Source organism: Martinezella miluonensis, from assembly GCF_900094545.1.
Lineage (GTDB): Bacteria > Pseudomonadota > Alphaproteobacteria > Rhizobiales > Rhizobiaceae > Rhizobium > Rhizobium miluonense.
Window position 1 is genome coordinate 113,338 of record NZ_FMAH01000008.1, and the last position, 57,485, is coordinate 170,822.

Sequence of the window (57,485 nt, forward strand, 5' to 3'; positions counted from 1 at the left end):
ATGTCCATGAAATGAGCTTCACCCATGGCGTTGCCGACGCGCCGCTGAAGCAAACGGGCGATGCCGGCAATGCGACCGGCACGGAAGTGAGCTTCATGCCGAGCTCCGAAACATTCACCATGACGGAGTTCGATTACAGCACGCTGGAACATCGCCTGCGCGAACTGGCCTTCCTGAATTCCGGCGTCCGCATCCTTTTGACCGATAAGCGTCATTCCGACGTCAGGCAGGAAGAGATGCTCTATGACGGCGGCCTGGAAGCCTTCGTCGCCTACCTCGATCGCGCCAAGAAGCCGCTGGTTCAGAAGCCGGTGTCGATCCGCAGCGAGAAGGACGGCATCACGGTCGAAGTCGCGATGTGGTGGAACGACAGCTACCACGAAAACGTCCTCTGCTTCACCAACAATATCCCGCAGCGCGACGGCGGCACGCATATGGCCGGCTTCCGCGCGGCTCTGACGCGCCAGATCACCTCCTACGGCGAGTCATCTGGCATCACCAAGAAGGAAAAGGTGACGCTGACGGGTGATGATTGCCGCGAAGGCCTGACTGCCGTGCTGTCGGTCAAGGTTCCCGACCCGAAGTTCTCTTCGCAAACCAAGGACAAGCTGGTTTCCTCCGAAGTTCGCCCGGTCGTGGAAAGCCTCGTCAACGAAGCGCTCAGCACCTGGCTCGAAGAACATCCGTCTGAAGCCAAGGTGCTGGTCGGCAAGGTCGTGGAGGCCGCAGCCGCTCGCGAGGCGGCCCGCAGGGCGCGTGAACTGACCCGCCGCAAGGGTGCGCTTGATATCGCATCGCTGCCGGGCAAGCTCGCCGATTGCTCCGAGCGCGATCCAGCCAAGTCCGAAGTCTTCCTCGTCGAGGGTGACTCGGCAGGCGGCTCTGCCAAGCAGGGCCGTTCACGCGAAAACCAGGCGATCCTGCCGCTGCGCGGCAAGATCCTAAACGTCGAGCGTGCACGCTTCGACAAGATGCTGTCGAGCCAGGAAATCGGCACGCTGATCACCGCGCTCGGCACCGGCATCGGCAAGGACGAGTTTAACGCCGACAAGCTGCGTTATCACAAGATCATTATCATGACGGATGCAGACGTCGACGGTGCCCATATCCGTACGCTGCTGCTCACCTTCTTCTTCCGCCAGATGCCTGACCTCATCGAACGCGGCCATCTCTATATCGCCCAGCCACCGCTTTATAAGGTGGCGCGCGGCAAGTCGGTGCAATATCTGAAGGACGAGAAGGCGCTGGAAGAATATCTGATCGCGCAAGGCCTCGACGATGCCAGCCTCCGGCTTGGCAGCGGTGAAGTACGCGCGGGACAGGATCTGCGCGAGGTTATTTCCGATGCTCTGCGTCTGCGTACGCTGATCGACAATCTGCATTCGCGCTACAATCGCGATGTCGTCGAGCAGGCGGCGATCGCCGGCGCGCTCAATGCCGAGCTGGTCAGCGATCAGGCGCGGGCGGCTGTTCTGGTGGATGACGTCGCCAAGCGGCTCGACCTCATCGCCGAGGAAACCGAGCGCGGCTGGAGCGGCGTCGTGACGGGTGAGGGTGGTCTGCGTTTCGAGCGCACGGTCCGCGGCGTCAAGGAAGTCATCCTTCTCGACATGGCGCTGATCGGTTCCCAGGATGCACGCCTCATCGACCAGCTCGGCGTCCGCCTTAAGGAGACCTACGTCGTGCCGCCGAAGCTCGTACGCCGTGATGGCGAAACCGAGGTTTCCGGGCCGCGCAAGCTGTTGGAAACGATCTTCACCGCTGGCCGCAAGGGCCTGACCATGCAGCGCTACAAGGGTCTCGGCGAAATGAATGCCGAGCAGCTTTGGGAAACGACGCTCGATCCGAATGTCCGCACGCTGCTGCAGGTGAGGGTCAACGATGCGACGGATGCCGATGGCTTGTTCGCCCGGTTGATGGGCGACGAAGTCGAGCCACGGCGCGAGTTCATTCAGGACAATGCGCTGAACGTCGCCAATCTCGACATCTGATCTGGAGCATTTCCAGGAAAAGTGCGCAGCAGTTTTCCGTCCGGAACGCGTAAAGAAGCAAGAAAAGTTCTATTGCCAAAAAAAGAAAAAGGCCCGCCCGGATGCTCCAGGCGGGCCTTTTCTATTTATATCCAATTACTTGGCGATGAAGGTGCCGTTAAAGGCGAGTTCCGAAAGCGGCTTGCGCTGGCTTGGCACTTCGCGCTCGCGCAGCTTTTCCGGAAGCTGGTTCTTGTCGCCGACCTTGCCGATCGCAACGGCTGCTTCGACGCGGAAGCCGTCGGGGATGCCGAGGACTTCATAGGACTTTTCGACGTGGAAACCGGTCATGCCGTGCGCTTCGTAGCCGGCTAGATGTGCCTGGACTGCCAGGAAGCCCCAGGCCGCGCCTGCATCGAAGGAATGGCTATAGCTGGGCTTCTGTTCGGCCGAGCCAAGCTCGCCATTGTGGGTGCGGGAAATGACGAAAAGCAGCGCGGATGCGGACTTTACCCAGCCTTGGTTGAACTCGACCAGGACGCTCAGGAACTTGTCCCAGTGCTCCGAGCCGCGAAGGGCGTAAAGGAAGCGCCAGGGCTGCAGGTTCGAGGCGGATGGTGCCCAATGCGCTGCTTCCAGGATGGTCAACAGATCGGCTTCCGGCATACTCTCGTTGGAATAGGCGCGGGGTGACCAGCGGTCGAGAAAAAGCTTGTCGATGGGGTATTGGGATTCGCGGCTGTTGCTTGATGTCATTGGGGGCTTCTTTCGCTAGAGGGGGCCGGTTGCCGATCTTGGAAAATGAGATCGTGGGCGGCTGATAAACTGAAGGGTGGCTTACGCGGCGCTCGCGTCGGCGATCCAGACGAAGTCGAGTTCTTCACGGAAGGCGAAGCGCTTCAGATGATCGGCGACGACATTTTGCATGCGCTCAAGATCTTCGGACTTCTCGACATTCAAGGTCAGGATCAAGTTGGTGGCGTCCGCTGCCAATTCTAGAGATGTCTCAGGGCTGAACGGCACCTTGCCGGCGGTTTCGTTGAATTCCACCTCAAATTTGTGGCTCCAGTGCTTGCAGAGTTGCTGCAGATAGCGGCTGGCATGATCGGTTCTGACCGTAGAAACGGATTTCGCCATGGGATGCTCCAGTGAACTTGATCATAAGCTGCAGGTTTTCATACATAGCCGTATCCGCACGCGCCAGGTAGACAGTCTGTTTCAAGTTTGCGTTATTCCAGTGAAATTCTGTTCCGCTATGCTGTGAGCAAGAAGAAACGCGCGCGGAGACGGAAGCTTGCTGGTAAACGGGAAATGGACAGAAGATTGGCAGCCGGTCCAGGCCAAGGATGAGAAGGGCGGCTTCGTTCGCCAGACGTCGAGCTTTCGCAATTGGGTCACGCCCGATGGCCGGGCAGGTTCAACGGGCGAGGGCGGTTTCAAAGCGGAAGCCGGCCGTTATCACCTTTATGTTGCGCTGATCTGCCCCTGGGCGTCGCGCACCCTCATCGGGCGCAAGCTCAAGGGCCTGAAAGAGGCCATTTCTGTTTCCATCGTTGAGCCGGTGCTGTCCAAGCATGGCTGGCGCTTTGGCGATTATCCGGGCGCTACGAATGACGCCGTCAATGGCGTCACCTACATGCACGAGATTTATACGAAGGCCGATCCGGCCTTCACCGGCCGTGCCACCGTGCCGGTGCTCTGGGACAAGCAGACCGGCACGATCGTCAACAACGAGTCATCCGATATCCTGCGGATGCTGAATGACGGCTTCGGCGATCTCGCCCGCAATGACATCGATCTTTACCCGGCGGGCAAACGGGAAGATATCGACCGTTTCAATGCCCGGATCTATCCCGCCCTCAACAACGGCGTCTATCGTGCCGGCTTTGCCACGACGCAGATCGCCTACGAGGAAGCTTTCAACGAGGTATTCAACTGCCTCGATTGGGTGGAGGCGGAGCTGGAGGGCAGGGACTTCCTCTTTGCCAATCATCCCACTGAAAGCGATATCAGGCTGTTCGTCACCCTCGTCCGCTTCGATGTCGCCTATCATGGCCTGTTTAAATGCAATCTTCGCCGCCTCTCCGACTATGCCAATCTCCAGTCCTTCTGCCGTCGCATGCTTGATTGGCCGGGGATTGCAGAGACAGTCAGCTTCGATCACATCAAGCGCGGTTATTACTCGATAACGTCGCTCAATCCGGCCGGTATCGTGCCGCTCGGGCCCGCTCTCGACGAGCTGTTCTGATACTCGACCATATGCGAAAACCGGTCTAAGGTCCGCCTCGTTCGATAGAGCGGGGAGGACCGTCATGAATTGGGAAGAGTTCCGGCAGTGGTCGGAGAAGGCGGCAAATTGGGGCGTGGATTATCGCGCGTCGCTTCGGGACAGGCCGGTACGGGCGAAGATGGTGCCGGGAGAAATATCCGCGCATATCGCTGATTCTCCACCGGAATCCGGCGAAGCCATGGAGGATATCTTCAAGGATTTTGAGGATATCCTTGTTCCCGGGATGACGCATTGGCAGCATCCGCGCTTCTTTGCTTATTTCCCTGCCAATGCGGCGCCGGTCTCGGTGATCGCCGAATATCTGGTCAGCGCCATCGCCGCCCAGTGTATGCTCTGGCAGACATCACCGTCCGCCACCGAATTGGAAACCAAGGTGGTCGACTGGCTGCGCCAAGCCCTCGGCCTGCCGGAGAGCTTCACCGGCGTCATACAGGATTCGGCGTCGACAGCAACACTTGCGGCCGTTCTCGTGATGCGCGAGAGAGCACTGAACTGGCAGGGCAACAGCGGCGGGCTTGCAGCCAACAAGGCTGTGCGCATCTATTCCACCGATCAGGTTCACACCTCGATTGATCGCGCCATCTGGATTGCCGGTGTCGGCGGCGAAAATCTGGTGCGCATTCCCTCGGGTGGCCCCAGCAACGCCATGGACCCGCAGGCGCTTGTCGCCGCGATAGCGCGCGACCGCGCAGCCGGGCTGCTGCCGGCCGGCGTGATTGCCTGCGTTGGCGGCACCAGTGTCGGCGCTTGCGATGACATTGCCGCGGTTGTCGATGTCGCGCATGCAAACGGGCTCTACGTGCATGTGGACGCCGCCTGGGCCGGTTCGGCGATGATCTGCCCGGAATTCCGCGAGCTCTGGCAGGGTGTCGAGCGGGCCGATTCCGTCGTCTTCAACCCGCATAAGTGGCTTGGCGCTCAGTTCGATTGTTCTGTCCAGTTCGTTCGCGAGCCGGACGCGCTTGTGCGGACGCTCGCGATCCAGCCGGAATATCTGCGCACTCATGGCCATGACGGCATCATCAACTATTCGGAATGGTCCGTGCCGCTCGGCCGCCGCTTCCGTGCGCTGAAGCTCTGGTTCCTCCTGCGTTATCACGGGCTGGAAGGACTGCGGACGATGATCCGCAACCATGTCGCCTGGTCGCAGAATCTGGCTAAGCGTCTTGCCGACGAACCAGACTTTGAGATCGTGACGCAACCGTTCCTGTCGCTGTTCTCTTTCGATCACAAGGCACCCGCCGGTGTCGATCAGGAGGAGCATACGCAGCGCCTGATCACGGCGATCAACAATGACGGTCGAATCTACCTGACACAGACCCGCGTCGGCGGTCGGTTCGTCATTCGTTTCCAGGCTGGTCAGTTCGAGGCGACGGCTGATGATATCGATACGGCTTTCGACGTCATCGTCGAAATCGCCAGATCGTTGCCATCGTCCTAGAAAAGCTGTTGTTCCGGTGCCGCAAGGCGGGACGTGTTATGCTCTTCGAAATCGATTGGTGACACTGGTGAATAATTCGTTCATATATGGTAAAGCCAATCTCATCTTTGAAAATGCAGGGAAGGAAAATCCATGAAATTGTTGCGTGTTGGCGAAGTCGGCAGGGAGAAGCCGGCGCTTCTCGATAGCGACGGCAAGATCCGCGATCTCTCCGCCCACGTCGCCGACATCGGCGGCGAGGCCATTTCGCCGGCAGGTCTTGCAAAGATCGCGGCCCTCGATCCCAAGAGCTTGCCCGAACTGGCGGAAAGTCGCCTCGGCGCTTGCGTTGCCGGCACCGGCAAGTTCATCTGCATCGGCCTGAACTTCTCCGACCATGCTGCCGAAACCGGCGCTACGGTGCCGCCGGAGCCGATCATCTTCATGAAGGCAAGTTCCGCCATCGTCGGCCCGAACGACAATGTGCTGATCCCGCGCGGATCGGAAAAGACCGATTGGGAAGTCGAGCTCGGCGTCGTCATCGGCAAAAAAGCGAAATATGTCAGCGAAGCCGATGCGCTTGACTATGTCGCCGGTTACTGCGTTTCCCACGACGTCTCCGAGCGCGCCTTCCAGACCGAGCGTTCGGGACAGTGGACCAAGGGCAAATCCTGCGACACCTTTGGCCCGATCGGCCCCTGGCTCGTCACCAAGGACGAGATCGCCGATCCGCAGAATCTCGGCATGTGGCTCAAGGTCAACGGCAAGACGATGCAGAACGGCTCGACCAAGACCATGGTCTATGGCGTTGCCTACCTGGTCTCCTATCTCAGCCAGTTCATGTCGCTGCATCCGGGCGACGTCATCTCCACCGGCACGCCTCCCGGCGTCGGCATGGGCATGAAGCCGCCGCAGTATTTGAAGCCGGGCGATGTCGTCGAGCTTGGCATGGAAGGCCTCGGCACGCAGCGCCAGACCTTCCTGGCCGACGCATAAGATGTACGGCTCAGGAACTTTAACTTTTTGAGATCAATGTTGATGCCGGAGAAGCGATTCTCCGGCATTTTTTTACAGAAAGAACTGTCCGCGGTTATGTTGCTCTGCAGCAAAAGCTGCTAGGTTGGATAATAAGAGCTTAAAGGATGAGGATCGCGCCCGAGGAGCCGTGATCATCCGTCTGCATGGCGTGACTGGAGGAGCGCTGCAGTGAAAGCACCGACACGCGAGGCGCGTGCATTTCAATGACGAGGTGATTTGCGAGGTTGCGTACCCGCATCACGAAAGGCAAAGCCACCCATGTTTTATCAGTTTTATGAACTCAATCACGCCGCTCTCGCACCTTTTCGCGCCGTGGCCGACATGATGCGTCTGGCCTATGCCAATCCGCTTAATCCCCTCTCGCACACGGTGTTCGGCCGCACGTTGACGGCAAGCCTCGAGGTTTTCGAGCGCACGACAAGGCGCTACGGCAAGCCGGAATTCGGGCTCAATGAGACGCTGATCGAGGGTAAGCCGGTATCCGTGTATGAGAAGATCGTCTGGAAGAAGCCCTTCTGCAATCTCATCCATTTCGAGCGCAGCCTGCCAGCCGGCCACGGCACGGATCCGCGCATCCTGATCGTCGCGCCGATGTCGGGTCACTATGCCACGCTGCTGCGCGGCACCGTCGAAGCCCTTCTGCCGGGTGCTGACGTCTACATCACCGACTGGATCGACGCTCGCATGGTGCCGATGACCGACGGTACTTTCGATCTGGAAGATTACATCGATTACGTCATCGAGATGCTGCATCACCTTGGGCCGGACACGCATGTCGTCGCCGTGTGTCAGCCGTCGGTGCCGGTTCTGGCGGCCGCTGCCGTCATGGAAGCGGCGGGCGATCGTCTCGCGCCCTCGTCGATGACGCTGATGGGGGGGCCGATCGACACGCGCATCAATCCGACCGCGGTCAACCAGCTCGCCAAGGACAAGCCGCTGGAATGGTTTGCCGACAATGTCGTCATGAACGTGCCTTGGCCGCAGCCGGGCTTCATGCGCCCGGTCTATCCCGGCTTCCTGCAGCTTTCCGGCTTCATGTCGATGAACCTCGACCGCCATATGATCGCCCACAAGGATTTCTTCGTGCATCTCGTCAAGAATGACGGTGAGCCGGCCGAGAAGCACCGCGATTTCTACGACGAATATCTGGCCGTCATGGATCTGACGGCGGAATTCTATTTGCAGACAGTCGATCAGGTGTTCATCAAACACGCGCTGCCCAAGGGCGAGCTTATGCATCGCGGCCAGCGCGTCGATCCCACCGCCATCCGCAACGTCGCGCTTCTGACTGTCGAAGGCGAGAACGACGATATCTCCGGCGTCGGCCAGACGCATGCGGCGCAGACCATCTGCACCAACATTCCCGACCATATGCGCATGCACTATCTGCAGCCGGATGTCGGTCACTACGGCGTCTTCAACGGCTCGCGCTTCCGCCGCGAGATCGCGCCGCGCATTCTGGCCTTCACGCGCGAGCATGCCCGCACTGGCCGACCGGTCGTCAAGCGGGTCATCAAGGGTGGAAAATCAGCCTGATAAGCATGATCCCAAAAAGCGCGAAGCGGTTTTTGGATGAGATCATGCAAAATCAAATGGCGTCCTAGCAGCGCAAAAGATTAGCTTTTGTTGAATTATCCGGGCGGATTCAAACACTTGTCCGATTCCGCTCGGCGATGCCATTGAAGCCTCACGAAGAGGTTACCATCTCGATTCCAGCGGTACCGCAGAGATCGGGCCGTTTACCGCGCCGCGCGTCCTTGGAACGCGCTGAGATGCAGGTAGAGCTTTAAAAACCGCGCAGAAACCTTTCCGTCGATCGGTATCGGTCGGAGGGCGGTGCGCCGTGCGAGGATACCTGACAATGAACCAATCTGCATTGCTTCGCCCGGATTGGACTCCGGCTACTATTGCCCTGATGGTACTAGGCTTCGTGGTCTTCTGGCCCCTCGGCTTCGCCATGCTCGCCTATATTCTCTTCGGGGAACGTTTGCGGGAGTTCAAACGGGATGTGAACGACAAGACCGACGGCATGTTTGCCGGATGCGGTCGCCATCGTAATCGCTATCGCCATTCCTACTCCACCGGCAACGTCGCCTTCGACGACTGGCGCCGGGCAGAGCTTGAGCGCCTCGAGCAGGAACGCCGCAAGCTGGACGAAATGCGCGCCGAGTTCGACGCCTATGCCCGCGAGCTGCGCCGCGCCAAGGACCAGGAGGAGTTCGACCGTTTCATGCGCGAGCGCAACAGCGTCAAGCGCAATGACAATGGCGGCTCGCCGACCGAATTCCAGACGCCGTGATGGGCTGCGAGAGCAACCGCGTCATATAGTCGAAACCGGCATCGGACGATGCCGGTTTTTCTTTGCCAGATATCAGCCCGAATCGTATAAAACTGCCTCCATGTTTCCGCTTCTGTCCAGATCCCGCAGACCTCCAGCCAAGCCACCCGCGCCGGAAACGCGCACCTTGGACATCGCTGGCCGACTGATGCCGTTGACCATTCGCCAGCATGAGCAGGCGACGCGGATCACGCTTAGGATCGAACCTGGCGGACGGGCGCTGAAGATGACCATTCCGCGCGGTCTTGCCGCCCATGAGGTCAATGCCTTCCTGGACCGGCACCAGGGCTGGCTTCTGACCAAACTGGCGAAGTTTACAACAGACAGCAGCCTGCGTGGTGGCAGCGAAATCCTTCTGCGCGGCATGCGCCACCGGATCGAACATACCGGCACCCTGCGTGGTCTGACCGAAGTGGTGACCTTGGACGGGCTGCCAGTGCTGCGCGTCAGCGGCCTGCCGGAACATGCCGGTCGCCGCATTGCGACCTTCCTGAAGAAGGAAGCCCGCGCCGATCTGGAAAAGCTCGTGGCGGCGCACGCCAGGACAATCCGCGCCACCGTCTCTTCCATCACCATGAAGGATACCCGCAGCCGCTGGGGTTCATGCTCTTCACAAGGAAATCTGAGCTTCTCCTGGCGCATCGTCATGGCGCCGCCGCTGGTGATCGATTATCTCGCCGCCCATGAGGTGGCGCACCTAAGAGAAATGAACCACGGCCCGCGCTTCTGGGCGCTCTGCCGCAAGCTCTGCCCCGATATGGACGAGGCCAAGGCCTGGCTGAAGCGCCACGGGAGCCAGCTGCACGCGATCGATTTTGATTGAGCAATTTGAGCCGATGGAAGGCCGTTGAAACTCCATTATTCCATCGTCGTTATCGCCGGTCATTTCCGCAGTTCGGATAGCTGGCGACAGTTTTGAGCCGATTGGGCTCTGCTCCTAAGATAAAGGCTTCCGGCACATTTCGCGTGATGTGGCTCATTCGGGTGCAGCGATGCGAATTCGCCGTGTGCCGATCGGAGCGCCCGTTGCACGGTCGATCATGACGGGATCAATCTCCGTTCCGGTCTCGGCGTCGAAGAACCGGGTTACGCCATCTGTATTGCGGTGCTTTCGCCCCCACGCTCCAATCGCGAAAAGCACAGGCAGGAAGTCCCGGCCCGCTGCAGTCAGCACATATTCCTCTCGCGGTGGTCGCTCCGAATATCGCCGCCTCTCCAGCAGTCCATCTTCCGTGAGCGCGGCAAGCCGACGAGTCAGGATCGTAGGAGCGATGCTGAGGCTCTTGCGGAACTCATCGAAACGGGTGAGCCCGGCATGGGCGTCCCGCAGGATCAGCATGCTCCATGCGTCCCCCACCAGCGCGAGGCTGCGGGCGATCAGGCACGGCTGGTCTGAAAGATTTTGCATGTTAGTATCTTTTTGATAGTGACTTAGTTTCGAAACGATAGTAACATAATTTCCATTGGTGTTCCACGACAGAATGAAAGCTGTGACAGATGAGCAAGACAGAACGCGGCGTCGCCCTGGTTACGGGCGCTTCTTCCGGCATTGGGCTGGCGACGGCACAGGCACTGAGCCGCGACGGTTACCGGGTGTTCGGAACCAGCCGGAAACCGATGGCCGACACCTCCGATGGCGTAGTGATGCTGGTCTGCGACGTCACCGACGAAGGATCCGTGCAAAGTGCGGTTGATGATGTTCTGATCCGCGCAGGGCGAGTTGATCTTCTGGTCAACAATGCTGGGATCGGGTTGCTCGGTGGTGCAGAGGAATCTTCCGCCGCGCAGGCAAAGGCTTTGTTTGACGTGAATGTCTTCGGCATCGTGCGTCTGACGAATGCGGTATTGCCTGTGATGAGACGCCAGCGAAAAGGCAGGATCATCAATCTGAGCTCCATTCTTGGACTCATCCCAGCCCCCTTCAATGCCCTCTACGCATCGACCAAGCACGCGATCGAGGGCTATTCGGAATCGCTCGACCATGAGGTGCGAACGCAAGGCATTCGCGTCGTGCTGGTCGAGCCTGGTGTCACCCGCACCTCTTTTGAAGAGAATCTTACGCGCGCGGATCAGCCGCTTACCGTTTACGACACCGTTCGCGCCGATGCGGAAAAGCTGATGCGAGAGATCGTCGAGACGGGAGACGCACCGGAAGTGGTTGCCGCCACGGTCGTCAAAGCGGCCAACGTGACATCGCCGAAAAGACGTTACACGGCAGGAAGGGCGGCAGGCCAGGTCCGCTTCATACGTCGTTTTCTGCCCGAATCATTCGTCGACAAGAATCTTCGCAAATTCAATCGGCTTCCCGCCTGAGCCCCTGATTGTCGCAATCTCAGAAACGAAAGCTAGTTCTCATGAAAGCATTTCTGATCGATCGCTATGCGAAAGGTGGTGCTCTGCGGCTCGGCGAAAGTCCCGCGCCGGACTTGCGGGATAACGACGTGTTGGTAGAGGTTCACGCTGCCAGCGTGAACCTCTTGGATGCCAAGATCAGGGACGGGGAGTTCAAGCTCATCCTGCCGTACCGCCTGCCGCTGATTCTCGGCAACGATGTAGCGGGTGTCGTCGTCCGGGTCGGATCCAAAGTCCGGCACTTCAAGCCGGGGGACGAGGTCTATGCCCGTCCGGGCCAGGATCGCATCGGCGCCTTTGCTGAGTTCATCGCCATGAACGAGGCTGATGTGGCGATGAAGCCTAAAAATCTGACGATGGAAGAGGCGGCATCGCTACCCCTCGTCGCCTTGACGGCCTGGCAGGTACTTGTCGAGCGAGGCGGTTTGAAGAAGGGGCAGAAGGTTCTGATCCATGCCGGCTCGGGCGGCGTGGGGACGATTGCCATCCAGCTCGCCAAGTATATCGGTGCGCATGTGGCGACGACGACGAGCACAGCCAATGTCGATCTCGTCAAGAACCTTGGAGCAGATGTTGTCGTCGACTACAAGAAGGACGATTTCGAGAAGGTCTTGAAAGGTTACGACGTTGTGCTGAACAGCCTAGGCAAGGATACGTTGGAGAAATCACTCCGAGTGTTGAAGCCAGGAGGAAAGCTCATCTCGATCTCCGGTCCGCCGGATCCCGAGTTTGCCAGGGAGAATGGTTCAGGCTGGCTGCTTCAGCAGGTCATGCGCCTGCTAAGCTCCGGCATCCGGAGGAAATCAAGGCGTCATGGGGTCGGCTACTCGTTCCTTTTCATGACGGCGAACGGAGAGCAGCTTGGGCAGATCGCGTCTTTGATAGAAGCAGGAGCCCTGCGGCCCGTCGTAGATCGGGTCTTTCCGTTCGAGAATGTCAACGAGGCATTGGTCTACGTGGAAACCGGTCGAGCCAAGGGCAAAGTCGTGATCGCGGTGAAGTAAGGGGTGAGCTGTTGCTTCAGCGGATATTAGGTGCGCTTTAAGCCGAAAAACCCATGCCGCCCGTTGCATTCGGACAATGTAAAAATCCCGCCAACGTCGCCTTTAGGCTCGACTCTTTCGAAATTTCGTGTCACTCCGCTGCCATGAACCCCGATGTCAAAATTTGTGGTCTGAAGACGCCGGAAGCGGTGGATCGTGCTCTTGAGCGCGGCGCCACTCATATCGGCTTTATCTTCTTCGAAAAGAGCCCGCGCTATATCGAGCCCGATCTGGCCGGCCAGCTGGCGGAGCGCGCGCGCGGCAAGGCAAAGATCGTTGCCGTCACGGTCAATCCCAGCAATGACGATCTCGACGAGATCATGGCGCTGGTGAAGCCGGATATGCTGCAGCTTCATGGCAATGAAAGCCCGGAACGCGTGCTGACAATCAAAGCGATCCATAACGTCGCCGTCATGAAGGCCATGTCAGTGCGCGACGCCGACGATCTGAAGCGGGTGGAATCCTATATCGGCATTGCCGACCGCTTCCTGTTCGATGCCAAGCCCCCGGCCGGCTCTGTGCTGCCGGGCGGAAACGGCGTATCCTTCGATTGGAGCCTGATGAGCTGGCTCGACGATCGCGTGGACTACATGCTCTCGGGCGGCGTCAACAAGGATAATGTCGCGCTGGCGCTTGCCTCCACCAAGGCCACCGGCATCGATCTTTCCTCGGCCGTCGAAAGCGCGCCGGGCGTGAAGGATCTAGGCAAGATCGACCAGTTTTTTGACGCTTTTGCAGAAGCATGCCTGCCGGAACCGGCAGCAGGGAGTAGAAAGTGAACCAGACGCCTAAACCCAATTCCTTCCGCGCCGGCCCTGATGAGGACGGTCGTTTCGGCATTTATGGCGGTCGTTTCGTTGCCGAAACGTTGATGCCGCTGATCCTGGACCTTCAGGAGGAATGGAACAAGGCGAAGGATGATCCGGCCTTCCAGGCGGAATTGAAGTCGCTCGGCACGCATTATATCGGCCGCCCGAGCCCGCTTTATTTCGCCGAGCGCCTGACGGCCGAGCTTGGCGGCGCCAAGATTTATTTCAAGCGCGAAGAGCTCAACCACACCGGCTCGCACAAGATCAACAATTGCATCGGCCAGATCCTGCTCGCCAAACGCATGGGCAAGACCCGCATCATCGCGGAAACCGGCGCCGGCCAGCATGGCGTGGCGTCGGCGACCGTTGCGGCGCGCTTCGGCCTGCCTTGCGTCGTCTACATGGGCGCGACCGATGTCGAGCGCCAGGCGCCGAACGTCTTCCGCATGAAGCTGCTGGGCGCCGAGGTCATTCCGGTAACCGCCGGCAGCGGCACGCTGAAGGACGCCATGAACGAGGCGCTACGCGACTGGGTCACCAATGTCGACGATACCTATTACCTGATCGGCACGGCCGCCGGCCCACACCCCTATCCGGAAATGGTCCGCGATTTCCAGGCCGTGATCGGCACCGAAGCCCGCGCGCAGATCCTGGAGGCCGAAGGCCGCCTGCCGGATCTCGTCATCGCGGCCGTCGGCGGCGGTTCGAATGCGATCGGCATCTTCCATCCCTTCCTTGATGACGCAAGCGTCAAGATCGTCGGCGTCGAAGCCGGCGGTAAGGGCCTGCAGGGCGATGAGCATTGCGCTTCCATCACCGCCGGCTCGCCCGGCGTGCTGCATGGCAATCGCACTTATCTGCTGCAGGACGGCGATGGCCAGATCAAAGAGGGTCATTCGATCTCGGCTGGCCTCGATTATCCCGGCATCGGTCCGGAGCATTCCTGGCTGAACGATATCGGCCGCGCCGAATATGTTCCGATCATGGACCATGAGGCGCTGGAAGCCTTCCAGACGCTGACGCGCCTCGAGGGCATCATTCCGGCGCTCGAGCCGAGCCATGCGCTCGCCGAAGTGATCAAGCGCGCCCCGAAAATGGGCAAGGACGAGATCATCCTGATGAACCTCTCCGGCCGCGGCGACAAGGATATCTTCACCGTCGGCAAGATTCTGGGAATGTGAGTTAGACGCCATGACCACACGTATGGACAAACGCTTCGCCGCTCTGAAGGCTGAAGGCCGCCCGGCACTCGTCACCTATTTCATGGGCGGCGATCCCGACTACGAGACCTCGCTCGGCATCATGAAGGCGCTGCCGGAAGCCGGAGCCGACGTCATCGAACTCGGCATGCCTTTCTCCGATCCCATGGCCGACGGCCCCGCGATCCAGCTTGCCGGCCAGCGCGCCTTGAAGGCGGGCCAGACGCTGAAGAAGACGCTGCAGCTTGCAGCCGATTTCCGCAAGACCGACGCCGATACGCCGATCGTGATGATGGGTTACTATAACCCGATCTACATCTACGGCGTGGAAAAGTTCCTCGATGACGCGATTGCCGCCGGCATCGATGGCCTGATCGTCGTCGATCTGCCGCCGGAAATGGATGACGAGCTTTGCATTCCTGCCATCCGCAAGGGCATCAACTTTATCCGCTTGGCAACGCCCACCACCGATGACAAGCGCCTGCCGACGGTTCTGAAGAACACGTCCGGTTTTGTCTATTATGTCTCGATGAACGGCATCACCGGTTCGGCCTTGCCGGATCCGTCGCTGGTCTCGGGCGCCGTCAAGCGCATCAAGCAGCATACCGAGCTGCCGGTTTGCGTCGGCTTCGGCGTCAAGACGGCCGAGCACGCCAAGCTGATCGGCGCTTCCGCTGACGGCGTCGTCGTCGGCACCGCCATTGTCAACCAGATCGCCACCAGCCTTACCAAGGATGGCAAGGCGACGGCTGACACTATCCAGGCCGTCGCGACGCTTGTCCGCGGTCTGTCGACGGGAACGCGCTCTGCGCGCCTTGTTGCCGCCGAATAGTTTCCCCATATAGGCCTTTCGGCAATTCCCTGCGGATTGCGAAAAAGGCCGATGGGCATTAGAGCAATTCCAGGAAAAGTGCACAGCGGTTTTCCGCCCGGAATTGCGAGAAAACAAAGAGCTGGAATAGTCGGCGCTTCGATGAAAAGCCGGACCGTTCTAGGTGACGACGACGATATCGATGAATTTGGTCGATTAGGAGTTTCGAATTGAACTGGATCACGAATTACGTTCGCCCGCGGATCAACTCCATGCTGGGCCGTCGCGAGGTTCCCGAGAATCTCTGGATCAAGTGCCCGGAGACCGGCGAGATGGTCTTCCACAAGGATCTGGAAGACAACAAGTGGGTCATTCCTGCCTCAGGCTTCCACATGAAGATGCCGGCCAAGGCGCGCCTTGCCGATCTCTTCGACAAGGGTGAATACGAAGCCCTGCCGCAGCCGAAGGTGGCGCAGGACCCGTTGAAGTTCCGCGACTCGAAGAAATACACCGATCGCCTGAAGGACAGCCGCGTCAAGACCGAGCAGGAAGACACGATCGTCGCCGGCGTCGGCAAGGTTCGCGGCGTGAAGCTCGTTGCCGTCGTGCACGAATTCAATTTCATGGGCGGTTCGCTCGGCATTGCCGCCGGCGAAGCCATCGTCAAGGCATTCGAGCGGGCGATTTCGGAGAAATGCCCGCTGGTCATGTTCCCGGCCTCTGGCGGCGCACGCATGCAGGAAGGCATTCTGTCGCTGATGCAGCTGCCGCGCACCACGGTTGCCGTCGACATGCTCAAGGAAGCCGGCCAGCCCTATATCGTTGTGCTGACCAACCCGACGACCGGCGGCGTCACCGCCTCCTACGCCATGCTGGGCGATATCCACCTGGCCGAACCGGGTGCGGAAATCTGCTTTGCCGGCAAGCGCGTCATCGAGCAGACGATCCGCGAGAAGCTGCCGGAAGGCTTCCAGACCTCGGAATACCTGCTAGAGCACGGCATGGTGGATATGGTCATCAAGCGCCATGATATTCCGGACACTCTTGCCACGCTTCTGAAAATCCTGACGAAGGCACCGGCAAACGATGTGTCCGCCAAGAGCAAGAACGGCGCTGCGCTGCCGGTAGCGGCGAGCGCCTGATATCATTGACGGCCGAAAGGCGGAGGTGCGGGATGACGGCTATGGATCAATCCGCAATGAGCGAGGCAGCACGGGAGATCGAGAAGCTGTTGGGGCTGCACCCCAAGGGCTTCGATCTCTCTCTGGAGAGAATAACCCGGCTGCTCGATATCCTCGGCAACCCCCATAAGAAATTGCCGCCGGTGATCCATGTCGCCGGCACCAACGGCAAGGGATCCGTGACGGCCTTCTGCCGCGCGCTGCTCGAAGCAGGCGGCTACAGCGTGCATGTCCACACCTCGCCGCATCTCGTCAATTGGCATGAGCGTTACCGGATGGGCGTCAAGGGCGGTCGCGGCGCGCTCGTCGACGATGCCGTTTTCGCCGATGTGCTGCGTCGCATCGCAGAAGCCAATGGTGGCCAGAAGATCACCGTCTTCGAGATCCTGACGGCTGCGACCTTCCTTCTCTTTGCCGAGTACCCGGCCGATGCCGCAGTTATCGAAGTTGGCCTCGGTGGCCGCTTCGATGCGACCAATGTCATTTCCGATCCTGCCGTTTCGGTCATCATGCCGATTTCGCTCGATCACCAGCCCTATCTCGGTGATCGCGTCGAGCTGATCGCTGCTGAGAAGGCCGGCATCATGAAGGCCGGGCACTCCGTTGTCATCGGTCATCAGGAATATGACGCCGCGCTCGATGTGCTGATATCGACGGCGGAGCGGCTTCGCTGCCCGACTGCCGTTTTCGGCCAGGATTTTTCCGCCCACGAAGAATATGGCAAGCTCGTCTATCAGGATGAGTTCGGCCTTGCCGACCTGCCGCTGCCGCGTCTGCCCGGCCGCCACCAATATGGCAATGCTGCTGCCGCCATCCGGGCCGTCAAGGCCGCTGGCTTCGTCGTCACCGAAGCGATGATGGAAAAGGCGATGACCTCGGTCGAATGGCCGGGGCGCCTGCAGCGGTTGACCGAAGGCAATCTGATCTCGCACGCGCCCGAAGGCGCGGAGATCTGGGTCGATGGTGGCCACAATCCCGGCGCCGGCGAAGTCATCGCCGAGGCCATGGCCAGTTTCGAAGAGCGCCAGCCGCGGCCGCTCTTCCTGATCATTGGCATGATCAATACCAAGGATCCGGTCGGTTATTTCAAGGCTTTCGTCGGTCTTGCGGAGAAGGTTTATTGCGTGCCGATCCGCGCCAGCGATGCCATGATCGATCCGGTCATTCTGGCGAATGCCGCCTATGATGCCGGTCTGGTGGCGGAGCCGATGTCGACTGTCGGCGACGCGCTGGATGCGATCAAGGCCCTTGCGGCGCCGACCACGCTACCCCCACGCATCCTAATCGGCGGCTCCCTCTACCTGGTCGGTGATGTGCTTGCCGATAATGGCACGCCGCCGCGATAATCAGATCGAGATCAATAAAAAGCCCGGTCGAGCCGGGCTTTTTTAATTCATGCGATCGATACCGAGATCAGGCTGCGCTGGAGATCCAGTTCTGCAGGGCCGTCTTGGGAGCGGCGCCGACCTTGATGTCAGCGACTTCGCCGGCCTTGAACATGGCAAGCGTCGGGATCGAGCGAACGCCGAACTGGGCGGCCAGTTCCGGATTCTCGTCGATGTTGAGCTTGGCAACCTTGACCTTGCCTTCGAACTGCACGGCGAGCTCTTCAAGAGCCGGGGCGATCATCTTGCACGGACCGCACCATTCGGCCCAGAAATCAACGACGACAGGCTCTGCAGACTGCAGCACTTCGGTGGCGAAATTAGAGGTATCGACTTTAACGGTAGCCATAGGCTGCTCCTTACCAGGATTTGCGGTTGCTAGATATGTGATGGTGCGGCGCCCAAATTTCAATATTTGGTATTTCACTTTGTCTCGAGCTCCGCAAGCGCCAATGCAAGTGCCCTATCGGACAACGTGTAGATCGAGGCATTCTCGGTATAGACCAGCATGCAGTCGATACGCTTTCCCGGGTAAAGCGGGGAAAGGATTTCGCGATAGACGGCAAGCTGTGCTCTGTGCGCGAAAGGAATGGTGCTTTCCTCGCCGGGCGGCACACGATTGGTTTTGTAGTCGAGAATGACGACACGGTCGTCGAGCACCGCGAGCCGATCGATGCGGCCCGAGACGGCGTAGGATTGGCGGCCGAGCTTCAGCGTGCCCATGATCGAGACTTCGGCCTGCGCATGGGTGCCGAAGGTGCCCTGCAAGTCCGGATGCGACAGCAGCGCCATCACCGAATTGACCAGCGCTTCCCGCTCCGCCTGCGGCCAGAAGCGCGCAGCCCGTTCGGCATAGCGCCGTGCTGCATCGGCCCGATCCGCAGGCGCGATGTCGGGCAAAGTCTGCAGCATGCGGTGGATGAACCGGCCTTTCTGCAGGGCGCGGTCGGACTTGGCCTTTTCGCCGAAGAGCGCCGACGTGACGAGCAGATTGTCGGCTTCCTCGTCGATAACGGTGCCGACGCCGGAGGGGCTCAGCGGTCGCGGCAGGTTTCTTTGCGGCGGCAATGGCTGGTTGAGACCCGCCGGCAGGCCTACGCGTTCCGAACGTTTCTCATGCTCTCTCACGGTTTCGAATTCGAGCTGGACCTGGGCGACGCGCCAGCTTAAGCCCTCCCAGTCGCCATCGGGACCGGTGAAGGTTCTTTGCGTGCAGTGCTGCTCATCCTCACGCAACGCCGCGGAAATCATGGCATGCCAGGTATCGGCATTTTCACGGACGCCGCGATAGCCGCAGATGATCAGCCGGTCGGCGGCGCGGGTCATGCCGACATAGAGCAGGCGGCGATATTCTTCCTCCGCCAGCGCCTGCAACCGCGCCGTATCGGCCTGCGTCAGCGAATTGGCGAGCGCCGAGACGGGAACCCATACCGGCAGCGGGATCTGGTCGCGGCCGGTCTCGATCAGCCGCATCTTCGGCAGATGCGTGTGGGTGAAGGACTTGCCGCCGCCATCGACCAGGAAGACGATCGGCGCCTCCAGCCCCTTCGAGGCATGCACGGTCATGATCCGCACTTCATTGCGGCCCTTGTCCTGCTCGCGCTTGACCGTCGGCGCTTCGAGCTCGAGCGTCGAGATGAAGGATTGCAGGCCCGGCAAGCCGCTGGTCTCGTGATCCAGCGCAAAGGTCAGGAATTCGTCGAGGATGTCGCTGACCTCGGTGCCGAGCCGTGCCAGAAACTGCCGCCGGCCGCCGAAGCTGCCGAGCACGCGGGCGTAAAAGTCATGCACGGCCAGGCTTTTCGACAAAGCAAGGAAGGTCTTCAGCCGATCGGCTGCCAACTGGAAGCGATCATGATCATCTTCAGCGAATCTCAGCAGATGACTCCAGACACTCTGGCCATCATCGCGATAGGCCGCGACCGCGAAGACGTCTTCTTCGTCGAGGTCGAACAATGGGCTTTTCAGCAGGGCGCAAAGCGAAAGATCGTCTTCGGGCAGCAGCAGGAAGCGGCCAAGTGCGAGCAGATCCTGAATGGCGATATGGCTGGTCAGCACCAACCGGTCGGCGCCGGCGACGGGGATATTCCCCCGCCGTTTCAGGGCGCGCGTCAGCGCGTTGACGAAGCTGTCGCGCTTGCGCACAAGTACGAGAATGTCGCCGGCCTCGATGAAACGGGCCTTACCCTTCTCGATGATCTTTTCCCGGCCAACAAGATTGCCGATCGTCTGCGCCATCCGCCTTGCCAGGATAGCAGCGGGCGCGCTCTCTGGGGTCGAATCGAAAGGCGCCGTCCAGTCCTCCTCCTTGGCGGCCGGCTCCGGCGCGATCATCTCCCAAAGGTCGACGGCGCCAGGATGGCCGATGCGGCTGGAGCGATGCACCACCGGCTCGTTGACGGCACTGAGACCTCTCGCATTGTCCGGGCTGGTGAAGACATGATCGACGGCACCAAGCACATCGGCAGTCGAGCGGAAGGACAGTGGCAGGCGGATCGACGAGAACTGCTGGCCGCTGGCGCCCACCCGCCGGCGAGTACGGTCGCTTTCCTCGGAAAAGCGTTCCGGCCGGGCGCCCTGGAACGAATAGATCGATTGCTTCTCGTCGCCGACGGCAAAGATCGTCCGCAGCGTCGGCCGCGCGCTGTCCCCGGAGAAGAAATCCTCCGCCAGCGACTGGATGACGCTCCACTGGATCGGGCTGGTATCCTGCGCCTCGTCCACCAGAATGTGATCGATGCCCTGATCCAGCTTGTAGTGAATCCAGGGTCCGACATCTTTCTTGGTCAGAAGATCCGCCGTGCGGGTGATAAGGTCTTCGAAATCGAGCTGGCTGCGCCGCTTCTTCAGCTCTTCATAATCCCGGTTTAGCCGATCAGCGAGGATGAGGGCCGCGCGCGTGGCACGATACATCCGCATCAGCTTCAGCCGGTCGCGGCAGGCAACGACATGGGCGCGCGCTTCAGCGACGGCCTCAGTAAGGGCGGGGGCATCTGCCAGCATTGCTTTGACGAAAAACTGGCTGTCCGATTTCGGCTCGCCCTTGGCGGTCAGCATGACCTTTTCGAGAAAGTCGGCGCGAACGAGCGGATCCGCCTCGCGCTTGGCAAGCCGCAGCGCATAGGCGACCTCCTGGGCCTTGGCACCGCCTTTCTGATCGGCAAGCGTCAGATAGAGCTCAAGCGTTGCGCCGGAGAGGCCGGGAAGCGGCCAATATTGCTCCGCAATGCCGTTTTCCGTGTCGCCGGCGGAGAGGCCGAGCCGCGCCAGCAGAGCCGTCTCAAAACCGCCCTGCCGCTCCGCCGCCTCGGTGAAGCGGCGGATGGCGTTGCGATTGGCGACGATATCGCCGAGCAGCGTTTCCAGGCCCGATTCGTCACCGAGATCGAGCACATAGGCGAATGCATCTGCCAATTCAGCATCGCCATGTGGCGTTGCGGAGGCCAGCAGCGCGCGGCGGGCATCGTCGAGCAAGGTGGCTGCAGCGCGATCGTCGAGAACGGAGAAATGGCCGGCAACGTTGGCCTCGAGCGGGAACTGATGCAGCAGGGCCTCGCAAAAGGCATGGATCGTTTGGATCTTCAGACCGCCAGGCGTTTCCAGCGCCTTGGCGAACAGTCGACGGGCCTCGGCAAGCTTGAAGAGGTCGGGCTCTTTGCCTTCGATATCGGCGATGCGCTTTTTCAGCTCCTCGTCCGGCATCGTCGCCCAGGCGGCCAGCCGGTCGAAGACGCGGTTTGACATTTCGGAAGCCGCTGCCTTCGTGTATGTGAGGCAGAGGATGGCCGAAGGGCGCGCGCCAGCGAGAAGCAGGCGGATGACGCGCTGCGTCAGCACATGCGTCTTGCCAGAGCCGGCATTGGCCGAAACCCAGGCGGAGCGTTCGGGATCCGAGGCGATGGATTGTTGGATCGTCGTCCAGCTGATCCAGACGCCGGGATCGTCGCTTTCGGGCAGAGTGCCGATGTTGTCGGCGGGAAACTCACTCATCGCCGCCCTCCTGCTCGGTCTCCGCCGTCGACCATTCGGAAACACGGGCGAGGTGATCGTAGTCACCGCCATATTCGAACTGTTGGGCCGGGATCAGCCGCGAGGAGAAGCCCTTCTCGCCCGACTGCAGCAGCGAGACGAATTTCACGAGCTGGTCCATCGATTCCTGCGCCAGATCCATAGCCGACTTCGTTTCCGTCTTGCCGCCGCGGCTGGAGTGCTCGTTGTTGACCTGATCGACCTTGAAGCGGTCTCCGGGCCGCAGCCGGACATAAAGCAGGTTTTCGGGCAGCAGCACGCCGATATTGCGGAAGGCGCCCGCTTTCAGCGCATAGGCTTCCAAAGCAAGCTGCGGGTCGAGCAGCGCGCGAGCCTGTGGCGGAGAGGGATTGTAGCCGGTCTTGTAGTCGATGAGATCGGCGGCCTTGTCGCTCTTGATGTCGATGCGGTCGGCAACGCCAGTCAGCCGGATGCCGATTGGTTCGATTTCGACGCCGGCTGGTACCTCTGTCGCCGTCTTGCGCACCTCTGGTCGCCGTTCCGCTTCCCAGCCAAGGAAGGCGCGCGCCACTTCGCGGAAACGAGGCCGCCAGACGCTGTCGATGTGAACGGGTAGCCGTTCGGCATCGAAGAGTTCGGCGATGATGCGATCCATAGCCAGCGCCGCATCCGGCGTGCCGGCTATATGCCCCTCGCGAACGAAACGATCGATAATCTTGTGGTAGAGCGTGCCGCGCTCAGCCGGGCCGGGATCGCGGTTGAACGGATCGACCGGATCGAGCCGCAGCACGCGCCGGGCATAGATGGCATAGGGATCGCGGCGCAGCCGCCCCACTTCGCTGAAGGAATAGCTTCTCGGCTGCAATTCCACAGGCGGCTTCGGTGCCGGACGCAGCGCAGGAGCCTGGTTTTCGCCCTCGTCGATCATGGCGGCCCAATGGCGATACTGGTCGCCGCGGGCCTTCATAGCGTCCTCCAGTTCCTTGCCGCCAAGCGCGATCAGCCGCTGCAGCCAGCGCGACGCGACCGTCGGGGTCGAGCCCTGACGCAGCGCGCGGGAGTAGATCAGATCGCGCGTGCCGTTCGCCATTTCGAAATCGTGGGCGAGCTGGCCGATGCGGCGCTCCGGCGGCTCCAGGCCGATCTCCGTCTTCATGCTGCGGGAAATGAAGGGATTGTTTGCCGTCTGCCCTGGCCAGGAACCCTCGTTCAAGCCGCCGAGGATCAGCGTATCGACGCTCTGCAGGCGTGCTTCCAGCGTACCAAAGATGAAGAGGCGCGGATGGCTGAGCGCCTGCGGCTTCACCGCCTGTCCCACGCAGAGCGCGGTCATGATGTCGATCCATTGCGGTCCGTCGGCTTCGAGCTGGCCTTCAGTGTCGATGACGTCCTTCAACAGGCTGGCGAGCGTATCGCCGGCTTCCCCGGACCAAAGTGCTGCCAGATTGCCGCGTTCGTCGGCCGCCACCGCCTCCAATGCCCGGCCCGTACACTCCGCCCATTCCGAGAGGGTCGGCAGACCCTCCACCGCCTGCAGGGAGAGCGCGGATACAAGCGGCTCGCATGCGGCAGTCACTCGCTGCGCCAGCTCGCGTGCCTGTTCAATGGCCTCAGGCGGCAGTGCTTTGCGCCATTGCGGTGCATGACGGTCACTGGCCTGCTCAGCCACCCGGCCATCAAGCAGGGTCTCCAGCGTGCTGATATCGACATTGGCGACACCGCCTCGAAGCGCCAGGATTTCCAGCGCATCGACGCGGAGACTGTGCGCTTCCGGCGACAGGCCGAAGCGGGCGAGGGGATGCTTGAGCAGCGCGACGACGGCGACGGGATCGCCAGGGCGAAGCGTGGCTTCGAGAATCAGTTGCAGCAGCGTGCCTTGCGGCGTGGCGTTCAGTGGCGTGCCGGCGGAATCATCGGCGGTGATGCCGAAGCGGGCAAGCTCGGCCGTGACCCGTCTGGCAAGATTGCGGTCCGGGGTGATCAAGGCTGCCTGGCTCTCGCCACCGTTGCGCCCGGGCTTGTCCAGTGCCAGCCGCAATGCGATGGCGATTGCCGTCGCTTCCTCGCGCTCGTTCGATGCCTCGATCAGAGATACGTCGGCAAAAGCGTCAGCAATCGCGTCGGCGGCAAGTGTCTTGCGCCAGCTATCCCAGCCGCTCGTCGCTTTTGCCGGCGCCAGTGCGCGTGACAGGATTTCCGCGCGCATCTGCATGGTTTCGGACGCCTCGGCGGCGGCTTCGACATCGCGTCGGGTGACGTGCAAGCGCTTGAGTAGCAACGACAGGCCATATTGGGAGTGGCTGCGCGTGGTGGGGTCGGATCGTTCGCCGGCAGCCGTTTCCGCCGCCACGAGCTGCCAGTCTTCTTCCGGCATCAAAAGATCGAGGCCGGGCAGCACGATCACTCCTTGCGGCAGTGAAGCGACCGCAGCGATCAGTTCCGCGGTCGCTGGCACAGAGCCGGTAGAGCCTGCAATGATGACAGGTCCGGCATGCCGCATGGTGGCGATTCGCTGCACTTCGGCGCGAAGAACGGCATTGCGATTGCGGGCAGGGGAAGATTTGCCAAGCTCTTCGAGACGCGCCGGCCAGAAGGCGCTGGCGATCCGCAGGAATTCAGCCGTCAGTTGCCACCAGAGCGCATGTTCTTCGGCGCTGAGATTGGCAAGCTCGCTCCATTCGCGATCCTCGGTCTCCAGCGAATCGATGAGTTCGGCGAGATTGCGTGCCAGCCAAATGGCGTCCGCCGGGCTTGCCGGGGCGACGAGCGGCGAATCGGAATGAATGTCGCGCACGATCTGCGGCAGCTTGTTACGCCAGGCAAGGATCAGCCGCGCCAGCTCCAGCAGCCGCGCCGTGTTGGCAAGCGGCTGCGCCAGATCGGCTGTTTCAGGCAGGGCTTCCTCGAAATAACCGCTGTCGTCATCGGTTTCGCCGAGCGGGCGAATGACGGGCAGGATGGCGGAACGGCCGCCGAGCAGATCGACGAATTCCGAGCGCAGCACGCGCGCCGCGCGCCGCGTCGGCAGGAAGATGCTGACCTTGGCAAGCGACAGCGGGTCGCTCGGATCATGGCGGAAATGTTCGGTCAGCCGGCCATCGCAGAGAGCTGACGCGAGGGTCTTCAGGAAGGGCAGGCCCGCAGGGATCGTCAGGATGCGTTGCCGGTGTCCGCCCGCCATAGGTTCACGCAAACGCCCGGAACGTCCGGATCGCTTCCTCCGCCTCGCCGATCGCCTCCGGCGTTCCCACAGTCAGCCAATGGCCTTCAAGCATAGTGCCATAGAGCCGGCCGCGCTCGATGGCTTTGTCGAAGTAGATGTTGAGGTTGAAGGCGTCAATCGGCGCGTCGTCAAAGAAGGACGGGTTCATCGCGATAGCGCCGGCATAGACGACGCCGTCGCGCCCGACATCGCGGTAGCGGGCGAGCCTTCCGTCTTGCGCCATGCCGAAGTCATTCTTGCCGTTATGGCCGGTGGTTCTCTCCAGGTCGACGCAGAGCATCGCCATGTCCATGTGCTGCTCGTCGTAGAATCCGGCTAAGCGCTCGAGGTTCGTCGTATGGCCGGGCTTCTCACCGATCCAGAAGAGGTCGGCATTCATGACGAAGATCGGATCGCGGTCGAGCAGTTTCAGGCCTTTGACGAGGCCGCCGCCATTGTTCATCAACCCGTCCCGCTCGTCGGAGATCAGAATTTCAAGGCCGCGATAGCTGCGCAGATGTGCTTCCATTTGATCGGCATGGTGATGGACATTCACGACAGCCCGCTCGACGCCGGCTTCTGCCAGCGCATCCAGCGCATAATTGATCATCGGCTTGCCGGCGATCTTTACCAGCGGCTTCGGGATGGTGTCGGTGATCGGCCGCATGCGGGTTCCGAGCCCCGCGGCCAATACCATGGCTTGCTTGATGGTCATCTCGTCTCGAACTCTCGATTCGCTATCTGCTTTCCTTAGCATAAGGCCGGAAAGCCGTCGCCCGGTCTCTAGAGACGGATGATTTTAGGTCTGTTCGACCTAAAATCTGAATCCGCTCTATAATCGAAGAAATAGAGCGTGATGTTGCCCGAAAACCGCCTACACTTTTCGGCATCACGCTCTGGCTGTTATGCCCGGCCGATCCCAGCCTTCTCGCACCATTCGCGTAAGGGGGTGAGCGCTTCGTGTTCGAAGGCGATGGCGAGATAAGCGAGCGTGCGCGGCATGTGCTTGAGATATCCCGGCTTGCCGTCGCGCTGTAAGAGCCGCACCCAGAGGCCGGCAAGCTTGCAATTGCGTTGCGCCGACATGATCGCCCAGCTCTTCAGGAATTTCGCCTCGTCAAACCCGCCTTGCGCATGGCGCAGCGCGAGGTAGTCGGTCATCAGCTGGTCATGCAGACCGCGCTCGATCGTCACCCGGGCATCCTGTACCAGCGAAGCAACATCGTAGGAGGTCGGCCCGATCATCGCATCCTGGAAATCGATGAGGCCGATGCGCTGAATGCCCTTTTCCTGCGCCCGCCAGATGATATTCGGCGAGTGCATGTCACGCAGCAGCAGGTTCTTTTCCGCATCCTCGAGCTGATCGATCAGCTTGTCCCAAATCACCAGATAGTCGGCGCGTTCCTCATCGCTTGCGGGCGTGCCGCGCTTCCAGGGCAGATGCCAGTCGAGAAGCAGCCGCGCTTCCATCTTCATCGCGGTCCGGTCGAAATCCGGAATGTGATGGACGTGATCCGGCGTTACCGGGATGTCACGGGGAATGGAAAGGCCATGCAAATGCGCGAGGCAGGCGACGCTTTCGCGATAGCGCTCGGCAATCGGCTTGCCTTGCGCGTCGAGCACGCCGTCGGTGCCGAGATCCTCGATCAGAAGAATGCCCTGATCGTAATCGGCAGCGAAGATTTCCGGAGCGGCAAAGCTGTTTTCGCGCAGGATGTTGGCGATCGCCACAAAGGGATAGGTATCCCAGGCAAGATGCGCGACCTTCGGGTAGGGCTTGCCGTCGAGCACGGGCGGCCCTTCCGGCAGGCCCGGCCAATCCATCAGGATCACACGGTCGCCGCCATCGCTTGGATAGATGGACTCATAGGCGCGTAGCGAGGCATCGCCAGTCAGGAAGCGCCTGAGCGCGCCGCGATAGCCGTTTGAATCGAGAAAGGCACGGATATCAAGCACGCGCTCGATGCGCACCATCTGCTTGGCCGGTGCTGTGATGGTGACCCGCCGTCCTTCGCCTTCATGCGTGAGCTTGAGGTCGATGCGCTCCTTCGGCAGCTCGCCTTCGGCCATTTCGGGCCATTCGACAAGGCAGATACCGGTCTGCAGAGCTTCGTCGAAGCCAAGTTCCGTCAATTCACTGGCATCGCCGAGGCGATAGAGATCGAAATGCGAGACAGGAATACGTAGCTCGTAGGATTGCACGAGCGTAAACGTCGGGCTCGGCACATCCAGTTCGGCATCGTCGGCCATGGCGCGCAGCAGTGCGCGTGCGAGCGAGGATTTGCCGGCGCCGAGATCGCCAGACAGCGCCAGACAGTCACCGACCTTCAATGCCAGCGCCAGATCCTCGCCGAGCTGAGCCGTGGCGGCGTCATCTGCGAGGAAGAGGGAAATGCTGCTGTTCGAGGCTGTCATTCTGCTGCGACGGAATGGGGCAATTCAGCCGAAGGAATCCGGCAGGTTACGGTCGTGCCCTTGCCCGGCTGGCTCTCGATGGAGACTTCGCCGTCATGCAGGCTGACGAAGCTCTCGACGATGGAAAGGCCGAGGCCCGCGCCGCTGCGCTTGCCGCCCTTGCCGCCGGAGGCAAAGCGATCGAAGACGCTGTGAATCAGCTCTTCCGATATGCCAGGCCCCTTGTCGGAAACCGAGAAGACGAAATCCGCACCTTCGCGCCCGCATTTGAGCGCAATCGTCGATCCCTCGGGCGCGAAATTGGCGGCGTTGGTCAGAAGCTTGAGCAGGATCTGCTTCAGCCGCTGCTGGTCGGCAACGATGGAGCCGAGATGGGCCGGCACGGTGATTTCGAGCGTCACGCCACTTTCCTGCAATCGGTCGGCAATCTGCATCGACACTTCGTCGAGCAGGTCATTGAGCACGATCTCGGAGTAGTTCAGCCGCATGATGCCGGCGTCGACCGTCGCCAGGTCGAGAATGTCGTTGACCAGCGTCAGGAGCACGGAGGAGGAAGTCGAGATATGATCGATATATTCGGCCTGCCGGTCATTCAGCGAGCCGATGCCCGGCGTCTTCAACAGGTCGGTGAAGCCGATGATGTTGGTCAGCGGCGAGCGCAGCTCGTAGGAGACGTGCTGAACGAAGTCGTTCTTCAGCTCGTCCGCCTTCAGCAGCGCATCGTTCTTTTCCGTCAGTGCCCGTTCGGCGCGCACGCTGTCGGTCTTGTTGACGAAGGTCAGCATGGTCTGCGCGTTCGGCAGCGGAATGACGGCGTAGTCGAGCACCAGATTGGAAAAGAGCTCCAGCGTCCCCTGCGATGACGGCCGCTCGTCGTCAAAGCTGGTGATCTGCTCGGCAAACCGTTTCCAGCCATCGGGCCGGTCGTAGGAGGGAGCGCAGGCCTCGGCCAGCGTCTGGATATGCGTGCCGGGCTTGGCCTGCGCCTCTGTGATGTTCCAGAGAATGCGGAAAGCCGGGTTGGAAAGGCGGATGCGTCCATCCGGACCGAAAACGGCGACGCCTTCGGAGAGATGATCGATGGTTTCGCCCTGCACCTTGACCAGCGTGTTGTAGCGCGTTTCGAGATCGACCTGCTCGGTCAGGTTCTCGAACACCCAGGTAGCACCCCCCTGCGGATGCGCCGTCGCGAAAACCCTCAGGATCTGGCCGTTGGGCAGATGCCAGAGATCGGTCTGCGTATCGAGCGCGCGATAGACCGAAAGAACGCCGTCCTTCCATGTCTTCCAGTTCAGCTGTTCCGGCAGCTTCTTGGCGCCGCGCAGCCGGTCCAGAAGCTCGCTATTGTCGGGCCGCTTCTCGAGGAAGGCGATATCGAGTTCCCAGAGCTGGACGAAGGCCTGATTGTAGAATTGCAGCCGTCTGTCGCCATCGAAGATCGCAACCGGTGTCGCCAGGTGATCGAGCGTTTCGGCGTGGCTCTTCAGCGTGCGCGCCAGCTCGGCCCGAATCCCTTCCGCCTCGGAAATATCGATCGCCATTCCGGCCGAACCGTTCGGCGATTTGACGTCGACGACGTCGAAGAAGGTACGGTTGCCGTGCACGACGGTCGAAATCTTGTCGTGGAAGGGCGATTCCGGGGTTGCGGAGGCGCGGATGCGCTCGCGGGCCACCGTCGTCAGGAATTCGCGCTCTTCGCGGATCGCTTCCTCGGTCGAAATGGCTTCCACGGCCTCGCCATAGGCCTGATTGACCCAGGTGAGCTTGCCTTCGGCATCGCGCTGCCAGACAGGCAGGTCGATGGCGTCGAGCAGATTCTGGAAGGCGGAGATCGAGGTCATCAGCCGGTCACGCTCGATCTTCAGCTCGGCCAATTCGGCGCGCAGATTGTTGAGCGCGATGAAGCGGACGAAGGCGCGGCCGCCGGAAATGCGACCCTGCGCTTCGAGAATTTCGTCACGATTGGTCTCGACCACCATATCGAAGCTCTGGCCGCTGCCGCGCAGCTTGTCGATCGCCCTGTCGAGTTCGCCGGCCGACCATGATTTCAGCCAGCGTCCGAAGGCGAGGAACTCGTTGTCCTGCGGTGCGCCGGTTTCGACCGGAAGCTGGCCGAGCAGTTCCGGCCGCGCGTTCTGGCCGTCCCAGATGACGATGCGGCGATTCTTGTCGGCGATCAGCGCCTGATATTGCGAAATGCGCTGGTTGGCATCGGACAGCGCCGTGCGAATCTCGCGGCTTTCGCTTTCCATATTGCCGCGCTGCCTGACCATCCACATGGTCGACAGGAGCGCTGCGGAAATGACACCGATGATGACGGAGAAGACGGCCATTTCCGATGAGGTGAAGAGGCGCATGCTCGTCTGCGTGGCGGCATCGCTCTGTGCGAGAACGGGCCCTGCTAGACCGGTCACCAGACCGCCGAAAACGCTGAGCCGCAGCAGGCGGGTCAATGAAGCCAGCCGGCCCTTGCCATGCTTCGCCCGTCCTGAAAACCAATATGCATCGACCTGCCACAGCCGCGCCGCCGCTCCGCGTAGCGCTGGCTGATGCAGGTTGTCTTCCCTTTCAGACATAAGAGGTCTGTCTCCGTCCTTTAGAGCATGATGCCGAAAAGTGTAAGCGGTTTTCGGACGACATTATGCTCTACTTCTTTGATTTAGAGCTGATTCAGATCTCTGGTCGAATAGACCAAAAATCATCCGCTCTAATGTGCCGCATCCTGACAAGACATCCCATTTTCATGGCTCCGGGCGGGCCCGGTTCGTCACGAATCAAGTCTAAAAACAATACTGCCTAAGGGAATCGGCGGGAAGGGAGCTGGCTAAAAAATAAGCCCCGGCATTTGTCAATGCCAGGGCCACAAGATGTTGTGGATACTATCGTTACAATCAGTATCTGTAGTGGTCGGACTTGAACGGACCCTGTGGCGTCACGCCGATATACGATGCCTGCTCTTCGGAAAGCTCCGTCAACTTCACGCCGAGCTTGGCGAGATGCAGGCGAGCGACCTTCTCGTCGAGGTGCTTCGGCAGAACGTAGACTTCGTTCTTGTACTGGCCGGGCTTGGTGAAGAGCTCGATCTGCGCCAACGTCTGGTTGGTGAAGGAAGCCGACATCACGAAGGACGGGTGGCCGGTGGCGTTGCCGAGGTTGAGCAGGCGGCCTTCCGACAGCAGGATGATGCGGTTGCCCTTGGAGAATTCGACCAGGTCGACCTGCGGCTTGATGTTCGTCCACTTCTGGTTACGCAGAGCGGCAACCTGGATTTCGTTGTCGAAGTGGCCGATGTTGCCGACGATCGCCATGTCCTTCATCGCGCGCATATGGTCGATGCGGATGACGTCCTTGTTGCCGGTCGTGGTGATGAAGATGTCGGCGCTGGAGACGACGTCTTCGAGCTGAACGACTTCATAACCGTCCATGGCAGCCTGGAGCGCGCAGATCGGGTCGACTTCCGTGACCTTGACGCGTGCGCCGGCGCCGGAAAGCGAAGCGGCGGAACCCTTGCCGACGTCGCCGTAACCGCAGACGACGGCGACCTTGCCGGCCATCATGACGTCGGTGGCGCGGCGGATACCGTCAACCAGCGACTCCTTGCAGCCGTACTTGTTGTCGAACTTCGACTTGGTGACGCTATCGTTGACGTTGATGGCCGGGAAGGGCAGCAGGCCCTTCTGGCTGAGCTGGTAGAGGCGGTTGACGCCGGTGGTGGTTTCTTCGGTCACGCCCTTGATGGCGTCGCGCTGCTTGGTGAACCAGCCCGGCGAAGCCTTGAGGCGCTTCTTGATCTGCGCGAAAAGGATTTCCTCTTCCTCCGAATGCGGATGGGAGAGCACGTCCTCACCGGCTTCAGCGCGGGCGCCGAGCAGGATATACATCGTGGCGTCGCCGCCGTCGTCGAGGATCATGTTGGAAACGCCACCATCGGTCCACTGGAAGATCTTGTCCGTGTAGGTCCAGTAATCTTCGAGGCTCTCACCCTTGATAGCGAAGACCGGAACGCCGGAGGCGGCGATTGCGGCAGCGGCATGGTCCTGCGTCGAGAAGATGTTGCACGATGCCCAGCGCACCTGAGCGCCGAGGGCGACCAGCGTCTCGATGAGAACGGCGGTCTGGATCGTCATGTGCAGCGATCCGGTGATGCGCGCGCCCTTCAGCGGCTGTGCTTCGCCGAATTCGGCGCGGCAAGCCATTAGGCCCGGCATCTCGGTTTCGGCGATCGTGATTTCCTTGCGGCCGAAGTCGGCAAGGCCGATATCCGCGACGACGTAGTCCTTTTCAGTGCTCATGAAGATCTCCAGCCTGAACGATGCAATCGCGCCAAAGGCAAACGCCTCGGCCGAATGCAACAAGAATTGCACGCTGACAGCGTGTGGATGATGCCGTGTAGCAGGCTTCAGGGCGGAAATCAATAATGATATAAAGAAGTCTTTATGTCTTTATATCCAGGCGGCGGCTGGCGGGAAACGCCTAGATTTCTTCGCCGAACTTGTTGGCCACCAGCTGGTCCAGCGCTTCGAGCGCTTCGGCAGCCTGATTGCCGCTTGCCGTCACCGTGACGCTGCAGCCGGGGCTGGCCGCCAGCATCATCAGGCCCATGATCGAAGTGCCGCCGACCGTCGTGCCGTCCTTCGAAACGGTGATGGCGGCGTCGTAGGCTGCGACGGTCTGGACGAATTTGGCGGAGGCGCGGGCATGGAGGCCCCGCTTGTTGATGATCAGGAGTTCACGGGAAAGCTCAGTCATGGGGGCGGTGCTGTCTCGTCATTTGCCGCTGAGCACGCGGCTGGCCACGTTGATGTATTTGCGACCGGCCTCTGAAGCCTCCACCAGGGCTTTCTCCATGTTGTTGTCGCCGCGCACGCCGGCGAGCTTGATGAGCATCGGCAGATTGACGCCGGCGATGACCTCGGTGTGGCCGCTATTCATGACGGAGATTGCGAGATTGGAGGGAGTGCCGCCGAACATGTCGGTGAGGATGATGACGCCATGTCCGTCATCGGCGCCGGCGACGGCCTGCAGGATGTCCTGCCGCCGCTTGTCCATGTCGTCTTCGGGACCAATGCATACCGTCTCTATGAACTTCTGCGGACCAACGACATGCTCGACGGCATGCCGAAACTCTTCAGCCAGCTTGCCATGAGTGACAAGCACAAGTCCGATCATGATATTACTGCTCCCATCGCATACGCAAACAGGTGGCCAATATCGCAATGCAGCAATGTCGTCCACCGGTGGGGGGACATCTTGGCGATGAAAAGACGAAGTGCAAGCTTAAAATACAGGATTTGAGCGCCGGTTGAGGCCAAGTCGGCCAATTAATCCAGTCTGGCGCCGATTTTCGCTGTTATTATGGCGAGTGGATTCGCGGAGGTTGCGGACAGGCGGATCAAGGGCAACCGAATGGAGCCAGTGACGTCGATCTGCTCGTCTTCGGGTGGCAATCTCTCGGCCGTCGCCGGATCGACCGGACGGATGGCAAAGTGCATCTCAGCCTTTGAAATGTAAGGCATACGAACGATGCCGGTATAGCGAATCTCCATCAGACCAGCGATTGTCGGCGGGCATTCGGCGGTTACCGAACCGTCCTGCTTTGCAATCAGCACGCGGTCGTCGGCCACCAGCATGGCTGCAAGTCCGAGCGGCTTGGCAGCCGCAAGGCAAGAGAAGGCGAGGGTGGATTTGCCGCTTCCCGAGGGGCCGAGAAATAAAAGCCCGGTCTTGCCGATGACGATCGCCGTGGCGTGGATATTGGTTGCTTCGCCGGTCATGCGGGCGCTCATGCCTGCGTCTTGGCGGGCAGCGAGAGGATGAAACGCGCGCCGAGCAGCGTCATGCCATCGCTGTCGACGATGTTTTCAGCGCGCAGCGATCCGCCATGTGCCTCGGCGATCTGCCGGCTGATGGAGAGACCGAGGCCGGAATTCTGCCCGAAGCCTTCCGATTCCGGCCGGTCGGTGTAGAAGCGCTCGAAGATGCGGTCGATATTCTCGGCCTGGATGCCCGGACCGTTGTCCTCGATATAGATGACGCAGCGCGTTCTCGTGCGCGTCAGCCTGACCGTGATCTTGCCGGTCTCGTTCGGAACGAAAGACCGGGCGTTCTCGATGAGGTTCGTGACGATCTGGCCGATGCGCAGGTCGTGGCCGTCGACCGTAAACTTCGCCTTGTTGGCCGGCTTACGGTCGATCACATATTCGATCTCGACGGCCCGCTTGCTGTGTCCCACTTGCCGCGAAATGTCGATCATGTCGCGCAGCAGCACTTCCAGATCGAGCGATCTCGCGTCCGAACGGGCGAGTTCGGCGTCGAGCCGCGATGCGTCGGAGATGTCGCTGATCAGGCGATCGAGGCGGCGAACGTCATGCTGGATCACATCCATCAGCCGCTTCTTGGAATCGTCGCTCTTGGCGAGCGGCAGCGTTTCGACGGCGCTGCGCAGCGATGTCAGCGGGTTCTTCAGTTCGTGGCTGACGTCGGCCGCGAAGCTTTCGATCGCGTCGATGCGGTCGTAAAGCGCCGATGTCATGTCGCGCAGCGCGATCGACAGGTTGCCGATTTCGTCTTGCCGGGCCGAGAAATCCGGAATTTCCTCGCGCTCCTTCGCCCCGCCGCGGCGCACGCGAATGGCCGCGGCGGAGAGCCGGCGCAGCGGATTGGCGATGGTGGACGACAGCAGCAGCGACAACACGACGTTGACCAGCGTCGCGACGCCGAAGACGCGCATGATCGCCAGGCGTTCGGCATGAACGATCTTGTCGATATCACCGGCCTGGGTCGATAGCAGCAACACACCGAGCACGGCGCGGAAGCGCTGGACCGGCACGGCGACGGAAACGATCAGCTCGCCCTTCTCCGTGGTGCGGACCACGGCGCCGCGCACGCCCGTCAGCGCATTCATGACTTCCGGATAGATGGAGCCGTCGCCGCCAGGCGCTTCCTTGTAAACAGGCAGGTTGCCCGGCTGCAGCATCTTGTTGAGCAGACCGCTGAACCAGTCGGACCAGCTCTGCTTCTCGTCGTCGACCGGCGGCAGATCGTAGCGCAGCACCTGGCCACGCGAATAAAGATGGCGGCTGTCGAGCAGCAGGTTCGCATCGGCATCGAAGATGCGGGCGCGGGTGCGCGTCGGCGAGATCAGCCGCGTCAGCACCGGCGCCACCTTTTCCGGATCGATCGGGAATTCCAGATCCTCGTCGTTCGGAACGGGCGTAATGCTCTGGCCTGCCTGGAGCTCCAACAGTTTCTGCGGATCGATGGTGATGGAGTTCGTATCGACCGAAGCCGAAGCCGAAACGGCGCCGGCGATGATTTCGCCTTGCGTCAGCAGACTTTCGACCCGCGCGTCGATCAGGCCTTCGCGAAACTGGTTGAGATAAAGAATGCCGCCGACAAGGACGACCAGCGCCGCAAGATTGAAGAACAGGATGCGGCGCGTCAGGCTCGAAAATACGGCATTGCCGAAGATGCGGCGGATCAGAACGAAGGGATGGGTCCAGCGTCGGCGCGCGATTCGAGCGCCGCTCGGGCCTTCCGAGTCGTCTATATCTCTGTCCTGCACCAGCTGTGCCAAGCCAACGGCCCTTTCGAAGAACGGGATCGTCGATCCCGTCCGCATGCTCTTATTTCATCGTTTGCCGTATGGTCCAGTTAACTCTTATGCGGCTTCGCGGAAGCGGTAGCCGACGCCATACAGGGTCTCGATCATATCAAATTCGAGATCGACCATCTTGAATTTCTTGCGCAACCGCTTGATGTGGCTGTCGATCGTGCGGTCGTCGACATAGACCTGCTCGTCGTAAGCAGCGTCCATCAGGGCGTCGCGGCTCTTGACCACGCCGGGGCGCTGCGCCAGCGAATGCAGGATAAGGAATTCGGTAACGGTCAGCGTTACCGGCTCGCCCTTCCAGGTGCAGGTATGGCGTTCCTGGTCCATGACGAGCTGGCCGCGTTCGAGCGAGCGGGCTTGCTGCGTTGCTCCCGGCTTTGCGACCGCGTTGCCGCCACCGGCAGCATTCGCAGCCTCGCGGGCCGAAGCGCGGCGAAGCACGGCCTTGACGCGCTCGACCAGCAGGCGTTGAGAGAAGGGCTTGGTGATGAAGTCGTCGGCGCCCATCTTCAAGCCGAAGAGTTCGTCGATTTCCTCGTCCTTGGACGTCAGGAAGATCACGGGCAGATCGGATTTCTGGCGCAGGCGGCGCAGCAGCTCCATGCCGTCCATGCGTGGCATCTTGATATCGAAGATCGCCAGTTGCGGCGGCCGGGCAAGCAGGCCATCGAGCGCCGAGGCTCCGTCCGTGTAAGTCTCTACCTTATATCCCTCTGCTTCCAAGGCAATCGATACGGAAGTCAGGATATTGCGGTCGTCGTCAACGAGCGCGATTGTCAACATGGTATTCGTCTCCGTCATCAGTGCGCGTCTCCCGGATTTGGAATCCAGCCCAGGCGGTCTGCCAGCTCGGTCGGCGGTAACCTGGCGCGCTTATGGGGATAAAGGTGGAACAAATTGTGGCAAAGATAAAGGGGAGGATTGCTAAGGCCAAACATCCGTGATCGGCGGTTGTGTGACGAAACGTCCCGTCATGGTTTATTCAAACGATTTAAAATTGCCGAGATTTATTTAAATCGATTAAATATCTGATATCATTAAAGATTTTTTGTTTTTCGCTCTTGTGCTTTTAAAAAGACACCTCTACGCTTTAGGCAATTACAACGGCTGAGGCCTTTGCAGAGGAAAAAGTGATGGAGCAATTCGGCGTCCGTAATCCCGCGACTGAACTGGGATCGATTGGCCTGGGAGCCGCCGCCAGCGTGCGCTATAACCTCATGGAGGCCCATCTCTATGAGGAGGCGATTCGTCGTCATGAAGCCGATCTGACCGCCGATGGCGCGCTCAGGGCTTTGACCGGCCAGCACACCGGCCGTTCCCCGAAGGACAAGTTCGTGGTGCGCAACGCCACCACCGAAGACCAGATCTGGTGGGACAACAACAAGCCGATGTCACCGGAGCATTTCGAGCTGCTGCATGAGGACATGCTGGCGCATGCCCGCGGCAAGGACCTGTTCGTGCAGGATCTGATCGGCGGCGCCGACGTCGAATATGCTTTGCCGACGCGCGTCATCACCGAATTCGCCTGGCACTCGCTGTTCATCCGCAATCTGCTGATCCGTCCCGACCGTTCGGCGCTCGAAAGTTTCGTGCCGCAGCTGACGATCATCGATCTGCCGAGCTTCCGCGCCGATCCGGAGCGTCATGGCTGCCGCACGGAAACGGTGATCGCCTGCGACTTCGTCAACGGTATCGTCCTGATCGGCGGCACGTCCTATGCCGGCGAGATGAAGAAATCGGTCTTCACGGCGCTGAACTACATGCTGCCGGAGCGCGGCGTTATGCCGATGCACTGCTCGGCCAATGTCGGTCCCGAAGGCGATGCCGCGATCTTCTTCGGCCTGTCCGGCACCGGCAAGACGACGCTCTCGGCAGACCCGACCCGCACGCTCATCGGCGACGACGAGCATGGCTGGGGCGAGAACGGCATCTTCAATTTCGAAGGCGGCTGCTACGCCAAGACCATCCGCCTTTCGGCCGAGGCCGAGCCGGAAATCTACGCCACCACGCGCCGCTTCGGCACCGTGCTGGAAAATGTCGTGCTCGACGAACATGGCAAGCCGGATCTCGATGACGGCTCGCTGACAGAAAACACCCGCAGCGCCTATCCGCTGCATTTCATCCCGAACGCTTCGGAATCCGGCATTACCGGCCATCCGGAGACGATCATCATGCTGACGGCCGACGCATTCGGCGTCATGCCGCCGATCGCCAAGCTGACGCCGGATCAGGCGATGTACCACTTCCTGTCCGGCTACACCGCCAAGGTCGCCGGCACCGAGAAGGGCGTCGTCGAGCCGGAAGCGACGTTCTCGACCTGCTTCGGCGCTCCCTTCATGCCACGCCATCCGGCCGAATACGGCAATCTACTCAAGGAGCTGATCGCTCGTCACGGCGCCCGTTGCTGGCTGGTCAACACCGGCTGGACCGGTGGTGCCTATGGCAAGGGAAGCCGCATGCCGATCAAGGCGACGCGTGCGCTGCTCGCTGCTGCCCTCAAGGGCGACCTCGACAATGTCGAGTTCCGCATCGATCAGAATTTCGGCTTTGCGGTTCCGGTCGCGGTCGAAGGCGTCGACAGCGCCATCCTCGACCCGCGCTCCACCTGGGCCGATGGCGATGCCTATGATGCGCAGGCCGAAAAGCTGGTGCAGATGTTCGTCACCAACTTCGCCAAGTTCGAAGGTCACGTGGACGGCAATGTCCGCGATGCGGCGCCGGGAATGCCGGCCGCTGCGGAGTAGACTTTTAGCAACAGCAATGACTCACGTGAAACCCGGCGGCCCATCCGCCGGGTTTTTCGTTTCACCGGATGTTTTCAAGCGCAGTGCAATGTGGAATAGAGCGATTTCAGGAAAAGTGTTCAGCGGTTTTCCGCTTGGAATTGCGTAGACCGATAGAGCGGCGATGCGGCTTCGACCGAATATTCGCTGTCCAGGGCAGGCGCGGAGAAAACCATGGCCAGCGAAGCGCTTTACATCAACGACCGGATTACCATTGCCGGCTGGGAGCTGGCGGAACAGTTCGTTTTGGCGGGCGGTCCCGGTGGCCAGAACGTCAACAAGGTCGCGACGGCTGTCCAGCTTTTCTTCAATGTCCAGAATTCGCCGTCGCTGACAGACCGCGTCAAGGCGAATGCGGTCAGACTTGCCGGGCGGCGCGTCTCCAAGGATGGCGTGCTGATGATCGAGGCCAGCCGTTTCCGCAGCCAGGATCGCAACCGCGAGGATGCGCGAGAGCGCCTGAAGGAGCTAATCCTCGAGGCGGCTGCCCCACCGCCACCGCCGCGCAAGAAGACCAAGCCGACTAAGGGCTCCGTCGAACGCAGGCTGAAGGAGAAGTCCGGGCGTTCCGAAGTGAAGAAGATGCGCGGCAAGGTCGGCGGCGACTAGATCGGCTTTTCGGGCTGCATGCTGGGTTTGGTTGGTTCAAAATAGCTTGTCGGGTGAGTCCGATTTCGCGGCAGCTATGTGCTCGGCCCCTCATCCTAGCCTTCTCCCCGCCGTGCGGAGAGAAGGGACGACCGAGCGCCACAGCACCGCCCTCGCTTGCCGTGGATAGTGTGCGGCAGCGAGCTTGAGGTACGAGAAACTCCCTCGCCCCGCCTGCGGGGAGAGGGTTGGGGTGAGGGGCCATGCACAAAGGCGAGGCGGTGATGCATTCACCTAATTGGCAACACCTACAGGACACCAAATGCTGCTCCCAAACGGAATCCGCCACCTGCCCGGATACCTCGATCGCCCCGCCCAGGAAACGCTGATCGAGGCGATCCGTGCTGTCGTGGCCGACGCGCCGCTATTCACGCCCGTCATGCCGGGCACCGGCAAAGAGATGTCGGTGCGCATGACCAATTGCGGCCCGCTCGGCTGGGTCACGGACAAGCAACGCGGCTATCGGTATCAACCCACTCATCCCGTGACAGATCGTTCTTGGCCGGCTATGCCGCCGCAAATGCTCGATCTCTGGAATGATATAGCAGGTTATGAAAAGCCGCCGCAGGCCTGCCTCGTCAATTTCTATGCAGACGATGCCCGCATGGGCCTGCATCAGGATCGAGATGAACAGGATCTCAACGCGCCCGTGCTGTCGATCTCGCTCGGCAACACCTGCCTGTTTCGGGTGGGCGGCCTCAACCGCAATGATCGTACGCTATCTTTCAAGCTTTCCAGCGGCGATATCGTCGTCCTCGGCGGCGAGGGCAGGCTCAGCTTCCACGGCGTCGACCGCATCTATCCCGCGACATCGACATTGCTGAAGAATGGCGGGCGGATAAACCTGACCTTAAGACGGGTAACCCCATAAGTAGATTGGAGACGAATGCGATTGGGGCGATCGTGACAAGGCTGAGGACGAGACCGGAGTTGATTTTTGCGGCCCTGGCCGTTGCTCTCGGATTGGCAAGGGGTCTCTACTTCCTGACATCCTTATGGGTCTTAACGCCCGACGGATTCTCCGTCATGACCAATCGTCTGCCCTATTGGGATTTCACCAATCTCTGGGGCGGGGCGGTGATGGCCCTGAAAGGCAATGTCGCCTATCTGTTCGATGCCGAGGCTTATCGACGGGAGCTTCGGCTGCTCCTGTCGCCCTTGATGCAGAATCAGGAATGGAGCTACCCGCCCTCCATGCTGCTGATTGGCGTTCCTCTTGCCGGATTGCCGATTTTCATCGCCTATATCATCTGGACATTGGGTACGCTTTTCCTGCTGTTCGTGGCAACGAAGCCGCTCGGTCTGGTTTGGTGGGCGCGCGTGCTCATCGTCGTTTCGCCCGCCACGATGGTCGACGTCATCTTCGGACAAAATGGAGCGTTGACGACGGCGCTCCTGCTATCCGGGCTGCTGCTTGCTCCGAGCCGGCCAATCATCGCGGGCATTCTCTTCGGCCTGTTGACGGTCAAACCGCAATTGGGCGTCCTGGTGCCGTTCTGCTTGCTTGCCAGTGGGAACTACCGGGCCTTTCTTTCGGCAGGTGTGACGGCGCTTTTGCTGGTGATCGCGACAGGCCTGCTATTCGGCTTCGATGTCTGGCCGCTGTTTTTGACCAAGACCCGGCCGCTGATGACGGCGATCCTGGAAGCGCCCTTTCCGCAGGGTTATCAGGTCAATGCCACGACATTCTTCATGCTGGCGCGATCCTTGGGGCTCGGCCTTGCTGCCTCCTATTCACTCCAAATGATCTTCTCGATCGCAGCCATCGCCACGACCCTATGGCTCTGGCGTCGCAAGACGGTTGTCGATCATCGAACCAAGGTCTGCCTTACGATCGTCTTGACGCTTATCGCCACGCCCTATGGCTATTCCTACGACACGATCCCCATGAATGTCGCGGTCGCGTATTTTTTCTTCACCCAGCGGGGCCTATCGGCTCCTCTTGGCATCGCCTGGCTTTATCCGCTCTACAATCAGCAGATCGCGCGGCAAGTGCTGCCGCTCGGGGCTCTGATACCGACGGGGCTCGCGGTATGCATGCTCATCCGCATTCTGCGCGATAGCGCTTCGCCGGAGATGGCGGCGGCGGATGCAACTGAGGAAGCCTCCGTCACAGCTTCCTGAGCGCAACCTGCTCGATCAGATGGTTCTTGCCCTTCTGCAGGATGAGGTCGGCGCGCGGTCGCGTCGGCAGGATGTTCTGGCGCAGGTTCTTGAGGTTGATGTTCTTCCACAGCCCTTCGGCGATCGCCAATGCTTCCTGTTCGCTGATCGAGGCGTAGCGGTGGAAGAAGGAGTTGGGGTCGCGGAAGGCGGTTTCGCGCAACTTCATGAAGCGGGCGACGTACCAGTTATGGATAAGATCCTCGTCGGCATCGATATAGATCGAGAAATCGAAGAAGTCCGAGACCATCGGCACGATCTTGCCGTCAGCCGGCAGATGCCGCGATTGCAGCACATTGATGCCTTCGAAGATCAGGATATCCGGGCGGTCGACCGTCTTGAACTCGTTCGGCAGCACGTCATAGACGAGATGCGAGTAGGAGGGAGCCTGGACATTCGGCTGGCCGGCCTTGATTGCCGAAAGGAAGCGCAAGAGCGCTGCCGTGTCGTAGCTTTCCGGAAAGCCCTTGCGCTGCATCAGGTTGCGGCGCTGCAGTTCGGCGTTCGGATAGAGAAAGCCGTCTGTGGTGACCAGATCGACCTTCGGGCTCGACGGCCAGCGGCCCATCAATTCCTTCAGGACACGCGCCGTGGTGGATTTGCCGACGGCGACGGAGCCTGCAATGCCGATGACGAATGGCGTCTTGGCAACATCGGAGAGGCTGAGGAAGCGGTTGCGCTGCTCGAACAGGATCTGCGAGGATTCCACATGCGAGGACAGCAGGCGCGACAGCGACAGATAGATGCGGCGGACCTCGTTGAGATCGATCGGGTCGCCCATCGAGCGCAGCCGCGTCACTTCGTCGGCGGTCAATGTCAGCGGCGTATCCGCGCGGAATTTCGCCCATTCTTCCGAGGAGAAGAAATAATAGGGCGAATAGGCTTTCGCCTGGAAAATATCGAGTGTCTCGTGCGCTGGCTCGGTCTTGGTTGCTATCGTCATTGCGTTTTACCGGCTTGCCTTCTCTTGAAGGCCGGATTGAGTGGTGCGCCTTTCGAGCTCACCCATGACATTCTGCAATGGAATGCCGGCAATCTTCAATACGACCAAAAGGTGATATAGCAGATCGGCGGCCTCGTAGGTGAGGTTGTCGCGATCATTCGCAACCGCAGCCATGACGGCCTCGATTGCCTCTTCGCCCAGTTTCTTCGCCGCTTTCGGCTGGCCGGCCGCAAAAAGCTTCGCCGTCCAGGATTCGTCGGGCGAAGCCTTGGAGCGTTCCTCGACGATTTTTTCGAGGTCGGAAAGGGTAAATCCGCTCATCGCTACGCTGTCTCCTAATCCAGCCGCATGGGAATGCCGCGCTCGGCCATGTAGCGCTTTGCCTCGCCCACCGAATAGGTGCCGAAGTGAAAGATCGAAGCAGCCAGTACCGCCGTCGCATGGCCTTCCTTCACGCCGGCGACGAGGTCGTCGAGATCGCCGACGCCGCCCGACGCGATGACGGGCACGCGCACGGCATCGGCGATCGCCCGCGTCAGCTCCAGATCGTAGCCGACCTTGGTGCCGTCGCGGTCCATGGAGGTGACGAGCAACTCGCCGGCGCCGCGCTCGACCATCTTGCGGGCAAAATCGACGGCATCGATGCCGGTCGCGTTGCGGCCGCCGTGGGTATAGATCTCCCAGGCGCTCATATTGTCGCCGCCGAGCGCTTCGGTGCGCCGCCGTTTCGCGTCGATCGAGACGACGATGCACTGGTTGCCGAATTTATCGGCGGCCTCGGCAACGAAATCGGGATTGTTCACGGCCGCCGAATTGATCGAAACCTTATCGGCGCCGCAGAGCAGCAGCTTGCGGATGTCCGCGATCGTGCGCACTCCGCCGCCAACCGTGACGGGCATGAAGCATTGTTCGGCGGTGCGCGCCACCACATCGAAGATGGTGTCGCGATTGTCGGAGGACGCCGTGATGTCGAGGAAGCAGAGCTCGTCGGCGCCGGCGGCGTCGTAGGCCTTGGCGGCCTCTACGGGATCGCCGGCATCGACGAGGTTGACGAAATTGACACCCTTGACGACGCGGCCGTCCTTGACGTCGAGGCAGGGGATGACGCGGGCTTTCAGGGTCATTGCGCTGCCTCCTTGGCCTGTTTGATCAGGGCCAGTGCTTCCTTCGGGTCGATCCGCCCATCATAGAGCGCGCGGCCGGAAATCGCACCTTCCAGTTTGCGGGCATCCGGCTGGATCATGCGGCGGATATCATCCAGCGAGGCGAGCCCGCCGGAGGCGATGACGGGGATGGAGACCGCGTCGGCCAGTTCCAGCGTCGAGGCCCAATTGATACCCGTCAGAATGCCGTCGCGGTCGATGTCGGTATAGATGATCGCGGCAACACCGACGCCCTCGAACTGTTTCGCAAGCTCGATCACGCCGAGTTCGGAGGCTTCCGCCCAGCCTTCGACTGCGACTTTGCCACCCTTGGCGTCGATGCCGACGGCAATATGGCCTGGAAATCTTCTGCAGGCTTCAATGACAAGGGCCGGATCGCGCACAGCAACCGTGCCGAGGATGACGCGGGTAAGCCCGCGCGAAAGCCAGTTCTCCATATGGTCGAGCGTGCGGATGCCGCCGCCGAGCTGCACAGGATTTTTCGTCGCCTTAAGGATGGCATCGACGGCAGCGCCATTCACAGTCTCGCCGGCAAAGGCGCCATTGAGATCGACGACATGCAGCCATTCGAAGCCCTGGTCTTCAAAGGCTTTCGCCTGGGCGCCGGGATCGGGATTGTAGACGGTTGCCTGCTCCATGTCGCCGAGCTTCAGGCGCACGCACTGCCCGTCCTTGAGGTCGATAGCGGGGAAGAGAATCATGTTTTGGTCCTCAAAGCGCGAAGCGTCACGGCTTCCAGCGCAGGAAATTGGCAATCAGGGCAAGGCCGAGCTTCTGGCTCTTTTCCGGATGGAACTGGGCGCCGGCCATATTGTCGTGTCCAACGAAGGCGGTCATCGATCCGCCATAGCTCGTCGTCGCGATGACATCGTCGCCATGGTCGGCCGCCAGATGATAGGAATGAACGAAATAGGCATGCAAGCCGTCCGGCCCGGTCTCGATCCCGTCGAACAGGGCATGCGGGTGGCGCAAGTCCAGCGTATTCCAGCCGATCTGCGGAATTTTCAGATTGGGATCGTTCGGTGTCATTTCCTTGACATCGCCTTTGATCCACCCAAACCCTGGGGTAACAGTCTTCTCCAGCCCGCGCGACGACATCAGCTGCATGCCGACGCAAATGCCGAGGAAGGGGCGGGCCTTGTGTTCGACAACGTCGATGACCGCTTCCGCCATGCCGGGCACTGCATCGAGGCCGCGACGGCAATCGGCGTAGGCGCCGACGCCGGGCAGCACGATGCGGTCGGCCGTGGCGACGCGCTCGGCGTCATCGGTCAGGTCGATTTTGGCGTCGATGCCTGCTTCACGGGCAGCCCGCTCGAAAGCCTTCGTGGCCGAGCGCAGATTGCCGGAACCATAATCGATAATTGCGACGCGCATGGTCAGCGTCCTCCGTCATAGCCGGGAAGGCCGAAGCTCGGGCCTTGGCGGCGGGTATTGGTGTTTGTGGCCGAAATATCCCAATCTTTTGGATGGATATCCTGGTCTCGTTTCTGCTCCAGCTGGGAAAAATGCATTTCCTCCGCCGTCGTCAGATCATGCGCGGACACGAGATTTTCCACCTTCCAGCCGCGTCCGACAAGGCGATCGCTGAGCGCATGCGGGCCTTCGAGGGCCGCCAGGACGTGCACGCCCAACAGAATCCCGGCTCCGGCGGCGAAGAATCCCGGCTGTCGCATCAGCTCCAGAGCGAGGCCCTGCAACAGGATGGCAGCAACGGCGTGCAGCCAGAGGCGATTGAAGAGCATCCAGAGTGTGGGAAACAGAAATGCCTTCCACGAAAAGCCGTCGCGGATGAATCGCGTTCCGTCGCGATACCGATCCGATACTTCTGATCGGCCTAGCGCTCCGGGTGGCGTCAAAATCAGATAGCTTGCCATTTCCTCAATTCCCCAGTTCGGGGCTCAGGCGAGCGTGCCTTTCGTCGAGGGCACCCGGCCTGCCTGCCGCGGATCGATCTCGGTTGCGGTGCGCAGTGCGCGCGCAACGGCCTTGAAGCATGTCTCGGCTATATGGTGATTGTTGGCGCCATAATGGTTGAGGATATGCAGCGTGATGCCGGCATTCTGCGCTAAGGCCTGAAAGAATTCGCGCACCAGTTCGGTATCGAAGGTGCCGATCTTCGGCGCGCTGAAGCTGACGTTCCAGACAAGGAAGGGCCGGCCGGAAAGATCGACGGCCGCTTTCGTCATCGTCTCGTCCATGGCGAGATCGATCGAGGCATAGCGCGTGATGCCGCGCCGGTCGCCGAGCGCCTTGGCAATGGCCTGGCCGATGGCGATGCCGGTATCTTCGACGGCATGATGGTCGTCGACATGCAGGTCGCCCTTGGTGTCGATCTCCATGTCGATCAGCGAATGTCGCGACAGCTGTTCCAGCATATGGTCGAAGAAGCCGACACCCGTCGAAATCGTCGATTTGCCGCTGCCGTCGATGTTGACGGACACGGAGACCGAGGTCTCGTTGGTCTTGCGGGAAACGCTTGCCGTGCGGCTCGCTGCGGTCTCTGCCATGGGCTGCTCCATCGGAATACGGCCGTTCCTTATCAGGCGGATCGAGAAATATCCAGAAGTTACGCATGGGCCGTGCGTCTTTAGCCGGCTCGCGTGAACCAATCCGGTTCGGATGCCATTTGCAATCGCCAAAAGCCCTCTTACATAGGTGCTGACGGGGCCGAAATGCGGCCCGGCAGAAAGCCCGCCGTAACGGGGGCAAACAGGTGTTAAATGACGACAATCGTGACTATTCGCAAGAACGGCAAGGTCGTGATGGCTGGTGATGGCCAGGTGAGCCTTGGCCAGACCGTGATGAAGGGCAATGCGCGCAAAGTTCGCCGCATCGGCAAGGGCGATGTCATCGCCGGTTTCGCCGGCGCGACCGCCGATGCCTTCACCCTGCTCGAGCGTCTTGAAAAGAAGCTGGAACAATATCCCGGCCAGTTGATGCGCGCCGCCGTCGAGCTCGCGAAGGACTGGCGCACGGATAAATATCTGCGCAACCTCGAAGCCATGATGCTTGTTGCCGACAAGCAGATAACGCTCGCCATCACCGGCAACGGCGATGTGCTCGAGCCCGAACACGGCGCCATGGCGATCGGCTCAGGCGGCAATTTCGCGCTCGCCGCCGCACGCGCGCTGATGGATAGCGACAAGTCCGCCGAGGACGTCGCCCGCCGCGCTCTCGATATCGCTGCCGACATCTGCGTTTACACGAACCACAATGTGATCGTCGAAACGCTCGATGCCGAAGCCTAAGACGTTCCTCTCTTGATAGTTTCTAGCCCTGACAGGGAACACGCGAAATGACCACTTTTTCCCCCCGCGAGATCGTCTCCGAGCTCGATCGTTATATTGTCGGCCAGCATGAGGCCAAGCGCGCCGTGGCGATCGCCTTGCGCAACCGCTGGCGCCGCCAGCAGCTCGAGCCCGATCTGCGCGACGAAGTCATGCCCAAGAACATCCTGATGATCGGCCCGACCGGCGTCGGCAAGACGGAGATCTCTCGCCGTCTCGCCAAGCTTGCCGGCGCACCCTTCATCAAGGTCGAAGCCACGAAGTTCACCGAAGTCGGCTATGTCGGCCGTGACGTCGAGCAGATCGTCCGCGATCTCGTTGAGGTCGGCATCGGCCTGGTACGCGAAAAGAAGCGTAACGAGGTGCAGGCCAAGGCGCATATGAGCGCTGAAGAGCGCGTGCTCGATGCGCTGGTCGGTGCCACCGCATCGCCGGCGACACGCGACAGCTTCCGCAAGAAGCTGCGTGACGGTCAGCTGGATGACAAGGAAATCGACATCGAAGTTGCCGATACCGGTTCCGGCATGCCCGGCGGTTTCGAAATCCCCGGCATGCCCGGCGCCAATATCGGCGTGCTCAACCTGTCGGAAATGTTCGGCAAGGCCATGGGCGGCCGCACGAAGAAGGTGCGCACCACGGTCAAGGATTCCTACAAGGAACTCGTGCGCGACGAATCCGACAAGCTGATCGACAACGAGGCGATCCAGCGCGAAGCCGTGCAATCCGCCGAGAACGACGGCATCGTCTTCCTCGACGAGATCGACAAGATCGCGGCCCGCGATGGCGGCATGGGTGCCGGTGTCTCGCGCGAAGGCGTGCAGCGCGACCTGCTGCCGCTGGTCGAAGGCACGACGGTTTCGACGAAATATGGCCCGGTCAAGACGGACCATATCCTCTTCATCGCCTCCGGCGCCTTCCACGTCTCGAAGCCTTCGGATCTGCTGCCGGAATTGCAGGGCCGCCTGCCGATCCGCGTCGAGCTGAAGCCACTGACCAAGGAAGACTTCCGCCGCATCCTGACCGAGCCGGAAGCCAGCCTCATCCGCCAGTACAAGGCGCTGATGGAAACGGAAGACCTGAAGCTTGATTTCACCGACGATGCGATCGACGCACTTGCCGATGTCGCCGTGCATCTGAACTCCACCGTCGAGAATATCGGTGCACGCCGTCTGCAGACGGTCATGGAGCGCGTGCTTGACGATATTTCCTACAATGCGTCGGATCGTGCCGGTGTGTCGGTGACCATCGACGCCGCCTACGTCCGCGAGCATGTCGGAGACCTTGCAACAAACACCGATCTGTCCCGCTTCATCCTATAAGCGGGCCGGCAAAGGCGATTTAAAGCAGTAAACACTCGACAGCGGGCCGTTAACTTTTTAGTTAGGGGCCCGTTTCTTTGTGTCGGATGGCTTTATTCGGCCAAGATTGTCCGTCAGGGAGCCGCACGGAAACATCGGTTGAAACTTCGACAGGACAGCCATCTTGCGACGTATACTGATCACCCTTCTTCTGGCAGTCGCCAGCCTCTCCTGGATCCCCGCCTATGCGGATGCGGCGAGCGTGGTGCCTCCGGGCAACCGCAATGCCGAGCAGCCGCCCGTTCCCGGCGCCTCCGTGCGGCGCACGCGCGGCACCAACTCCACCTTCGAACGCAAGTATCAGAAGGTTCGTGAGCTGCTGGCGACCGACACTAGGCTGATGTCGAAGATCAAATCGACGGCGCGTGCCTATGGCATCGAACCCATCCACATCATCGGTGCGATCGTCGGCGAGCATACCTATAATGTTGACGCCTATGACGGCCTGCAGTCCTACTACGTTAAAGCTGCATCCTATGCCGGCCAGAGCTTCCGCTTCGCCTATAACGGCGAAAACGTCGACGATTTCATCGCCCGGCCGCAATTCGACGCCTGCAAGAGCAAGAAGGACTCCTACAGCCTCTGGATCTGCCGCGAGGATGTCTGGGAAGATGATTTCCGCGGCAAGACCGTCGGCGGCAAATCCTATCCCGACAATCGTTTCAGCGCTGTTTTCTTCCAGCCCTTCTATGCCGGGCAGACCTTTGGTCTCGGTCAGGTCAATCCGCTGACGGCGCTTGAACTTTCCGATCTGGTCAGCCGCACCTCGGGCGTCGCGAAGCTGGACGAGAAGGATGCAGGCGGTGTCTACAAGGCGATCATGGATCCGGATCTGTCGCTCGCCTTCGTCGCGGCCTCGATCCGCAAATCGATCGATGACTATCGTTCGATCGCCGGTATGGATATTTCCGGCAATCCCGGCATCACCGCGACGCTCTACAATCTCGGCAACACCCGCAAGCGCGCTGCCGCCCTTGCCGCCAAGAACAGGGGCTCTTCGCAGCCCGTCTGGCCGGAAGAGAACTACTACGGCTGGCTCATCAATGATAAGCTGAGCGACCTGAAGTCGCTGCTTTAAAGCAGCCGCGCAAAAGTGTGCAGCGGTTTGCGATAACGGCACGCGTGAAGTCAAAGACCTGAAACGCTAAAAAGCGAATTTGACAAATCGCGATGCGCTTTAGGCGGCACGCGCGGCGTTTTACCGCCTGGATTTCGCGAGTGGCGCTCACCATATCGGATGGGCGCACCGCTCCGGCTGCGTCAGATCGCGCAACCGCCCGGTCTTCGAGGAGAATTGATCCCATGGATATGATTCCGGAAGCCTTCTCCCCGCCGGCGCCGATCCCGCGCACCGTCCCGCCGTCGCGATGGACGATTATCAAAACCATCCTGCGCAATCCGCTCGAACTCTGGGGCGAACCTTCCTATACGTTGCCCTGGATCAAGACGAAGTTCTTCAACGAGCGGACGCTGATCGTCAATGATCCCGGCCTGATCAAGCATATTCTGGTCGACAACGCTGCCAACTATCGCATGGCCGATATCCGCCAGCTCGTGCTCCGGCCGATTCTGCGCGATGGTCTGCTGACGGCGGAAGGACCTGTCTGGAAGCGCTCGCGCAAGGCGGTTGCCCCGGTTTTCACGCCGCGCCATGCCCAGGGTTTCGCCGGCCAGATGCTAGGCCAGAGCCTGGAATACCTGCACAAATATGAGGAGATCGGCAGCGAAGGCGCAGTGTTCGATATCGCTGCTGACATGACCGAGCTGACCTTCGCCATCCTGACGGAGACCTTGTTTTCCGGCGAGATCGTCACTGAAAGAGAGCATTTTTCCGACGACGTTAACGAGCTGCTGCATCGCATGGGCCGGGTCGATCCCATGGATCTTCTGCGCGCTCCCGCCTGGGTGCCGCGTCTCACCCGCATCGGCGGCCGGCGTATGCTCGATAAGTTCCGCGGCATCGTCCGCAAGGCTATGGACCAGCGCCTGGAGAAGATGAGCAGGGACCGCGCGAGCGCGCCGGATGATTTCCTGACGCTGCTTCTGGAAAAGACCGGTCCCGACGGGCTGACGATGGAGGAGATCGAGGACAATATCCTCACCTTCATCGGCGCGGGCCATGAAACGACGGCTCGCGCGTTGGCCTGGACACTCTATTGCGTCGCCAACAGCCCGCATATTCGCGATGCCATGGAAGAGGAAATCGATCGGGTGCTTGCCACCGATGCCGAACCCGTCGCCTGGCTCGACCTGATGCCGCACGTCCGCGCTGCCTTCGAGGAGGCGATGCGTCTCTATCCGCCGGCGCCGTCGATCAATCGAGCCGCGATTGCCGACGACGAATGGACGAGCGCCAAGGGCGAGCGCGTGGCGATCCCGAAGGGAATCACCGTGCTGATCATGCCTTGGACGCTGCATCGTCATGAGCTCTACTGGGAAAAGCCGCGTGCCTTCATGCCGGAGCGCTTCCTTCCGGAAAACCGGGCCAAGATCAATCGCTTCCAGTATCTGCCTTTTGGCGCGGGTCCGCGTGTCTGCATCGGTGCCACGTTCGCACTTCAGGAGGCCGTCATCGCTCTTGCCGTGATGATGCGCCGTTTCCGTTTCGATGCGACGGATGAGACCGATCCTTGGCCGGTGCAGAAGCTGACGACCCAGCCGCGCGGCGGACTGCCGATGCGGGTGACGCGGCGATAGGGTGTTTTTGCCGCCTCCGGATCAACGTAAGTCAATTGTTTCCCGTATTGCATAAATCTTTCGAACTATTACCAAATTGACTGAGGGCGAAACCGTCAGCAAAGTGGCACCATAGGAAAATTGAGCCATAAATGGCCTTGAGGAGTATTTGGCATGAGCCGCATTGAGAAGAACGGGCTGCAGATCGAACCGGTACTTTACGATTTCCTCGTCAAGGAAGCCCTTCCGGGCTCGGGCATCGACCCCGATGCCTTCTTCGCCGGCTTTTCTAAAATTGTCCACGATCTCGCACCGAAGAACCGCGAATTGCTCGCCAAGCGTGATCGCATGCAGGTGGCGATCGATGACTGGTATCGGAAAAACGGCGCGCCGGTCGATCTTGCCGCTTATGAAACCTTCCTCCGCGAAATCGGCTACATCGTGCCGGAAGGCCCGGCCTTCACGATTTCGACCGCCAATGTGGACCCGGAAATATCTGAGATCGCCGGCCCGCAGCTCGTCGTTCCCGTCATGAATGCCCGCTACGCGCTGAATGCCGCCAACGCCCGCTGGGGGTCGCTCTATGATGCGCTTTACGGCACGGATGCCATTCCCGAGACCGACGGCGCCGAGAAGGGCAGGGGCTATAATCCCAAGCGTGGCGAGAAGGTTATTGTCTGGGTTCGCGATTTCCTCGATTCGACGGTGCCGCTTGATGGCGCAAGCTGGAAGGATGTCACCGGCCTTGTCGTGAAGGATGGTGCCCTGGCGATCGCGACTAAGGGCGGCGCGTCGAAACTGGCCGATGGCGGCCATTTCGCCGGCTACCTGGGCGCTCCAGCCACCCCGACGCATATCCTGCTGAAGCAGAACGGCATCCATATCGAAGTTGTCATCGACACGAGCACGACTATCGGCAAGGCGGATCCGGCCGGCATTTCCGACGTTCGCCTGGAATCGGCCATCACGACGATCATGGATTGCGAGGATTCGATCGCAGCCGTCGACGCCGAGGATAAGGCTGAAGTGTATCGCAACTGGCTCGGCCTGATGAAGGGCGACCTGACGGAGGAAGTCGCAAAGGGTGGCAAGACCTTCACACGCCGTCTCAATCCCGACGTCACCTATACCGCGCCGGATGGCAGCACCTTCGATCTGCATTGCCGCTCGCTGATGCTGGTGCGCAATGTCGGCCACCTGATGACCAACCCGGCCATTCTCGACCGCGACGGCAACGAGGTGCCGGAAGGCGTTATGGATGCCGTCATCACCGGTCTGATCGCGCTCTACGATGTCGGCCCGAACGGCCGCCGCAAGAATTCCCGCACCGGCTCGATGTATGTCGTCAAGCCGAAGATGCACGGGCCGGAAGAAGTCGCCTTCGCTGTCGACATCTTCTCGCGCGTCGAAGATCTGCTCGGCATGCCCAGAAACACGATGAAGATGGGCATCATGGACGAGGAGCGCCGCACCACGGTCAACCTCAAGGAAGCCATCCGCGCCGCCCGCGAGCGCGTCGTCTTCATCAATACCGGCTTCCTCGATCGTACCGGCGACGAGATCCATACTTCGATGGAAGCCGGCCCGATGATCCGCAAGGGCGACATGAAGCAGGCGGCCTGGATCAGTGCCTATGAGAATTGGAATGTCGATATCGGCCTCGAATGCGGCCTGTCCGGCCACGCCCAGATCGGCAAGGGCATGTGGGCCATGCCCGACCTGATGGCGGCCATGCTGGAGCAGAAGATCGCTCATCCCAAGGCCGGCGCCAACACCGCCTGGGTGCCGTCTCCGACGGCTGCGACGCTGCACGCCACCCACTATCACCGCGTCAATGTCGCCGACGTCCAGAAGAGCCTGAAGAGCCGCGCCCGCGCCAAGCTTTCCGATATCCTCTCGGTGCCGGTTGCCTCGCGGCCGAACTGGACGCCGGAGGAAATCCAGCGCGAGATCGACAACAACTGCCAGGGCATCCTCGGCTATGTCGTCCGCTGGGTGGATCAGGGCGTTGGTTGCTCCAAGGTACCCGACATCAACAATGTCGGCCTGATGGAAGACCGCGCCACCCTGCGCATCTCGGCGCAGCATATGGCCAACTGGCTGCACCATAAGGTCATCAGCGAAGCGCAGATCGTCGAGACGATGAAGCGCATGGCCGCCGTGGTCGATCAGCAGAATGCCGATGATCCCAACTACGTCGCCATGTCAGGCAATTTCGACGATTCTGTCGCCTTCCAGGCAGCGCTCGATCTCGTGCTCAAGGGGCGGGAGCAGCCGAACGGCTATACGGAGCCGGTTCTGCATCGACGCCGTATCGAACTGAAGGCAAAGCAGGCGGGTTGATCCTTTCTCTCCGTCAGAGGCCGCCTCGATCCTTAGAGGCCTTGTCGTTGCGCTGACGCTTCGACGGCAAGGATGAGGGCGGGTGGAGCGGTATAGGGTCGCCCCCGAGTTCTCCAAACAAAAAGGCCGCCGGATAGCGATCCGGCGGCCTTTTTCAATCCCGATGCCAGCGAATTACTGGATAACGATGACCTTCGTGCTGTGACCCGGCAGGACGCGGCTGTAGAGATCGATCACGTCCTGATTGATCAGGCGAATGCAGCCGGAGGAAGCGGCCGTGCCGATCGAAGCCCATTCCGGCGTACCGTGCAGGCGGAACAGCGTGTCCTGGCCCTTTTCGTTGTAGAGGTACATGGCACGCGCACCGAGCGGGTTGGAAAGGCCCGGGTTCATGCCGCCATCGACATACTTGGCGATTTCCGGACGGCGGACGGCCATTTCCTTCGGCGGATGCCAGCTCGGCCATTCCTGCTTCCAGGCGACGTAAGCGGTGCCGGACCAGGAGAAGCCCTGCTTGCCGACGCCGATGCCGTAACGCATCGCTTCGCCGTTGCCGAGGATGTAATAAAGGTGGCGCTCGCGCGTGTTGACGATGATCGTGCCTTCAGCTTCGTCGGACTTGTATTCGACGATCTGGCGGCGGAACTGCGGCTTCACCTTCTGGATTGGGATCGCCGGCAGCTGGAAGCCGTTATCGCTGGTGATGCCATAGTCGCCATCGAAGGTCTTTATGGTCTCTGCGGCGGTTTTTGCGGTAGCGGTCGGCGCGGCTGCGGCAGTGGTGGCATAGCCAGCCGATGCGAGCATTGCGACAAGGCCGAGTGCGGTCATAGCATTACGGATGCGCATGGAAGTCTCTTGAAATTTTGTGGCGGGGATCGGATGGTTATCTACCATCTTTGTCTACGGTTTATTTTCCATTAAACTAAACTTTGCAAGCTGCTCTGACGCTACAAAATAGCGCCGCCGCGCAAATTAGAGGGACATGGTTTTTTTGCAACAATGCTTGCCTGTCCTTGAGGCAATTCATGACGATTTTGAACGTTTATAATAACAATCCGTTAATAGATGGCCGGCAGTCGGAACGGGCCATGCTTGTACGCAAGGGCGTACAACTATTACTACACGACATGCGTCACGCTGTGCTGCCGGAGTTGCCGTTGGCGAGCGGCCGCCGCGCCGACCTCATCAGTCTTTCGGAAAAGGGCGAGATCTGGATCATCGAGATCAAAACCTCGATCGAGGATTTCCGGGTCGACCGCAAATGGCCCGAATATCGGCAGCATTGCGATAGGATGTTCTTCGCCACCCACAAGGACGTGCCGTTGGATATCTTTCCGGAGGATTGCGGGCTGTTTCTATCCGATGGGTATGGCGCTCATATCATCCGCGAGGCGCCGGAGCATCGCCTGTCGCCGGCGACGCGCAAGTCGGTGACGCTGAATTTCTCGCGTGCCGCCGCCCAGCGCCTGATGCTGGCCGAATGGGCGACGGGCAAATCCTTCGCGTCCGAATAGCCTATTTCGGCGCGCGCTTGGCAAGGATGCGCTGCAGCGTGCGGCGATGCATGTTCAGCCGCCGGGCCGTCTCGGAAACGTTGCGCTCGCACATTTCATAGACGCGCTGGATGTGCTCCCAGCGAACCCGGTCGGCCGACATTGGGTTTTCCGGCACTTCCGCCTTCTCACCGGGGCGCTGCGTCAGCGCGGCAAAGACGTCGTCCGCATCGGCGGGTTTGGCGAGATAGTCAAGCGCGCCGAGCTTGACGGCGGTCACTGCCGTCGCGATGTTCCCATAACCCGTCAGCACGACGATATGCGTATCGTCACGCCGCTGGCGAATGGCCTCGATGACATCGAGGCCGTTGCCATCGCCGAGGCGCAGGTCGACGACCGCGTATTTCGGCGGGTTGGCCTTGGTCTTGGCGACACCTTCCGCCACCGATTCCGCTGTTTCGACCACGAAGCCCCGCGTTTCCATCGCGCGCGCCAGCCGGCGGAGGAAAGGGCCGTCATCATCGACGATCAGCAATGTCGCATCCGCGCCGATATGGGCCGCGGAATCCTTGTCCCCGGCATGCGGGGCAGCGATCTCTTTATCCGTCATTCTATCTTCTATCCCGGCGACCATCCGCCTGCATATCCTACCGATTTTGACGAGGGTTGTTTTAAGCCGTCAAAATCATTTTGTCGAATTACTGTCGATCAACACGCGCGGCCATTCGACGCGGACGCAGGCCCCCGGCCTTTCGGGATCGCGGTTAGTGAAGGAGAGGGCGGCACCGGAGCGCTCCAGCAACGTCTTGGCGATGAAGAGGCCGAGACCAAGGCCGCCTGCCGTGTCGTCGCGCTGGCGCGAGGTGACATAGGGCTCGCCGATCCGTGCCAGTATTTCCGGCGAATAGCCGCTGCCGTCGTCCTCGATGACGATGGTCAGGGTCTCGACGGTGTATTCCACGGTGACGGTTACCGTCTTGCGGGCATAGTCGACGGCATTTTCGATGAGGTTGCCGAGCCCATACATGATGCCGGCATTGCGGTTGAGGACAGGCTCGCCGGAGCGCGGGCTCTTTTCGATCAGCTCCAGCATGATGCCGAACTCGCGATGCGGGGCGATGATCTCCTCCATCATCGAAGACAGCGTCAGCCGCCGCATATGCGCCTCGTCTTCCGAAGAAAGCGTTGTCAGCCGGCGCAGGATGTCGCGGCATCTTTCGCTCTGGCTGCGCAGCAGCGCCACATCCTCGCGAAAACGGTCGTCCTCGCGCAGCTCGCGTTCCATTTCCTTGGCGACGACGCTGATGGTCGCAAGCGGCGTGCCGAGCTCGTGTGCCGCCGCCGCTGCCAGTCCGTCGAGCTGCGAAAGATGCTTTTCCCGCTGCAGCACCAGTTCCGTCGCCGAGAGCGCATCGGCGAGCTGCGAGGCCTCCATGGAGACGCGATAGGCATAGAAAGCGGCAAAGGCCATGGTCGAGGCGATGGAGCACCAGACGCCCAGCTGCATGACGCTATGTACGTTCACGGCGACGCCTTCATACCAAGGGAGCGGGAAGGGCGAGAAGGCGAGCCCGGTGATGCAGATCATCGCAAGCGCGATCAGCGTCATGCTGTAGCGGATCGGCTGCGAGGCGAAGGAAATGATGACAGGCACGCAGACCAGCACCGAGAAGGGGTTGGCAAGCCCGCCCGTGATCAGCAGCAGCCCGCAGAGCTGCAGAAGATCGAGGCCGAGCAGCGCGAAGGCGGCCGGCGGCTCCAACCGGTGCGTCGGCGGAAAGCGCAGGGTCAGGAAGAAGTTGATCCAGGCAAGACAGGCGATCAGCACGCAGCACGGCATGAGCGGCATGGGGAATTTCAGCCAGAAGGCGACGATCATGACAGTTGCCGTCTGGCCACCGACCGCGAGCCAGCGCAAGCGCACCAGCGTCTGCAGCCTCAGCCGCCGACTGCTGTGATGGTCGTCCTGCGCCTTGATCTCCGCATCGGACAGTTTTTCCAATCCCCGGAAGAAGCGTGCCATCGTCATGTCCCTCGTGGCTTGGCGCGTGTGGTCGGCAAGGCTTCTGCCGGATCTTCCGGCCAAGGATGCCTCGGGTAGCGCCCGCGCATGTCGGCGCGCACATCCCGCCAGGATCCGGCCCAGAAACCGGGCAGGTCGCGCGTCGTCTGAATCGGGCGATGGGCCGGCGATGTCAACTCCAGCAGCAACGGCAACCGGCCGCCGCCGACGCTTGGGTGTTGTTTCAGCCCGAACAGTTCCTGGACGCGGATGGTCAGCAGCGGCTCCTCGCCGTCATATTGTATGGGATGGCGCTGCCCGGTCGGCGCTTCGAAATGCGTCGGCGCCATCCGAGCAAGATCGCGCTGTAGCTCGTGCGGGACCAGCGCCATCAGCCCGTTGGAAAGCCCGCCGGCCGAGATATCGGAGAGCCCGCGCGCTTCGGTCTGAAACGGCGTGAACCACTCGTCTAGCCGGGTAACCAGGGCTTCGTCGCTCATATCCGGCCAAGGCTCGCCGATAGTCCTATATAGGAAGCCGATCCTGTCTCGCAGCTGCGCCGCCTCTTTAGAAAAAGGCAGCACACCGACCCCTAGTTCGTGAATGCCCTCGGCCAGCGCCTTGGCCGCCTGCTCGCCGGAGGGACGCGGCAGGGGCGTTTCCTCGAAGATGATGGCGCCGAGCCTTGTCGCTCGCCGCGCGCGGACCTGCCGACTTGCTCTGTCGAAAAAGCTCTGATCCTCCGTGCGGATCTCGCCCGGCAAGTGCTCTTCGACATCGGCGCGGGAAGTCTCCACCGCGGCAAGGATGCGCGCCTGCGCTGCGCGGCCGGTCAGATCGGCGATCACGAGCATCTGTGAGCCGGCAAGACGCTCGGTTTCCGGCAGCTCTGCGCCGCGCCCATTCGCCATGACGAAGCGGCCCCGCCCGCCGCGCTGCAGGGCGATCCGATCGGGAAAGGCATGCAGCAATAACGAACCGGCGAGCTGCGGCGTGGCAGAGGCGGGGTTGCCGCCGTTGCTAGCGGCCTGCGCGAGTCGCCCGGCTAAGCGTCGCGCCGCCTCCGCTCTCTCGCCCTTCTCTGTCTTGAAGCGCCGCAGCCGGTCCTCCAGATCGATGCTCTGGCCGCCGAGCCCCTGTTCCGTCAGCAGCACGGCCAGCAACGCCGCTTCCCGCGCCTGGCCGAACTCCGCAGCCGAGATGACCATCGCTGCCAGCCGCGGCGGTAAAGCGAGTTCACGCATCAGCCGGCCATGCGTCGTCAGCCCGTTTTCCGCGTCGAGCGCTCCCAGCTGCCGCAGGAGTGCTCGCGCCTCGGCAAGCGTCGTCGCCGGCGGCTGGTCCATGAAGGAAAGCGTTGCCGGATCCTGCACGCCCCAATGTGCCAAATCGAGCGCAAGGCCCGAGAGATCGCTGGAAAGGATCTGCGGCGGCGTAAAGGCAGGCATGGCCGCCGTCTGGCCCGGATGCCACAGGCGGATGGCGATGCCCGGCTCGGTTCGGCCAGCGCGTCCGGCCCGCTGATCGGCCGAGGCGCGCGATACGCGCACCGTCTCGAGCCGCGT

General features: G+C 60.9%; 50 protein-coding genes (2 of these 50 only partly in view). 24 read left to right on the forward strand and 26 right to left on the reverse strand.

Annotated features, from left to right (window positions below):
- Positions 1–1,991 carry the 3' portion of a DNA topoisomerase (ATP-hydrolyzing) subunit B gene (gene gyrB, locus GA0061102_RS10210; RefSeq protein ID WP_092846500.1) on the forward strand. Its footprint begins 445 nt before the window's first position, so only the last 1,991 of its 2,436 coding nucleotides appear in the window; its start codon lies off the left edge, out of view; its stop codon occupies positions 1,989–1,991.
- 135 nt (positions 1,992–2,126) lie between these two features.
- Here the strand turns inward: gyrB and GA0061102_RS10215 are convergent, their stop codons facing one another.
- Complete coding sequence (locus GA0061102_RS10215) at positions 2,127–2,726, reverse strand: nitroreductase family protein (protein WP_092846502.1); 600 nt, start codon at positions 2,724–2,726, stop codon at positions 2,127–2,129.
- Positions 2,727–2,807: 81 nt separating this feature from the next.
- The gene (locus tag GA0061102_RS10220; RefSeq protein WP_092846504.1) at positions 2,808–3,107 is read right to left on the reverse strand and encodes a DUF2218 domain-containing protein; all 300 of its coding nucleotides are present in this window, start codon (positions 3,105–3,107) and stop codon (positions 2,808–2,810) included.
- Between the two features lie 157 nt (positions 3,108–3,264).
- On the opposite strand from GA0061102_RS10220, the gene GA0061102_RS10225 reads away from it, so the two are divergent.
- From GA0061102_RS10225 to GA0061102_RS10250, 6 genes are all read left to right on the forward strand, one after another.
- Positions 3,265–4,218, forward strand: coding sequence for a glutathione S-transferase family protein (locus GA0061102_RS10225; RefSeq protein ID WP_092846506.1), 954 nt, complete (start codon positions 3,265–3,267; stop codon positions 4,216–4,218).
- A 64-nt stretch (positions 4,219–4,282) separates the two neighbouring features.
- Positions 4,283–5,701 (forward strand): pyridoxal phosphate-dependent decarboxylase family protein, encoded by a 1,419-nt coding sequence (locus GA0061102_RS10230; RefSeq protein WP_092846508.1) that lies wholly within the window; start codon positions 4,283–4,285, stop codon positions 5,699–5,701.
- Positions 5,702–5,833: 132 nt separating this feature from the next.
- Positions 5,834–6,676: a fumarylacetoacetate hydrolase family protein gene (locus GA0061102_RS10235; protein WP_092846510.1), complete on the forward strand. Its 843-nt coding sequence runs from the start codon at positions 5,834–5,836 to the stop codon at positions 6,674–6,676.
- Between the two features lie 300 nt (positions 6,677–6,976).
- Positions 6,977–8,254, forward strand: coding sequence for a polyhydroxyalkanoate depolymerase (locus GA0061102_RS10240; RefSeq protein WP_092846512.1), 1,278 nt, complete (start codon positions 6,977–6,979; stop codon positions 8,252–8,254).
- A 325-nt stretch (positions 8,255–8,579) separates the two neighbouring features.
- Positions 8,580–9,017, forward strand: coding sequence for a DUF2852 domain-containing protein (locus GA0061102_RS10245; protein ID WP_092846514.1), 438 nt, complete (start codon positions 8,580–8,582; stop codon positions 9,015–9,017).
- Positions 9,018–9,117: 100 nt separating this feature from the next.
- On the forward strand, positions 9,118–9,879 hold the full coding sequence (locus GA0061102_RS10250) for a M48 family metallopeptidase (RefSeq protein WP_092846516.1): 762 nt from the start codon (positions 9,118–9,120) through the stop codon (positions 9,877–9,879).
- Between the two features lie 153 nt (positions 9,880–10,032).
- On the opposite strand, the gene GA0061102_RS10255 is transcribed toward GA0061102_RS10250, so the two are convergent.
- A complete protein-coding gene (locus tag GA0061102_RS10255) occupies positions 10,033–10,464 on the reverse strand; it encodes a winged helix-turn-helix transcriptional regulator (protein WP_092846518.1) in 432 nt (143 codons plus the stop codon).
- 89 nt (positions 10,465–10,553) lie between these two features.
- Here GA0061102_RS10255 and GA0061102_RS10260 point away from each other — a divergent pair, with 89 nt between their 5' ends.
- The 7 genes from GA0061102_RS10260 to GA0061102_RS10290 all read left to right on the forward strand — a co-directional run bounded on the left by GA0061102_RS10260 (position 10,554) and on the right by GA0061102_RS10290 (position 17,797).
- On the forward strand, positions 10,554–11,369 hold the full coding sequence (locus GA0061102_RS10260) for an oxidoreductase (protein ID WP_092846520.1): 816 nt from the start codon (positions 10,554–10,556) through the stop codon (positions 11,367–11,369).
- 41 nt (positions 11,370–11,410) lie between these two features.
- Positions 11,411–12,412, forward strand: coding sequence for an NADP-dependent oxidoreductase (locus tag GA0061102_RS10265; protein ID WP_092846522.1), 1,002 nt, complete (start codon positions 11,411–11,413; stop codon positions 12,410–12,412).
- A 143-nt stretch (positions 12,413–12,555) separates the two neighbouring features.
- Positions 12,556–13,230: a phosphoribosylanthranilate isomerase gene (locus GA0061102_RS10270; protein ID WP_092846524.1), complete on the forward strand. Its 675-nt coding sequence runs from the start codon at positions 12,556–12,558 to the stop codon at positions 13,228–13,230.
- Positions 13,227–14,441 carry a tryptophan synthase subunit beta gene (trpB, locus tag GA0061102_RS10275; RefSeq protein WP_092846526.1) on the forward strand — a complete coding sequence of 405 codons (1,215 nt, stop codon included), beginning with the start codon at positions 13,227–13,229 and terminating at the stop codon, positions 14,439–14,441. The genes GA0061102_RS10270 and trpB overlap by 4 nt, the downstream gene beginning before the upstream one ends.
- A gap of 10 nt (positions 14,442–14,451) precedes the next feature.
- On the forward strand, positions 14,452–15,291 hold the full coding sequence (gene trpA / locus GA0061102_RS10280) for a tryptophan synthase subunit alpha (protein ID WP_092846528.1): 840 nt from the start codon (positions 14,452–14,454) through the stop codon (positions 15,289–15,291).
- 209 nt (positions 15,292–15,500) lie between these two features.
- A complete protein-coding gene (gene accD / locus GA0061102_RS10285; protein ID WP_092846530.1) occupies positions 15,501–16,412 on the forward strand; it encodes an acetyl-CoA carboxylase, carboxyltransferase subunit beta in 912 nt (303 codons plus the stop codon).
- Positions 16,413–16,444: 32 nt separating this feature from the next.
- The gene (locus tag GA0061102_RS10290) at positions 16,445–17,797 is read left to right on the forward strand and encodes a bifunctional folylpolyglutamate synthase/dihydrofolate synthase (protein WP_245297966.1); all 1,353 of its coding nucleotides are present in this window, start codon (positions 16,445–16,447) and stop codon (positions 17,795–17,797) included.
- Positions 17,798–17,864: 67 nt separating this feature from the next.
- Here GA0061102_RS10290 and trxA read toward each other — a convergent pair whose 3' ends face one another.
- From trxA to GA0061102_RS10350, 12 genes are all read right to left on the reverse strand, one after another.
- Entirely contained in the window at positions 17,865–18,185 is a 321-nt protein-coding gene (gene trxA, locus GA0061102_RS10295; protein ID WP_015338194.1) for a thioredoxin, read from the reverse strand.
- A 74-nt stretch (positions 18,186–18,259) separates the two neighbouring features.
- Positions 18,260–21,826 carry a double-strand break repair helicase AddA gene (addA, locus tag GA0061102_RS10300; RefSeq protein WP_092846532.1) on the reverse strand — a complete coding sequence of 1,189 codons (3,567 nt, stop codon included), beginning with the start codon at positions 21,824–21,826 and terminating at the stop codon, positions 18,260–18,262.
- Positions 21,819–25,007, reverse strand: a complete 3,189-nt coding sequence (gene addB, locus GA0061102_RS10305; RefSeq protein WP_092846534.1) for a double-strand break repair protein AddB — start codon at positions 25,005–25,007, stop codon at positions 21,819–21,821. Before addB ends, addA begins: the two co-directional genes overlap by 8 nt.
- Before the next feature lie 4 nt (positions 25,008–25,011).
- Positions 25,012–25,743 (reverse strand): nucleotidyltransferase family protein, encoded by a 732-nt coding sequence (locus GA0061102_RS10310; RefSeq protein ID WP_092846536.1) that lies wholly within the window; start codon positions 25,741–25,743, stop codon positions 25,012–25,014.
- 188 nt (positions 25,744–25,931) lie between these two features.
- A complete protein-coding gene (gene tsaE, locus GA0061102_RS10315; RefSeq protein WP_092846537.1) occupies positions 25,932–27,443 on the reverse strand; it encodes a tRNA (adenosine(37)-N6)-threonylcarbamoyltransferase complex ATPase subunit type 1 TsaE in 1,512 nt (503 codons plus the stop codon).
- The gene (locus GA0061102_RS10320; protein ID WP_092846539.1) at positions 27,440–30,019 is read right to left on the reverse strand and encodes a PAS domain-containing sensor histidine kinase; all 2,580 of its coding nucleotides are present in this window, start codon (positions 30,017–30,019) and stop codon (positions 27,440–27,442) included. The genes tsaE and GA0061102_RS10320 overlap by 4 nt, the downstream gene beginning before the upstream one ends.
- A 315-nt stretch (positions 30,020–30,334) precedes the next feature.
- On the reverse strand, positions 30,335–31,735 hold the full coding sequence (gene ahcY, locus GA0061102_RS10325) for an adenosylhomocysteinase (protein WP_092846598.1): 1,401 nt from the start codon (positions 31,733–31,735) through the stop codon (positions 30,335–30,337).
- Between the two features lie 181 nt (positions 31,736–31,916).
- Entirely contained in the window at positions 31,917–32,192 is a 276-nt protein-coding gene (locus GA0061102_RS10330) for an HPr family phosphocarrier protein (RefSeq protein ID WP_004127532.1), read from the reverse strand.
- Between the two features lie 18 nt (positions 32,193–32,210).
- The gene (locus tag GA0061102_RS10335) at positions 32,211–32,612 is read right to left on the reverse strand and encodes a PTS sugar transporter subunit IIA (RefSeq protein WP_004127534.1); all 402 of its coding nucleotides are present in this window, start codon (positions 32,610–32,612) and stop codon (positions 32,211–32,213) included.
- A 152-nt stretch (positions 32,613–32,764) separates the two neighbouring features.
- Positions 32,765–33,217: an HPr kinase/phosphorylase gene (locus GA0061102_RS10340; protein ID WP_092846541.1), complete on the reverse strand. Its 453-nt coding sequence runs from the start codon at positions 33,215–33,217 to the stop codon at positions 32,765–32,767.
- Between the two features lie 8 nt (positions 33,218–33,225).
- Positions 33,226–35,019 carry a stimulus-sensing domain-containing protein gene (locus GA0061102_RS10345; protein ID WP_208858632.1) on the reverse strand — a complete coding sequence of 598 codons (1,794 nt, stop codon included), beginning with the start codon at positions 35,017–35,019 and terminating at the stop codon, positions 33,226–33,228.
- Between the two features lie 84 nt (positions 35,020–35,103).
- Positions 35,104–35,838, reverse strand: coding sequence for a response regulator transcription factor (locus GA0061102_RS10350; RefSeq protein WP_200863311.1), 735 nt, complete (start codon positions 35,836–35,838; stop codon positions 35,104–35,106).
- 350 nt (positions 35,839–36,188) lie between these two features.
- Here GA0061102_RS10350 and GA0061102_RS10355 point away from each other — a divergent pair, with 350 nt between their 5' ends.
- From GA0061102_RS10355 to GA0061102_RS10370, 4 genes are all read left to right on the forward strand, one after another.
- Positions 36,189–37,799, forward strand: a complete 1,611-nt coding sequence (locus GA0061102_RS10355; RefSeq protein ID WP_092846544.1) for a phosphoenolpyruvate carboxykinase — start codon at positions 36,189–36,191, stop codon at positions 37,797–37,799.
- Between the two features lie 213 nt (positions 37,800–38,012).
- Positions 38,013–38,447 (forward strand): alternative ribosome rescue aminoacyl-tRNA hydrolase ArfB, encoded by a 435-nt coding sequence (gene arfB, locus GA0061102_RS10360; RefSeq protein ID WP_092846546.1) that lies wholly within the window; start codon positions 38,013–38,015, stop codon positions 38,445–38,447.
- A 301-nt stretch (positions 38,448–38,748) separates the two neighbouring features.
- Complete coding sequence (locus tag GA0061102_RS10365) at positions 38,749–39,357, forward strand: alpha-ketoglutarate-dependent dioxygenase AlkB family protein (protein WP_092846548.1); 609 nt, start codon at positions 38,749–38,751, stop codon at positions 39,355–39,357.
- Between the two features lie 155 nt (positions 39,358–39,512).
- Positions 39,513–40,610, forward strand: coding sequence for a glycosyltransferase family 87 protein (locus tag GA0061102_RS10370; protein ID WP_245297967.1), 1,098 nt, complete (start codon positions 39,513–39,515; stop codon positions 40,608–40,610).
- On the opposite strand, the gene coaA is transcribed toward GA0061102_RS10370, so the two are convergent.
- Genes coaA through hisB form a run of 7 tightly spaced genes read right to left on the reverse strand, consistent with a single transcriptional unit; the run spans position 40,597 to position 45,265 of the window.
- Positions 40,597–41,592, reverse strand: coding sequence for a type I pantothenate kinase (gene coaA / locus GA0061102_RS10375; RefSeq protein WP_092846552.1), 996 nt, complete (start codon positions 41,590–41,592; stop codon positions 40,597–40,599). The genes GA0061102_RS10370 and coaA overlap by 14 nt on opposite strands.
- Positions 41,593–41,598: 6 nt before the next feature.
- Positions 41,599–41,913 (reverse strand): phosphoribosyl-ATP diphosphatase, encoded by a 315-nt coding sequence (locus GA0061102_RS10380; protein ID WP_092846553.1) that lies wholly within the window; start codon positions 41,911–41,913, stop codon positions 41,599–41,601.
- Positions 41,914–41,927: 14 nt separating this feature from the next.
- Positions 41,928–42,716 carry an imidazole glycerol phosphate synthase subunit HisF gene (hisF, locus tag GA0061102_RS10385; protein WP_092846554.1) on the reverse strand — a complete coding sequence of 263 codons (789 nt, stop codon included), beginning with the start codon at positions 42,714–42,716 and terminating at the stop codon, positions 41,928–41,930.
- Complete coding sequence (gene hisA, locus GA0061102_RS10390) at positions 42,713–43,456, reverse strand: 1-(5-phosphoribosyl)-5-[(5-phosphoribosylamino)methylideneamino]imidazole-4-carboxamide isomerase (protein WP_092846555.1); 744 nt, start codon at positions 43,454–43,456, stop codon at positions 42,713–42,715. Before hisA ends, hisF begins: the two co-directional genes overlap by 4 nt.
- A gap of 25 nt (positions 43,457–43,481) precedes the next feature.
- Positions 43,482–44,132, reverse strand: a complete 651-nt coding sequence (gene hisH / locus GA0061102_RS10395) for an imidazole glycerol phosphate synthase subunit HisH (protein ID WP_092846557.1) — start codon at positions 44,130–44,132, stop codon at positions 43,482–43,484.
- A gap of 2 nt (positions 44,133–44,134) precedes the next feature.
- Positions 44,135–44,632: a DUF2628 domain-containing protein gene (locus GA0061102_RS10400; RefSeq protein WP_092846559.1), complete on the reverse strand. Its 498-nt coding sequence runs from the start codon at positions 44,630–44,632 to the stop codon at positions 44,135–44,137.
- Between the two features lie 24 nt (positions 44,633–44,656).
- Positions 44,657–45,265, reverse strand: coding sequence for an imidazoleglycerol-phosphate dehydratase HisB (hisB, locus tag GA0061102_RS10405; RefSeq protein WP_015338215.1), 609 nt, complete (start codon positions 45,263–45,265; stop codon positions 44,657–44,659).
- Positions 45,266–45,478: 213 nt separating this feature from the next.
- Here hisB and hslV point away from each other — a divergent pair, with 213 nt between their 5' ends.
- The 5 genes from hslV (at position 45,479) to GA0061102_RS10430 (ending at position 52,422) form a co-directional block, all read left to right on the forward strand.
- Positions 45,479–46,006 carry an ATP-dependent protease subunit HslV gene (gene hslV / locus GA0061102_RS10410; RefSeq protein ID WP_092846561.1) on the forward strand — a complete coding sequence of 176 codons (528 nt, stop codon included), beginning with the start codon at positions 45,479–45,481 and terminating at the stop codon, positions 46,004–46,006.
- Between the two features lie 47 nt (positions 46,007–46,053).
- On the forward strand, positions 46,054–47,364 hold the full coding sequence (gene hslU, locus GA0061102_RS10415) for an ATP-dependent protease ATPase subunit HslU (RefSeq protein WP_092846563.1): 1,311 nt from the start codon (positions 46,054–46,056) through the stop codon (positions 47,362–47,364).
- Between the two features lie 163 nt (positions 47,365–47,527).
- Complete coding sequence (locus GA0061102_RS10420) at positions 47,528–48,481, forward strand: DUF1402 family protein (RefSeq protein WP_092846565.1); 954 nt, start codon at positions 47,528–47,530, stop codon at positions 48,479–48,481.
- Between the two features lie 224 nt (positions 48,482–48,705).
- Positions 48,706–50,100 (forward strand): cytochrome P450, encoded by a 1,395-nt coding sequence (locus GA0061102_RS10425; RefSeq protein WP_092846567.1) that lies wholly within the window; start codon positions 48,706–48,708, stop codon positions 50,098–50,100.
- A 153-nt stretch (positions 50,101–50,253) separates the two neighbouring features.
- Positions 50,254–52,422 (forward strand): malate synthase G, encoded by a 2,169-nt coding sequence (locus GA0061102_RS10430; protein ID WP_092846569.1) that lies wholly within the window; start codon positions 50,254–50,256, stop codon positions 52,420–52,422.
- Between the two features lie 174 nt (positions 52,423–52,596).
- Here GA0061102_RS10430 and GA0061102_RS10435 read toward each other — a convergent pair whose 3' ends face one another.
- Positions 52,597–53,271: a L,D-transpeptidase gene (locus GA0061102_RS10435; RefSeq protein ID WP_004127592.1), complete on the reverse strand. Its 675-nt coding sequence runs from the start codon at positions 53,269–53,271 to the stop codon at positions 52,597–52,599.
- A gap of 179 nt (positions 53,272–53,450) precedes the next feature.
- On the opposite strand from GA0061102_RS10435, the gene GA0061102_RS10440 reads away from it, so the two are divergent.
- Positions 53,451–53,939 carry an MmcB family DNA repair protein gene (locus GA0061102_RS10440; RefSeq protein ID WP_092846571.1) on the forward strand — a complete coding sequence of 163 codons (489 nt, stop codon included), beginning with the start codon at positions 53,451–53,453 and terminating at the stop codon, positions 53,937–53,939.
- 1 nt (position 53,940) lies between these two features.
- Here the strand turns inward: GA0061102_RS10440 and GA0061102_RS10445 are convergent, their stop codons facing one another.
- The 3 genes from GA0061102_RS10445 to hrpB form a co-directional block, all read right to left on the reverse strand.
- On the reverse strand, positions 53,941–54,528 hold the full coding sequence (locus GA0061102_RS10445) for an ActR/PrrA/RegA family redox response regulator transcription factor (RefSeq protein ID WP_092846573.1): 588 nt from the start codon (positions 54,526–54,528) through the stop codon (positions 53,941–53,943).
- A 75-nt stretch (positions 54,529–54,603) separates the two neighbouring features.
- A complete protein-coding gene (locus tag GA0061102_RS10450; protein WP_092846575.1) occupies positions 54,604–55,941 on the reverse strand; it encodes an ActS/PrrB/RegB family redox-sensitive histidine kinase in 1,338 nt (445 codons plus the stop codon).
- Between the two features lie 2 nt (positions 55,942–55,943).
- Positions 55,944–57,485, reverse strand: the 3' portion of a protein-coding gene (gene hrpB / locus GA0061102_RS10455; protein WP_092846577.1) for an ATP-dependent helicase HrpB. It continues 924 nt past the right edge of the window; the window shows 1,542 of its 2,466 coding nt (coding positions 925–2,466); the start codon falls outside the window, past its right edge; the stop codon is at positions 55,944–55,946.

What these genes read in the sequence shown, in the direction of transcription:
- trpA (WP_092846528.1), top strand. Translation starts at nt 14,452, where the DNA reads ATGACCACACGTATGGACAAACGCTTCGCCGCTCTGAAGGCTGAAGGC.
- GA0061102_RS10435 (WP_004127592.1), bottom strand. Translation starts at nt 53,271, where the DNA reads ATGCGCATCCGTAATGCTATGACCGCACTCGGCCTTGTCGCAATGCTC.
- GA0061102_RS10265 (WP_092846522.1), top strand. Translation starts at nt 11,411, where the DNA reads ATGAAAGCATTTCTGATCGATCGCTATGCGAAAGGTGGTGCTCTGCGG.
- tsaE (WP_092846537.1), bottom strand. Translation starts at nt 27,443, where the DNA reads ATGACAGCCTCGAACAGCAGCATTTCCCTCTTCCTCGCAGATGACGCC.
- hisA (WP_092846555.1), bottom strand. Translation starts at nt 43,456, where the DNA reads ATGATTCTCTTCCCCGCTATCGACCTCAAGGACGGGCAGTGCGTGCGC.
- GA0061102_RS10400 (WP_092846559.1), bottom strand. Translation starts at nt 44,632, where the DNA reads ATGGCAAGCTATCTGATTTTGACGCCACCCGGAGCGCTAGGCCGATCA.
- GA0061102_RS10355 (WP_092846544.1), top strand. Translation starts at nt 36,189, where the DNA reads ATGGAGCAATTCGGCGTCCGTAATCCCGCGACTGAACTGGGATCGATT.
- arfB (WP_092846546.1), top strand. Translation starts at nt 38,013, where the DNA reads ATGGCCAGCGAAGCGCTTTACATCAACGACCGGATTACCATTGCCGGC.
- hisB (WP_015338215.1), bottom strand. Translation starts at nt 45,265, where the DNA reads ATGGCAGAGACCGCAGCGAGCCGCACGGCAAGCGTTTCCCGCAAGACC.
- GA0061102_RS10320 (WP_092846539.1), bottom strand. Translation starts at nt 30,019, where the DNA reads ATGTCTGAAAGGGAAGACAACCTGCATCAGCCAGCGCTACGCGGAGCG.
- hslU (WP_092846563.1), top strand. Translation starts at nt 46,054, where the DNA reads ATGACCACTTTTTCCCCCCGCGAGATCGTCTCCGAGCTCGATCGTTAT.
- GA0061102_RS10230 (WP_092846508.1), top strand. Translation starts at nt 4,283, where the DNA reads ATGAATTGGGAAGAGTTCCGGCAGTGGTCGGAGAAGGCGGCAAATTGG.
- GA0061102_RS10445 (WP_092846573.1), bottom strand. Translation starts at nt 54,528, where the DNA reads ATGACGGATAAAGAGATCGCTGCCCCGCATGCCGGGGACAAGGATTCC.
- ahcY (WP_092846598.1), bottom strand. Translation starts at nt 31,735, where the DNA reads ATGAGCACTGAAAAGGACTACGTCGTCGCGGATATCGGCCTTGCCGAC.
- GA0061102_RS10235 (WP_092846510.1), top strand. Translation starts at nt 5,834, where the DNA reads ATGAAATTGTTGCGTGTTGGCGAAGTCGGCAGGGAGAAGCCGGCGCTT.
- GA0061102_RS10340 (WP_092846541.1), bottom strand. Translation starts at nt 33,217, where the DNA reads ATGACCGGCGAAGCAACCAATATCCACGCCACGGCGATCGTCATCGGC.
- GA0061102_RS10240 (WP_092846512.1), top strand. Translation starts at nt 6,977, where the DNA reads ATGTTTTATCAGTTTTATGAACTCAATCACGCCGCTCTCGCACCTTTT.
- GA0061102_RS10255 (WP_092846518.1), bottom strand. Translation starts at nt 10,464, where the DNA reads ATGCAAAATCTTTCAGACCAGCCGTGCCTGATCGCCCGCAGCCTCGCG.
- GA0061102_RS10335 (WP_004127534.1), bottom strand. Translation starts at nt 32,612, where the DNA reads ATGATCGGACTTGTGCTTGTCACTCATGGCAAGCTGGCTGAAGAGTTT.
- addB (WP_092846534.1), bottom strand. Translation starts at nt 25,007, where the DNA reads ATGGCGGGCGGACACCGGCAACGCATCCTGACGATCCCTGCGGGCCTG.
- addA (WP_092846532.1), bottom strand. Translation starts at nt 21,826, where the DNA reads ATGAGTGAGTTTCCCGCCGACAACATCGGCACTCTGCCCGAAAGCGAC.
- hslV (WP_092846561.1), top strand. Translation starts at nt 45,479, where the DNA reads ATGACGACAATCGTGACTATTCGCAAGAACGGCAAGGTCGTGATGGCT.
- GA0061102_RS10310 (WP_092846536.1), bottom strand. Translation starts at nt 25,743, where the DNA reads ATGACCATCAAGCAAGCCATGGTATTGGCCGCGGGGCTCGGAACCCGC.
- GA0061102_RS10430 (WP_092846569.1), top strand. Translation starts at nt 50,254, where the DNA reads ATGAGCCGCATTGAGAAGAACGGGCTGCAGATCGAACCGGTACTTTAC.
- GA0061102_RS10245 (WP_092846514.1), top strand. Translation starts at nt 8,580, where the DNA reads ATGAACCAATCTGCATTGCTTCGCCCGGATTGGACTCCGGCTACTATT.
- GA0061102_RS10270 (WP_092846524.1), top strand. Translation starts at nt 12,556, where the DNA reads ATGAACCCCGATGTCAAAATTTGTGGTCTGAAGACGCCGGAAGCGGTG.
- GA0061102_RS10370 (WP_245297967.1), top strand. Translation starts at nt 39,513, where the DNA reads ATGACCAATCGTCTGCCCTATTGGGATTTCACCAATCTCTGGGGCGGG.
- GA0061102_RS10330 (WP_004127532.1), bottom strand. Translation starts at nt 32,192, where the DNA reads ATGACTGAGCTTTCCCGTGAACTCCTGATCATCAACAAGCGGGGCCTC.
- GA0061102_RS10365 (WP_092846548.1), top strand. Translation starts at nt 38,749, where the DNA reads ATGCTGCTCCCAAACGGAATCCGCCACCTGCCCGGATACCTCGATCGC.
- hisH (WP_092846557.1), bottom strand. Translation starts at nt 44,132, where the DNA reads ATGCGCGTCGCAATTATCGATTATGGTTCCGGCAATCTGCGCTCGGCC.
- hisF (WP_092846554.1), bottom strand. Translation starts at nt 42,716, where the DNA reads ATGACCCTGAAAGCCCGCGTCATCCCCTGCCTCGACGTCAAGGACGGC.
- GA0061102_RS10380 (WP_092846553.1), bottom strand. Translation starts at nt 41,913, where the DNA reads ATGAGCGGATTTACCCTTTCCGACCTCGAAAAAATCGTCGAGGAACGC.
- GA0061102_RS10450 (WP_092846575.1), bottom strand. Translation starts at nt 55,941, where the DNA reads ATGGCACGCTTCTTCCGGGGATTGGAAAAACTGTCCGATGCGGAGATC.
- GA0061102_RS10260 (WP_092846520.1), top strand. Translation starts at nt 10,554, where the DNA reads ATGAGCAAGACAGAACGCGGCGTCGCCCTGGTTACGGGCGCTTCTTCC.
- GA0061102_RS10290 (WP_245297966.1), top strand. Translation starts at nt 16,445, where the DNA reads ATGACGGCTATGGATCAATCCGCAATGAGCGAGGCAGCACGGGAGATC.
- GA0061102_RS10215 (WP_092846502.1), bottom strand. Translation starts at nt 2,726, where the DNA reads ATGACATCAAGCAACAGCCGCGAATCCCAATACCCCATCGACAAGCTT.
- trxA (WP_015338194.1), bottom strand. Translation starts at nt 18,185, where the DNA reads ATGGCTACCGTTAAAGTCGATACCTCTAATTTCGCCACCGAAGTGCTG.
- GA0061102_RS10250 (WP_092846516.1), top strand. Translation starts at nt 9,118, where the DNA reads ATGTTTCCGCTTCTGTCCAGATCCCGCAGACCTCCAGCCAAGCCACCC.
- GA0061102_RS10440 (WP_092846571.1), top strand. Translation starts at nt 53,451, where the DNA reads ATGACGATTTTGAACGTTTATAATAACAATCCGTTAATAGATGGCCGG.
- coaA (WP_092846552.1), bottom strand. Translation starts at nt 41,592, where the DNA reads ATGACGATAGCAACCAAGACCGAGCCAGCGCACGAGACACTCGATATT.
- GA0061102_RS10425 (WP_092846567.1), top strand. Translation starts at nt 48,706, where the DNA reads ATGGATATGATTCCGGAAGCCTTCTCCCCGCCGGCGCCGATCCCGCGC.
- GA0061102_RS10350 (WP_200863311.1), bottom strand. Translation starts at nt 35,838, where the DNA reads ATGTTGACAATCGCGCTCGTTGACGACGACCGCAATATCCTGACTTCC.
- GA0061102_RS10220 (WP_092846504.1), bottom strand. Translation starts at nt 3,107, where the DNA reads ATGGCGAAATCCGTTTCTACGGTCAGAACCGATCATGCCAGCCGCTAT.